45 protein-coding genes (2 of these 45 only partly in view) are annotated in these 57,671 nt (G+C 43.6%); 22 read left to right on the top strand and 23 right to left on the bottom strand.

The genetic code is table 11. The features are described 5' to 3' along the window. The 5 genes from ACSLBF_RS16915 to asnB all read left to right on the top strand — a co-directional run. Positions 1-669: the 3' portion of a Zn-dependent hydrolase gene (locus ACSLBF_RS16915; protein ID WP_440054506.1), read on the top strand. The gene continues 579 nt to the left of window position 1, outside the view; the window shows 669 of its 1,248 coding nt (coding positions 580-1,248); its start codon lies beyond the left edge, outside the window; its stop codon occupies positions 667-669. Between the two features lie 127 nt (positions 670-796). Beyond that, positions 797-1,243 (top strand): hypothetical protein, encoded by a 447-nt coding sequence (locus ACSLBF_RS16910; RefSeq protein WP_440054505.1) that lies wholly within the window; start codon positions 797-799, stop codon positions 1,241-1,243. Further along, a complete protein-coding gene (locus tag ACSLBF_RS16905) occupies positions 1,240-2,661 on the top strand; it encodes a sodium:solute symporter family protein (RefSeq protein ID WP_440054504.1) in 1,422 nt (473 codons plus the stop codon). Before ACSLBF_RS16910 ends, ACSLBF_RS16905 begins: the two co-directional genes overlap by 4 nt. Before the next feature lie 109 nt (positions 2,662-2,770). Next, positions 2,771-3,841: an aspartate/ornithine carbamoyltransferase family protein gene (locus ACSLBF_RS16900; RefSeq protein ID WP_440054503.1), complete on the top strand. Its 1,071-nt coding sequence runs from the start codon at positions 2,771-2,773 to the stop codon at positions 3,839-3,841. 9 nt (positions 3,842-3,850) lie between these two features. After that, a complete protein-coding gene (gene asnB, locus ACSLBF_RS16895; RefSeq protein WP_440054502.1) occupies positions 3,851-5,860 on the top strand; it encodes an asparagine synthase (glutamine-hydrolyzing) in 2,010 nt (669 codons plus the stop codon). Positions 5,861-5,932: 72 nt separating this feature from the next. On the opposite strand, the gene ACSLBF_RS16890 is transcribed toward asnB, so the two are convergent. After that, entirely contained in the window at positions 5,933-7,213 is a 1,281-nt protein-coding gene (locus ACSLBF_RS16890; RefSeq protein WP_440054501.1) for a porin, read from the bottom strand. A gap of 181 nt (positions 7,214-7,394) precedes the next feature. Between ACSLBF_RS16890 and ACSLBF_RS16885 the strand changes: the two genes are divergently transcribed. The 3 genes from ACSLBF_RS16885 (at position 7,395) to ACSLBF_RS16875 (ending at position 13,398) form a co-directional block, all read left to right on the top strand. Beyond that, the gene (locus ACSLBF_RS16885; protein ID WP_440054500.1) at positions 7,395-9,353 is read left to right on the top strand and encodes a methyl-accepting chemotaxis protein; all 1,959 of its coding nucleotides are present in this window, start codon (positions 7,395-7,397) and stop codon (positions 9,351-9,353) included. A gap of 198 nt (positions 9,354-9,551) precedes the next feature. Continuing rightward, positions 9,552-10,403, top strand: coding sequence for a D-hexose-6-phosphate mutarotase (locus tag ACSLBF_RS16880; RefSeq protein ID WP_440054499.1), 852 nt, complete (start codon positions 9,552-9,554; stop codon positions 10,401-10,403). A 190-nt stretch (positions 10,404-10,593) separates the two neighbouring features. Further along, the gene (locus ACSLBF_RS16875; protein ID WP_440054498.1) at positions 10,594-13,398 is read left to right on the top strand and encodes a TolB family protein; all 2,805 of its coding nucleotides are present in this window, start codon (positions 10,594-10,596) and stop codon (positions 13,396-13,398) included. A gap of 49 nt (positions 13,399-13,447) precedes the next feature. On the opposite strand, the gene ACSLBF_RS16870 is transcribed toward ACSLBF_RS16875, so the two are convergent. Both ACSLBF_RS16870 and ACSLBF_RS16865 read right to left on the bottom strand, forming a co-directional pair. Then, on the bottom strand, positions 13,448-15,232 hold the full coding sequence (locus tag ACSLBF_RS16870) for a PKD domain-containing protein (RefSeq protein WP_440054497.1): 1,785 nt from the start codon (positions 15,230-15,232) through the stop codon (positions 13,448-13,450). A 378-nt stretch (positions 15,233-15,610) separates the two neighbouring features. Continuing rightward, a complete protein-coding gene (locus tag ACSLBF_RS16865; RefSeq protein ID WP_440054496.1) occupies positions 15,611-18,115 on the bottom strand; it encodes a zinc-dependent metalloprotease in 2,505 nt (834 codons plus the stop codon). 282 nt (positions 18,116-18,397) lie between these two features. Here ACSLBF_RS16865 and ACSLBF_RS16860 point away from each other — a divergent pair, with 282 nt between their 5' ends. From ACSLBF_RS16860 to ACSLBF_RS16850, 3 genes are all read left to right on the top strand, one after another. Then, positions 18,398-19,564, top strand: coding sequence for an efflux RND transporter periplasmic adaptor subunit (locus ACSLBF_RS16860; RefSeq protein ID WP_440054495.1), 1,167 nt, complete (start codon positions 18,398-18,400; stop codon positions 19,562-19,564). 15 nt (positions 19,565-19,579) lie between these two features. Continuing rightward, positions 19,580-22,723, top strand: a complete 3,144-nt coding sequence (locus tag ACSLBF_RS16855; protein WP_440054494.1) for an efflux RND transporter permease subunit — start codon at positions 19,580-19,582, stop codon at positions 22,721-22,723. Between the two features lie 135 nt (positions 22,724-22,858). Then, a complete protein-coding gene (locus tag ACSLBF_RS16850; protein ID WP_440054493.1) occupies positions 22,859-24,946 on the top strand; it encodes a S9 family peptidase in 2,088 nt (695 codons plus the stop codon). 57 nt (positions 24,947-25,003) lie between these two features. Here the strand turns inward: ACSLBF_RS16850 and ACSLBF_RS16845 are convergent, their stop codons facing one another. After that, positions 25,004-25,477, bottom strand: a complete 474-nt coding sequence (locus ACSLBF_RS16845) for a Dps family protein (RefSeq protein ID WP_440054492.1) — start codon at positions 25,475-25,477, stop codon at positions 25,004-25,006. Positions 25,478-25,850: 373 nt separating this feature from the next. Here ACSLBF_RS16845 and ACSLBF_RS16840 point away from each other — a divergent pair, with 373 nt between their 5' ends. Next, on the top strand, positions 25,851-26,060 hold the full coding sequence (locus tag ACSLBF_RS16840; protein WP_440054491.1) for a hypothetical protein: 210 nt from the start codon (positions 25,851-25,853) through the stop codon (positions 26,058-26,060). A gap of 15 nt (positions 26,061-26,075) precedes the next feature. Here ACSLBF_RS16840 and ACSLBF_RS16835 read toward each other — a convergent pair whose 3' ends face one another. The 6 genes from ACSLBF_RS16835 to ACSLBF_RS16810 form a co-directional block, all read right to left on the bottom strand. Then, entirely contained in the window at positions 26,076-26,675 is a 600-nt protein-coding gene (locus ACSLBF_RS16835) for a PGAP1-like alpha/beta domain-containing protein (protein WP_440054490.1), read from the bottom strand. Positions 26,676-26,690: 15 nt separating this feature from the next. After that, positions 26,691-27,227, bottom strand: coding sequence for a YaeQ family protein (locus ACSLBF_RS16830; protein WP_440054489.1), 537 nt, complete (start codon positions 27,225-27,227; stop codon positions 26,691-26,693). A gap of 125 nt (positions 27,228-27,352) precedes the next feature. Continuing rightward, entirely contained in the window at positions 27,353-28,180 is an 828-nt protein-coding gene (locus tag ACSLBF_RS16825; protein ID WP_440054488.1) for a hypothetical protein, read from the bottom strand. Between the two features lie 98 nt (positions 28,181-28,278). Beyond that, complete coding sequence (locus ACSLBF_RS16820) at positions 28,279-28,410, bottom strand: hypothetical protein (protein ID WP_440054487.1); 132 nt, start codon at positions 28,408-28,410, stop codon at positions 28,279-28,281. A gap of 1 nt (position 28,411) precedes the next feature. After that, complete coding sequence (locus ACSLBF_RS16815; RefSeq protein ID WP_440054486.1) at positions 28,412-28,588, bottom strand: hypothetical protein; 177 nt, start codon at positions 28,586-28,588, stop codon at positions 28,412-28,414. Positions 28,589-28,915: 327 nt separating this feature from the next. Continuing rightward, on the bottom strand, positions 28,916-29,227 hold the full coding sequence (locus tag ACSLBF_RS16810) for a hypothetical protein (protein ID WP_440054485.1): 312 nt from the start codon (positions 29,225-29,227) through the stop codon (positions 28,916-28,918). Positions 29,228-29,407: 180 nt separating this feature from the next. Between ACSLBF_RS16810 and ACSLBF_RS16805 the strand changes: the two genes are divergently transcribed. After that, entirely contained in the window at positions 29,408-30,352 is a 945-nt protein-coding gene (locus ACSLBF_RS16805; protein ID WP_440054484.1) for a hypothetical protein, read from the top strand. Positions 30,353-30,473: 121 nt separating this feature from the next. Then, positions 30,474-31,427, top strand: coding sequence for a ribosome biogenesis GTPase YlqF (ylqF, locus tag ACSLBF_RS16800; RefSeq protein WP_440054483.1), 954 nt, complete (start codon positions 30,474-30,476; stop codon positions 31,425-31,427). Here ylqF and ACSLBF_RS16795 read toward each other — a convergent pair. Further along, positions 31,424-32,836, bottom strand: coding sequence for a sensor domain-containing diguanylate cyclase (locus tag ACSLBF_RS16795; RefSeq protein ID WP_440054482.1), 1,413 nt, complete (start codon positions 32,834-32,836; stop codon positions 31,424-31,426). The genes ylqF and ACSLBF_RS16795 overlap by 4 nt on opposite strands. 170 nt (positions 32,837-33,006) lie before the next feature. After that, positions 33,007-33,219, bottom strand: coding sequence for a hypothetical protein (locus ACSLBF_RS16790; protein ID WP_440054481.1), 213 nt, complete (start codon positions 33,217-33,219; stop codon positions 33,007-33,009). A gap of 487 nt (positions 33,220-33,706) precedes the next feature. Between ACSLBF_RS16790 and ACSLBF_RS16785 the strand changes: the two genes are divergently transcribed. From ACSLBF_RS16785 to ACSLBF_RS16760, 6 genes are all read left to right on the top strand, one after another. Next, on the top strand, positions 33,707-35,011 hold the full coding sequence (locus ACSLBF_RS16785; protein ID WP_440054480.1) for a GntP family permease: 1,305 nt from the start codon (positions 33,707-33,709) through the stop codon (positions 35,009-35,011). A gap of 85 nt (positions 35,012-35,096) precedes the next feature. Beyond that, positions 35,097-35,891 (top strand): TIGR00266 family protein, encoded by a 795-nt coding sequence (locus tag ACSLBF_RS16780; RefSeq protein WP_440054479.1) that lies wholly within the window; start codon positions 35,097-35,099, stop codon positions 35,889-35,891. A 266-nt stretch (positions 35,892-36,157) separates the two neighbouring features. Next, positions 36,158-38,245 carry an elongation factor G gene (fusA, locus tag ACSLBF_RS16775; RefSeq protein ID WP_440054478.1) on the top strand — a complete coding sequence of 696 codons (2,088 nt, stop codon included), beginning with the start codon at positions 36,158-36,160 and terminating at the stop codon, positions 38,243-38,245. 344 nt (positions 38,246-38,589) lie between these two features. After that, complete coding sequence (acnB, locus tag ACSLBF_RS16770) at positions 38,590-41,187, top strand: bifunctional aconitate hydratase 2/2-methylisocitrate dehydratase (RefSeq protein WP_440054477.1); 2,598 nt, start codon at positions 38,590-38,592, stop codon at positions 41,185-41,187. Positions 41,188-41,418: 231 nt separating this feature from the next. After that, entirely contained in the window at positions 41,419-42,051 is a 633-nt protein-coding gene (locus tag ACSLBF_RS16765; RefSeq protein ID WP_440054476.1) for a 2OG-Fe dioxygenase family protein, read from the top strand. 10 nt (positions 42,052-42,061) lie between these two features. Further along, positions 42,062-43,300: a cysteine desulfurase-like protein gene (locus ACSLBF_RS16760; RefSeq protein ID WP_440054475.1), complete on the top strand. Its 1,239-nt coding sequence runs from the start codon at positions 42,062-42,064 to the stop codon at positions 43,298-43,300. A gap of 75 nt (positions 43,301-43,375) precedes the next feature. Here the strand turns inward: ACSLBF_RS16760 and ACSLBF_RS16755 are convergent, their stop codons facing one another. After that, positions 43,376-43,546 carry a hypothetical protein gene (locus ACSLBF_RS16755; protein WP_440054474.1) on the bottom strand — a complete coding sequence of 57 codons (171 nt, stop codon included), beginning with the start codon at positions 43,544-43,546 and terminating at the stop codon, positions 43,376-43,378. 920 nt (positions 43,547-44,466) lie between these two features. Then, the gene (locus ACSLBF_RS16750; protein ID WP_440054473.1) at positions 44,467-44,646 is read right to left on the bottom strand and encodes a hypothetical protein; all 180 of its coding nucleotides are present in this window, start codon (positions 44,644-44,646) and stop codon (positions 44,467-44,469) included. 198 nt (positions 44,647-44,844) lie between these two features. Between ACSLBF_RS16750 and ACSLBF_RS16745 the strand changes: the two genes are divergently transcribed. Further along, entirely contained in the window at positions 44,845-45,150 is a 306-nt protein-coding gene (locus ACSLBF_RS16745) for a hypothetical protein (RefSeq protein ID WP_440054472.1), read from the top strand. Between the two features lie 25 nt (positions 45,151-45,175). Here ACSLBF_RS16745 and ACSLBF_RS16740 read toward each other — a convergent pair whose 3' ends face one another. From ACSLBF_RS16740 to glnL, 3 genes are read right to left on the bottom strand one after another with little or no spacing between them, the layout of a single operon-like run. After that, positions 45,176-45,634, bottom strand: coding sequence for a cyclic nucleotide-binding domain-containing protein (locus tag ACSLBF_RS16740; protein ID WP_440054471.1), 459 nt, complete (start codon positions 45,632-45,634; stop codon positions 45,176-45,178). 16 nt (positions 45,635-45,650) lie between these two features. After that, the gene (ntrC, locus tag ACSLBF_RS16735) at positions 45,651-47,054 is read right to left on the bottom strand and encodes a nitrogen regulation protein NR(I) (RefSeq protein ID WP_440054470.1); all 1,404 of its coding nucleotides are present in this window, start codon (positions 47,052-47,054) and stop codon (positions 45,651-45,653) included. After that, positions 47,054-48,133, bottom strand: coding sequence for a nitrogen regulation protein NR(II) (glnL, locus tag ACSLBF_RS16730; RefSeq protein ID WP_440054469.1), 1,080 nt, complete (start codon positions 48,131-48,133; stop codon positions 47,054-47,056). The genes ntrC and glnL overlap by 1 nt, the downstream gene beginning before the upstream one ends. Positions 48,134-48,439: 306 nt before the next feature. Here glnL and ACSLBF_RS16725 point away from each other — a divergent pair, with 306 nt between their 5' ends. Next, positions 48,440-49,933, top strand: a complete 1,494-nt coding sequence (locus ACSLBF_RS16725; RefSeq protein ID WP_440054468.1) for a hypothetical protein — start codon at positions 48,440-48,442, stop codon at positions 49,931-49,933. A 78-nt stretch (positions 49,934-50,011) separates the two neighbouring features. Here the strand turns inward: ACSLBF_RS16725 and ACSLBF_RS16720 are convergent, their stop codons facing one another. The 6 genes from ACSLBF_RS16720 to ACSLBF_RS16695 all read right to left on the bottom strand — a co-directional run. Next, positions 50,012-50,530 (bottom strand): DUF4124 domain-containing protein, encoded by a 519-nt coding sequence (locus tag ACSLBF_RS16720; protein ID WP_440054467.1) that lies wholly within the window; start codon positions 50,528-50,530, stop codon positions 50,012-50,014. Between the two features lie 196 nt (positions 50,531-50,726). Then, the gene (gene glnA, locus ACSLBF_RS16715; RefSeq protein WP_440054466.1) at positions 50,727-52,133 is read right to left on the bottom strand and encodes a glutamate--ammonia ligase; all 1,407 of its coding nucleotides are present in this window, start codon (positions 52,131-52,133) and stop codon (positions 50,727-50,729) included. A gap of 266 nt (positions 52,134-52,399) precedes the next feature. Then, complete coding sequence (locus tag ACSLBF_RS16710; RefSeq protein ID WP_440054465.1) at positions 52,400-54,835, bottom strand: ABC transporter permease; 2,436 nt, start codon at positions 54,833-54,835, stop codon at positions 52,400-52,402. Positions 54,836-54,843: 8 nt separating this feature from the next. After that, on the bottom strand, positions 54,844-55,572 hold the full coding sequence (locus ACSLBF_RS16705; protein ID WP_440054464.1) for an ABC transporter ATP-binding protein: 729 nt from the start codon (positions 55,570-55,572) through the stop codon (positions 54,844-54,846). Between the two features lie 13 nt (positions 55,573-55,585). Further along, positions 55,586-56,830, bottom strand: coding sequence for an HlyD family secretion protein (locus ACSLBF_RS16700; RefSeq protein WP_440054463.1), 1,245 nt, complete (start codon positions 56,828-56,830; stop codon positions 55,586-55,588). 168 nt (positions 56,831-56,998) lie between these two features. Beyond that, on the bottom strand, positions 56,999-57,671 hold the 3' portion of the coding sequence (locus ACSLBF_RS16695; RefSeq protein WP_440054462.1) for a sensor histidine kinase. 617 nt of this gene lie beyond the right edge of the window; only the last 673 of its 1,290 coding nucleotides appear in the window; its start codon lies beyond the right edge, outside the window; the stop codon is at positions 56,999-57,001.

The raw sequence follows: 57,671 nt of genomic DNA, 5'->3' as shown, positions 1-57,671 counted from the left end.
GAGCAAGGCCCAGTGCTAGATCAAACAGGGGTACAAATCGGCGTCGTCGAGGGTATATCGGGTGTTTTTAAGTGGATTGTAAAATTAATAGGGAAGGCTGATCACGCAGGAACTGCACCGATGGAAATGCGCAGCGATGCTTTTATGGGGTTAGCTGATTTTGCTTATCAAATTAACCGTATTATTGCGGAGGATGGTACGGATACGACGCGTATTACCGTCGGTAAAGCCGAACTAAAACCGGGCTTTGCACATACTATCGCGGGTGAGGTTGACTTCACCATTGTGGCGAGGGACATGGACGAAACGGTGATGGAAAATTTGGCCGCATCGTGTAGAAAAGCGCTGTCAGCAATAGCTAGAAAACACAAGTTGATGTTTGAATATGAGCAAGTGAGTTGGCTTACACCAATGAAATGTACCCCCTCAATTGTAGAGTTTATCGCGCAGCAAGCACAGAAGCTTAAATTAAATTATCAAGTGATGCCAAGTGGCGCAGGTCATGACAGTCAGTTTTTTACCGATATTACTGATACTGGACTGATCTTTATTCCGTCAATCAATGGTATAAGTCATGCGCCAGATGAATGGAGTCATTGGCACGATGTCCAAGCTGGAACCGAATTATTGTATCAATGTGTATTAACCAAGGCGGTGAATAAGAATTAACTGCTGGAAATGTTTGAATCCTGGGCTAGCCTTTGTTACTACTAAAAAGGTGAATGGGACCTAATTTCAAAAGATGGGGCTGGCCGTCAGCTGAGCTTTGTCGTTAACACAAAACTGATACAGGATTATGTTAGGGATAGTGAGTGTTTGGACCACACAATTAGCAATGGCAATTTTGCTAGCGATGAGCTTTGGTGTGTCTGCCGCAAAGCTAATCGTCAGCGAGGAAGTTGCGAGTGCCGGTTATATAACCATTCATATTGAGCACACAGGGCCGCCTTCTAGCTATGATAGGTCAGAGCTTATCGTTACCAATATCACCTCAAATCACTCATTTTCTCTCACCCTACCCGCAGCACAGAGCGCGGTCACACTGTCTGGCCTGAGCGATGGGCAGCATTCAGTCAAATATATCGACCAAAGCGGCGACGCGTTAGCAGAGACTTCCTTCATTGTTAAACACCACGATCTGAATTTGGCGCTGATATTGTTTGCGCTAGGTGCGGTGTTGTTTGTCATATTAACGGTTTTGATTGTTATAGGTATGAAGCAAACAGAGAGGGAATCAGTATGATAAGCGCCTCTTTAGCACTCACAATTGCCATGGTGTTTGCGGTTTTCTGGGTTGCTTTTGGCTGGTGGCTGGGTAAGCAGATAAAGACTCATAATGAATTTGCTTTGGCAGGCAGAAATGTCGGGATGGCATTCGCTTGTGCTACCGCGATGGCAACTTGGGTCACCAGTAACACCACCTTAGTTGCGCCGCAACTGACCTATCAATTTGGTGTTTGGGGCATGGTCGGTTATTCCTGCGCAGCATTTGGCCTATTGCTGTTTGCGCCGCTCAGTCAGCGGATCAAAACCCTGTTACCTCATGGCTACACCAGTGGCGACTTTATTAGGCTTCGCTTCGGACGTTTTTCCTGGTGGATATTTTTACTCATTTCTTTTGTGTATGCGCTAAGTTGGTTGGTTAGTTTGGGTATGGCCGGCGGGATCTTACTGAATACCCTCAGTGGTCTAGATTATCACTTGGGCATGTCGCTTATTCTACTAATGTGTGTAATTTATACCTTGTTTGGTGGGCTAAAGGCGGTGATTGCCACAGATTTCATTCAGGCGATCATTATCTTGGCTGGAGTGGTGGGAATTGCAATAGCCGTTACAAATAATGTTGGACTCGACGCGATACACACCAAGCTTACATTAGATCATTCCATGTTACTGAACCTATTGTTTCCTGCCGCAATTATGTTCCTGTTTAACAATATCTTTTTTGGTTTAGGTGAAATATTTCATAGCAATGTATGGTGGTCCAGAGCATTTGCATTCAAAGGTGGTGTTGGTAAAAGAGCTTATTTGGTCGCAGGGTTACTGTGGCTGCCGATCCCAATCGTAACAGGATTCATTGCTCTTGCGGCGCCAAGCTTGGGCTTGTTTCCGGCCAGTGCTGATATGGTGGGGCCATTAGTCGCCAGCCATATTGTCGGGCAAGTGGGGTCTGTGATTCTATTTATCGTAGTGTTTTCCGCCTTAGCGTCCAGTCTTGATTCTTTACTTGCAGCTACCTCAGATTTGATCAACCAAGATATTTACGTGCAATACATTCATCCTGACTCCACGGATCAGCAGCGCCTTAAAAGTGCCAAATGGATCATTGTTGGCTTAGGGCTGCTGACTTGGGGGCTCTGTTTACCAAAACTAGCCACCTTAGGTGCATTGTTGAATTTTGCAGGAGCTTTTGTGGCTAGCACTATTTGGCCCATTGCGTTTGGCTTGTACGTTGCTCGACTCACAGGTAATGCCGCAGGCTTAGCTATGTTACTGGGGACGAGTTGTGGCTTATTGAGTTATTTCTTTATTGGTTTTTATGTGGCTGCACTGATTTCATGTGCGGTGTCTTTAATGGTTTGCTTGTTGGCTTTGGTCGTCAGTAAGCAAACGTTCCGTTGGCAAGAGTTGGCAGTTAAGTCAAAAGTGGAGGAAGCATGATCACTGTAAGTGCATTTTCATGGTTGATTTGGTCTGCGATTTTGATCAGTTGCTTATGTCCAGTAGTCCTTGTCGCAATGTTTATTCATGATTATAAAAAGAGGCAGTTATGGTAAGTGCGCAGCAAGTAGAGTTTGATAGGGCGCAACCTGATGTGTATGGGGATGCACATCCCAAAGCGTTGTTAAAGGCGATAGAAGAGGACGGCGAGTTATTACACTGCCTAGAAAACAAGCACATTATCAGTGCGGATCATTTAGATAAAAGTGTGTTGGTGCAACTGTTCAGGCTGGCAGCTAAGTTTGAGAGCAACCCAGCCAGATACAGTTCACCACTGCAAGGTAAAATTCTCATCAGCGCTTTTTATGAACCAAGCACCAGAACGCGACTGTCCTTTGAAAGTGCGTGGCACCGTCTAGGGGGCGATATTATGTCAATTACTGATAGGTCGTCCACAGGCATCGCGAAAGGGGAATCACTGCAAGATGTGGCTGAAATGTTTAACAATTACGGTGACTGCGTAGTACTGAGAGATACAGCAATTGAGTCCATTGAAGAAATGATCAGTTCGTTGCGTATTCCTATCATAAACGCCGGTAATGGAACCGATGAACATCCGACTCAAGCGATGGCCGATCTTTACACCATTTTTAAATGGCAGCCACAACTACTACAACCTGAAAGCGAAGGCTTTTCACCGATAAAAATTGGCGTTGTCGGAGTGCCTAGCCAAATGCGTACGGTACGTAGTTTGCTAAAAATGTTCGTACATTTTCCGGAAATCGTAGACGAAATCGTGCTGATCTATGACGACAGCGTTGCAGATGCGGTCGATGAATCTCAGCTCGCGCAATTAAGGGATGTGGGTATTAATATCACATTAAGCCACGATCTAAACGCCAGTCTACCAAGCTTGGATGTGGTTTATATAAACTCTATAGCTTGGGTAGGTGAAAGCTACGAGACCTATGGTAAGAGCTTCAAATTAACGAGCTGCTCACCGTTGAAGCAAGGAGCCATCATTCTTCATCCGCTAGCGAGAGGCGAAGAACTATGCACGAGCTTAGATAATACAACACACAACTGGTACTTTAGTCAGGCCAGAGGTGCGGTGTTTTTACGTCAAGCTCTGCTAACCTGCATGGTGCAGCGCTCGAGCGCAGTTATGGATGTTGTTTAGGGAGTTGTTATGTGTGGTATTGCAGGGATTTTTTCAGTTTCACCTGAGCGTAAGTTAGATGACCAATTACTGGTAAATATGGCTGCTATTCAGCATCACCGAGGGCCTGATGGTTTTGGATATCATCAACTCGATGGGGTCGGTTTTAGTCATGCTCGATTATCTATCATTGATTTAAATGAGCGACGCGCTAAACAACCTTTTTGTAGTGCAGATGAATCGCTAATGTTGGCGCACAATGGTGAGTTTTATGATTTTGCTCGCATTCGGGCAGATTTAGTTGCACAAGGCGCACGCTTTAATAGCAAAAGTGACTCAGAGATTGCGATTCATTTATATCAACGCTTTGGTTTAGAAGAAATGTTGGTGCATCTTAGAGGGGAATTTGCCTTTGCACTTTATGACCGAGCGCAAGATACTCTCCATTTAGTGCGTGACAGGTTTGGTATTAAACCGCTTTACTACACGCAAACCAATGAGAGCGTGATATTCGGTTCAGAATTAAAAGTATTGTTTGCACATCCAGATGTTGAACGCAGTTTTTCAAGTGAAGGCCTGTTTCACCAACTCATCCAAGTCATGGTTCCCGGCAGTACTGCATTTTCAGGTATAAAGCAGGTCAAGCCAGGTCATGTAGTGAGCATCAAACGTAGTGAGCAAGGCTTTGATATTTCAGATAACACTTATTGGGATGTGAATTTCCCCAAAGCCGAGCAGCATCGTAATGCCCAACCTGAAGAAAACTATATTCAAGGTGTTAGAGAGAAGCTGCTTGAGGCTGTACAGCTGCGTCTTACTGCGGATGTTCCGGTTGGCTGTTACCTCAGTGGTGGCATAGATTCTTGTGCTATTTTGGGGCTATCTTCCGCTGCGGCACAAAATCCTATTAAGGCATTCACGATTGGCTTCGATAGTGCTGCTTATGATGAGACGCCAATTGCACAGGAAATGGCACAGGCAACTCAAGCTGACCATCACATTATGTCACTCAGTGGTGATGAGCTTTACCAGCATTTCGAGCAGACCTTGTGGCACACAGAAAGAACTATCTACAACACATTAGGCGTTGCTAAGTACTTGATGAGTAAACAAGTCAACCAAGCCAATTACAAGGTGGTACTCACCGGAGAGGGTTCCGATGAACTGTTTGCAGGTTACCCCGCATTTCGTAAGGACCTGTTTTTGTATGGCTTAGACGAACTTGATGCGCAAGAAAAGCAGCAGTGGCAGGAGATGCTGGAACAATCAAATAAGTTGTTTAAAGGCGCGATGCTCTCTCGTGAGCAATATGATAGTGCGGCATTGGATAAAGTGATAGGTTTTACACCCAGCTGCTTGCAGCCATGGCTTGCCTGTAGCACCTTTGCACACCAGTTATTGGCTAAATCACATCGTGCTGAAATGGTCAGCTATGATCCGGGCAGTGCCATAGCTCAAGCGCTTGATGAACAACAGTTGGCAGAGCGCCACCCATTGGACAAAGCTCAGTATGTGTGGATTAAAACGATGCTAGAAGGGCAAATTTTAACTTGGGGTGGTGATCGTGTGGATATGGCCAATTCTATGGAAGCACGCCCTGCTTTTTTAGATCATCATTTGGCAGAGTATGCATTCAACATCCCTCCTCAATATAGAATTAAACAGCGCAAAGAAAAGTATGTTTTGCGCGAAGCCATGAAAGGGTTGTTACCAGAAACCCTCTACAACAGAGAGAAGTTTGCGTTTATGGCACCGCCTGCGCACAGCGATGAAAAAAAATGGACAGCGATGCGTAAATTAGCAGATAAATACCTGTCAAAAACGCAAATTGAGCGAGCCGGGCTGTTGGATCACGATGCAGTTTTGGCCTTGTTTGAATTACATGACTCTCCAGAAGCAGATGATGCACTTAAGGTGCAACTTGATGCGGTCATTAATCACCTTCTTGGGGTGCAAATTCTCCATCAGCACTTTATTGCAACCGATGTCCCGGCACTTGCCGCACAGCGCGCTGTTGAATTGGGTTGGTCAGCGAATTAACGAGATTGAAAGCTCAAAAGAAAACCCCAGCATTGGGGTTTTCTGTTTATTGGATATGCGTTAGGGAACTTTTTAGAAGTAGTAACCAAAGTTGATATTAAAGCGGCGCTCGGTTTCGTCGCTGTCACCTGCAATAGAGCCGCCAATAAAAGGCTGGTTTTTCGCATGAACAAGGTCGACGTAGGTGAAGAATGACCCAGCGGCCAAAGAGACACCGGTAACGTTCATCCAAGTATCTTCACTCTCGTCAGATTTGTCATGGATGATGCCAAAGTCATTATAAAATTGTAGGCCGGTTATTGGTCCTATCTCCACCGGCATACTATACGCGACGTTAAAATTAGACATAGTGGCTTCGGCCGCGATGGTGTCGTAGAACGCATAGGCACCCACAGCCATACGATTGACCTCATCAATGTCATAGTGGTATTCACCATGCTGTAGCTGAAGATTCCAAGGGCCAATGTTGCTGTTGAGGTGTACTGCCCACGCATAGTAGTCGCCTGCTCGGTCATTACCATCGTGTAGGCCACCTGATAAGCCAGAGAAGCCAAGCTCAGTCGTCCCACCTTTATGTTCGAAGTGATAGGCGTAGCGACCAACCAACGTGTTATATTCGCCAATAGGCTGTGTTGGATTATCGTAGATACCATCATCAGCTAGACGAAAACCAACGACATCATAGGAATAACGATCACTGCGATCTTCTACATAACCATCAACACCGCCTAATTCATCGTTTTTGAAAAAGCCAACATCAAGCTGCCAGTTATCGCTGAGTTTGCGTTTAAACACCACGCCCATGTCGTGATCGTCTTCTAAACCGATGTAGTAAGTGGTGTTAAAAAACCAGTTATGAGAATTATAAGGCCAATTACCAAATGGCACTTTGGTCATGCCCACTTGTGCCTGCCAATCATCAGCAAAATCGTAATCAAGATAGGCGTATTTAATTGCCGACATGTAGTCGAAGAAGCGAATTTCTGCGTTTAATCCAAACCCGCCAACATTGCCCGAAAAATTGACTCGAAAAATATCAAAGTCAAAATCTCCACCACGATTTTTATTGTCATCGTCATAGGAGGTATGACTAAAGTTGGTTCTGACTGCTCCACCAACTTTAATCGATGGCGGTGTTGGCTTGGCCGCTACCTTCGCTTTGTTTTTAGCTTTTTCCTCGCGCTTTTTTTGTTGCTCAGCACGCTGTTGCTCTTTATTTTCGAGCTGGATTATTTTCTGTTGCAGCTCTTCAAGTTGTTTTTTCAATGCAGATAACTCTGAATTGTTGGCAAGCACTGAGCTGGAGGCGAGCGCCAAACCTAGGCTGAGTGAGAGAGTAGATGTTTTGAACATAACATTCCCGTCGTGTTTGATTGAGTGAGCGTGATTGAATTTGCTCGAACAGTTGAAGTATAGACCGAATTTTTCAGCGATCTTGCGAATATAACCTATCAGGATAACAAAAAAATTGGATTTCTTGCTCATAGACGCGCCCCTCACTATATTTTTTTTAATAGGCCTTAGGATGCGCACTATGAATATTTCGCAAAAATTAAAGTTATCTTTTGCCACTGCGATTGCACTCCCTTTGATTATCATTGCTGCTCTCACTATCAGCCAAACACGCCAACAAGCAAAAGAGAGCTTTTCAGAACTGAGTAATCGAGAAGCATTGCAAGTCGATAATGGCATCCAACTGTTCTTTTCTGAAATTGCTAAAAATGTTGATTACTTAGCTTCCTCTGGAGCGGTGTTAGAAGCACGAGGTAGCGTCAAAACATACATGAACACGCAAAGTGCCACATTGTTAGACTCGCGCAGTGGTAGTGATATTGAGAAAACCGCATTCGAGCTATTCAACCATTTTGGTAATACCCACCCCGGGATTGCCTATATTTACATGGGAAATGAAGAAGGCGGTTATATTCAGTGGCCGCAGGGAGAGGTAGGAGCACAATACGATCCAAGAACCCGCCCTTGGTATCGCACTGGGCGATCGGGTGGGGGGGAAACCATTCGCACTAGTGCTTATTATTGGGCACCCGATGATATGGTGATTGTATCCACAGTTAAAGCAGTACAAATCAATGGCAGAGATGTTGGTGTGCAAGGGATGGATGTATCGCTTAAGGGCTTAACAAAAATCATCAGTAGCATCAAATTGGGTGAAACAGGTTACTTGATGCTGGTGGAAGACACCGGAAAAGTGTTAGTGGATGCAAAGCATCCTGATTTTAGATTTAAACAATTAACGGATGTGGCCAATGGCACCTACCAAACATTAGCGGAAAATCTGCAGGGACTGTTTGAGGTTGAAATAGATGGGGTGCGTTATTTTGCCAATATTTATACCTCAAAGCTGCTTGGCTGGAAGTTTATCGGTTTGGTAGAAAGCCGCGAGGTCATGGCTAATGCCAATGCGATGACGTTGAGTATTATCGCCATCAGCGCCATTTTGATAGCCATATTTGTGGCGATCGCCAGTTATATTTCAAAACTTATTTCAGCGCCAATTGTAGAAGTCAGTGATGGTTTGACCGAAATATCTCAAGGGGAGGGTGACCTAACACAAAGGCTCACCATACGTGGGAAAGATGAAACGGGTAAATTGGCCAACAGCTTTAACCTGTTTTTGAATCTGATTGCTGATTTAGTCAAGCAAATTAATCAGTGTGCTCAGCAAGTTTCAGAGGCATCACAACGTGCCGCATCTCAAGCCAATGAGTTAACAGGCGCTACCGATCATCAGCAACAGTCATTGGAAATGGCGGCTGCGGCAATTAACCAAATGGCGGCGACAGCCAACGAAGTGGCTGCCAGTTGTGCCAATGCAGCTGATTTGGCTTCGCAAACACAAACCGCGTCAGAGCTAGGACAATCGGTTATCACCGAAACGGTGGCGAGTGTTGCTTCACTTGCGGATGTTATCAATAAAGCGACTTCTGATATCTTGCAGCTAGACACGGAAAGCGAAAATATCATGTCTATCCTCAGTGTGATCCGCGGCATAGCGGAACAAACCAACTTACTGGCACTCAATGCGGCGATTGAAGCGGCGCGTGCAGGTGAGCATGGTCGAGGATTTGCCGTGGTTGCGGACGAGGTGCGTGCGCTTTCTCAGCGTACCTCAGAGTCTACTGAAGAAATTGCTTCGCAGCTCGATAAACTACGCAAAATGACCGAGCGGGTTTCATCGGAGATGGAGCGTAGCCTCAGTCGCACAGAAAAAACGGTTGAATTAACCCATTCGGCTCAACAACAGTTCACTGAAATCACCATATCTATCGTCAACATTAGTGATCTTAATACACAAATTGCAGCAGCCGCGGAGGAGCAGCAGCATGTCGCTGAAGACATCAATCGTAATGTTGTGGATATTAAGAACTCAGCAGATAGTGTCAGTGATATTGCAGCTAACACGAGTGAAAATGGCGATAAAATAAAGTCGTTGTCAGCGAAGTTAACAGCATTGGTAGGTAAGTTTAAAGTTTAGCTAAAGGTTAATCTCGGTGAGGTTGTCGTTCAATTACTTAGTTGTTGAGTTTGATGTCGTGTCGAGACAAGACTCCTTGCTATAAATAATCGTTGTTAATACCTTGCTTAAGTCGCAAATACTTCATCTAGAAGACGGTTTACTCTAATCAACTAAATGGTAAGGTAACGGTAATCCATTAATTAGATAGGATAAAAAATGGAACTATCATCGTCAGTATCAATTGAACGTACAGAATCGGGTCTGGAGTACATTCTGGTTAATAGTGATAAATGTCGAGCTAAAGTGTTCTTACAAGGCGCGCAGTTAACCGAGTTTACGCCAGCAGGGAAAACGAATCTGATCTGGGTCTCAGAGGCCGAAGATTACCAAGAAGGAAAGCCCATTCGTGGCGGTATTCCTATTTGTTGGCCGTGGTTTGGTGTCCATGGCCGTGCCGAATGGCCAATCCACGGTGTTGCCAGAAAATGCCTCTGGCGTGCTGAAGACGTTATAGAAAACGAACAAGGTATCTCCGTTAAACTATCCCTTCCGATGAGGCTGGTGGATGAAAACTATTGGCCTTATCAATCAAAACTAGAAGTGGAGTTTGTTTTTTCTGAGCAGCTAGAAGTACGACTCACCAACATAAACACGGGAAAAGAGACGTTTACGCTCACTCAAGCGCTACATACCTATTTTCCTACCTCTGAAATTAAAGAAACCACCGTTGATGGGTTGCAAGGTGCACAGTTTATCGAGTTTGGAGAAGGGCCATTTACGCAACACGAAGTGGTTGCCTTTGCTCGCGAAACCGATATGGTCTACACGCAGGCTGCGCCATTGCAAACGATTACGACTCCATTAGGCACTATAGAAGTTAAACGGGAAGGTTCAAGTTCATGTGTATTGTGGAATCCATGGATTGAAAAATCCAAGCGGTTAAGCAATTTTAAGGACGAGGAATACCATAGAATGCTTTGCCTAGAGGCCGGGAATGTGATGGATGATGCTGTGACATTAGCACCCGGTGAAAGCCATACATTGGTCACCGTGATTCGTTGGATCTGATGTTTGAACAGTGGGGCTGGTCCAGCCCACTGCACTACAGCCTGTTGATCAACAGGCCCTAGGTTGCTCAAATTCTATGCTTTAATACCTCGGTAATATTATCTTACGTTTTCGCACAACTTCTTAGCTGACACTGAATGTACTCATTTTGCATACTACAAAGGTTCCGTGCAAAAAAGAGTTTAACTATATGAAAAGAATATTATTGATGCTCACGCTTGGATACAGCGTGATGACGCACGCCGAGGAATGGCGTACCATAAAAACGGATAATTTTCGTGTTCATTACCCCGCAGAATTAAAAGAGTGGGCGCACTCGGCCTCAACCGAATTAGAAATCGTACGTAGCAAGGTACTTGAGCAACAAGCGCGTGCATTACCTACCATTGCTGATGTCGTGGTCTATGATCCGGCGAATATGGCTAATGGGTTTGCGTTACCAAGTACGGATAGCCCGTTAATGGCGCTTTTTGCGACTCCGCCACAATCAGATACCGTGATCTCTAACCAAGACAGCTGGCAGCAATTACTTATTCTGCACGAATACATTCATTTGGTTCATCTTTCTCAGCCTAGCCGGAATAAATGGCGACAGAAACTACGTGATTTACATGATGTTAGTGATGTAATTATGGCTGTAATGCCACGATGGGTAGCGGAAGGTTATGCGACTTTACTTGAATCGAGACTCACCGGACGGGGACGTTTACATGACAATTATAGCGAGGCAATATTACGCTACTATGCACAACAAGGTGCACTGCTACCATACAGCAAGCTAAATAACGGCGATGATAGTTATTTATCAGGTTCCATGGCTTACATACTTGGTGTGCGTTTTTTAGCTTGGCTAGAAGATAACTATGGCGCGCAGACATTAGATGCTGTTTGGACGCGTGCGCAGGCGGTAAAAAGCCGTGACTTTGAGGAAGCTTTTAGCGGTGTATTTAGAGACTCACCAGCAACGCTGTACAAGCGTTTTGTTGCCGAGTACACCTATAAAGCCATGCAGTCACAATATCAGCAGCCACCAAAGTTAGACAAACTTTGGATGCGTTTCGATCACGGTGCTAGAGACGTTCAACTTTCTCCAAATAAAAAGCAGTTTTTAGTGGTTGAGTCGAGTAAAGACGACGAAATCAGCTTAAAAGTGTATGAAACAAGCGAAGATGAAAAAGCAAAAGAACGCTTTTTGGAAGCGCAGGAAAAGTTGCTAGAAGCAGACTCAAAAGACATTACCGATACCGCTCCTGAAGTGTTTCCTCGTAAACATGTGATGAGCTTACCTGAAAGCAATCACCGAGGTATTTTACATCCACAATGGTTGGATGAGCAGCATGTGTTATTTGTAGCCAAAACCCGCCTTGGTAATGGGCAATACGTGAATGATTTATTTCAATGGGATCTTGAAACAGATCAAGTAACTAAGCTCACCGAAAAAGCTGGTTTACGTCGCTTTACTATTCGGTCTGATACTTCAGTGATTGCTGAGGTTGCTAAAAATGGAGTGTCGTATTTAGCTGATATTAACCTTACCACCGGTGAACAACAGCCATTGTTTACGCCATCGTTGGGTACGCTGTTCGACCACCCTGTGATGGATCCGACACACTCACAACTCGCTTTTGTGGCTAAGGACCTTAACCAAGCATGGCGTCTCGAAGTATACGACTTCGCAAGTGAGCAGGTGAAGAAGTTACTAGCGCCAGAAGGGAGTCAGTTCCTAGCGTCGCCAACTTGGTCAGACGATGGTTCGGAAATTTATTTTGTCGCGGGTGTGAAAGGGAATTTAGAAGTTTACCGCTATCAATTTGCAAGGCAGCAGTTGTCAAAGTGGCAAAGTCGTCAGCTAGTCGTGAGACAGATCTTGCCCCAGCCAGAAGGGTTGTTGTACAGCTTTGTCACACCACAAGGGGTTCGTATTAATGAAGCAACAGAGTTAAATTGGGTAGCGGTTACAGCACGCACGGACCCGTCGCAAGTTGCCCGTCAACCAGCGCTGCCTGCTAAGTTGCCTGAGGCAGAAATATTCCCTGAACAATATCATTCAGCGCCATACGATCCATTGCAGCAAGCAAGTACGCTGACATTATCCGAACAATTTAATTCCGCTTCTGTGCATTCCCTATCGGTGGGTCTTAAAGGGCAAGACTTCTTGCAAACACTCGCTTGGCAAGTCGGTGCTGATTTGGATGTGTTTGATGGTGATTACGCGGGATATTATGCGGGGCTTCGCTATAAAAGTGGACAATGGCAGACTAAGCTCACCGGGAACTATGCAGAGATAGATCTGATGGATCAGCAGCAATCGGTGTTATTGGGGGTAAAAGAAACAAGTGCACTAGAACTATCGACGGAATATCGTTGGTTGGGAGATAAATACTCATTTACACCGTACCTGTCAGGTGTGTCGCTAGATAATGGCGTCGATACGTACAACGGGGGAGTGATTGGTGGGAAAGGTGCTTGGTCTTACGATACGCATGCTTCGGCCTTGGCACTAAGCGCAACAGCAGAACGCTGGTTGGGCGATATGGAAGGTTATCGTTATGGTGCTGATTTACATGCTAAATTATGGCAAGTCCCTATTTGGTTGGATGTAGACAGTCGTTATATGCAATCTGGTGGGCTAACATTGGGCGGGGTGAACCTAAGCAGTAATGAAGTCACCCGACGCTATGACATGGTAACAGAGTCAATGCTGCCGTTTTCATTTGCCACAGGTAGAAAATATTTGGGATATGGCGTAGCGACCAGTGCTAACAGCAAAGCTGGTAGTCCGAAGTTGTTTTATAGACAACATCAGGTCGACAGTGAGGTTGTCGCACAGACTTACGGTGTGAGTATAGAAATGCGACTGTCATTAGGATGGGCTGAACAGTTTGCGCCAGCTGGATTAAGCGATTTGAAGTTAGACACAGGTTTGGGTCGAGTTGAAAGCGATCTATTCGAAAATGAAAATCGTGTCTGGTTTAATGTTTGGTATGAACTATGAAAAAGGGGCGCTTAGCGCCCCTTAACATCAAAGGGAAATGGTGAGTAGATTAGTTGTTGTGGTCTGCCATGATTTGTACACCAGAGAAAGAAGTATAGCCTCTGATCATGACCCAATAACGGCCGCCACCTTGTGTCATTTTGCACGTTTCTAAGTTGCCATAGCGGTATGGACGACAGTCCCAATTACCCGTTGTTGGCTTGCTATCTTTACGCACATATAAGTCTGCATCACCGCTACCTGCGCTCAAATAGAAAGTCACCTGTGATACACCCTCAGGTGCATCGTAGTAAAAGAACAGCTCATCGCCAGAAGCACCAGAAAGCCCAGTTACAGGCTGACGCTTCTGTAATTGTTCATCATCTGGTTGGGTGGTGACAACCACCTCTTGCATGGTGTTAGCTGTACGATTTTCGGTGTCTGTAACACTTAACTCAACCGTATAAGTGCCCGCTGTTGGGAACGTGTGATTGACTTGCGAGCCTGAAGCCGTTGCGCCATCACCAAAGCTCCAGTCATGTGCCGAGATAGGGCCGTTTGGTGAAGAAGATGCCGCACCATCGAAGCTACAGCTCAAATCACTACATGTGTAGCTAAATTGAGCTACCGGGTCAGGTGTAACTGGGCCATTATCCCCAATTGGCACTACACCGCCGAAGTGGTTTGATACCTGTGGCCAAATGCGACTGATCTTAACGCCTTGGTTCGTACAGCCGCCAAAGTGGTGAAGCGCAATGGCATTTTTGGTAGCAGCAGCAATAACGGGTGAGCCAGATGAACCACCAATCGTGTCGCAGTAATAACCGATATCGGTGTCTGCGCCTCTGCCGTACTCAGATGCTACGTTTACGCTACACAAGCCATCAGCATCTTTATCTGATTCGATAGAAAGCTCTTTAGGATTACCAGAACCATGCTGAGGAATGTAAATACGTTCGCCCTGTGAAGCGTTTCTAACATCTAACCCGAAGTAACCAAAAGGCGCAGCTTTTTCAAAGTCGTTAATGGTGAACAGGGTATAGTCTAGTGTGTAGTCAGTTGCGAGGAAATCTTTACCGGTCACTTTGACAACGGTTTCGCGCTGGCTGCCATTACAAGAAGTCGCTTGGTAATTAAACCATACCTCAGTATTTGACAGTTCACCCGCAGTTTCAACACAGTGATTATTAGTAAACATGCGGTTGTCAGAACCAACACGCCAACCCGTACATAAGCCACTGCCGTTCATCAAAAGTCTTGCAACAGGTCTTGAACGCTCAAATTCTTCTGGGTGAGAATTAGCCCAGCATTGCACATCTCGACGTTCATTGGCACCACAAGTAGACAGTCCGTCAAAGTCATCAGAGCTGGTATTTTCTGTACCGTAGTAGTAGAAATCGACTTCTGGAATTTGCTTTTTGTTACCGTTACCTGGCGTGTATTCTACAATCGCTTTGTCAGCAGAGACTGACATCGCGAAAAACTGCTTTTGTCCATCATCGCCAAGTTTAGTGTCAACCGTTGAAGCACGCATGTTTTGCTCTGTGTACACATAGCGTTCGTTAGTTTCATCAGAGCGCACAACCAGTTTTCCACCGCCAGATAAGTCTAAATTTTTAAAGTGTAATTTAATGTAGCTTGCACCTGGGTGAGATATCTCTTGTGTAATGACATGCTGACCACTAACCGGACCATCGCTGCCAACCAGTGCCAAGTTCAGCGCGTATTTTTCGCCAATTACCGCTTTGTTTACTTTGCTGGTGTATTTCATCATCTGTGCTTCTGTCAGCGGTGCGTTGGCCATCACACTGCCTGATAACAGGCCCAGTACAGGTAATAAATAAGTAGGTTTCATTGTTATTCCTTTTTTGAGAGTGTTGTATGTGGATGCTTTTTGTTCACCCAGCATCCAAGTTAGGAATAAAACAGAACCTTGTAAAAGATTATGTTATTATAGATATTAACATTTATATTACTTTTTGTTTTCATTTGTGCGGTATCTAAAGTGTATTCTTTCTTACCTTTTAGTGCTCTATGTATTGTAAAATCAAGCAATTTTTAAAATAAGCAAACACTTTAATTACTAATAAGGGTAATAGTAATTTGGTTATTTTCTCGGCGAGGTAATGTGTTTTACTTATGTAAGCAAATGGCAGAATGATTCAGATAATAATAATTGATGAGAAGATGAGATGGTTGAGGGGCCGAATACGGGATCCGGCCCTCTAGTAGGTTAAGCTTCTAGAGCTTTACTGATCATACGATCGATATAAGCTTTATGTGCTTTAGTCGCTTGCTCTGCGCCCCACGGGGTGCTCATATCTAGAATACTTTGTAATTGATAAAGTGCTGCTGCCTTAGCTAGGTTGTCGTAACCACCTTTGCCATCAAGACCTGCGACGCTGATTAAGCGAGAAACGTACTCCACTTGTAAGTTTTGACTTAGTGTTGAAGTGTGTTTTTCCTTCGTGAAAATACCAGCGGTAAGATCATTCATAAAGCTGTGTAAGCTATATTCATTTCCGTAAAGTGCGGTATCACTTAAACGTTGTAGTACGTTTGCGTGTAAAATATGGTCTAGTACCGACTTTTGCATGCCTAGTACCATGTCATGTACTTTTGGATCTTCATTTTTACCAAAGTGATTAAAGCCACGACGTTGCTGCTGCATGTAATTATACAGAGGGCGCATACTGTCAAGAACGCTTGGGGCAAAGACCATAGTGCTCAGCGCTTGCATTGCGGCTTTTTGCTTTTTGGCAGGAACCGGTGTGAATGGCTTCTTACCATCTGCATCACCTACCACCGAGCGTTCGACATACACGCCACCAATTTGACGAGAAATCACGCCTGCTTGACCACTGTATTGGCGGAATAGAACATTTGCAGTATTCCAAAGCTGTTGGTGAGATTCACCTTCAACGAGCGTCTTGTCTTTGAGTTCGGTAAAGATTTGATTGATCAACTCCATGCGTTGTACGCCGTATGCAACGGGGTCTGAAGACATATCGCCAATCATCACGCGTGGATCGATATGACGCCCTGGCGCACGCATATCATCTGCATCATTACCAAATGCCAGTTTGTGCTCAGAAGAACGAGATAAGATTTTTTCTAATCTTGCTTGCTCAGCTTTTTCGTCATTAAGCGCTGGACTATAGCCGTACTCAATTGCCCAGTCATCATATGGTCCTGGCTTGGTTTGGAAGTAATCACCTTGTGGTTTTCCTATTGGTGCAAGATTGATCGGTGCGTAATCCATGACCGAGCCTGTCAAGATACCTTGTGTTTTGGCCTTATCATGCACTTCATTTTCATCCCAAAGGATAGAGGATTTCATGTTGTGATTAAGACCCAAAGTATGACCAACTTCGTGAAGGATCAGTTGGGTCAAGCCTTGTTTGATGATTTCTACTTGCTCAATGTCTGAGCCCGTAGACAGGCTTGCAGTCATTAAACCACTTTGTAACTCGTGACCGAATGAGCAATGGAGAGGTTGGCTCGTTGCCGCTGATAAAGATGCTTGTGCAGAGCTAAATAGGGAATCATATACCCAACGGTTACGCATAAATACGTATTCAAGCATGATATCTGAGCCTAAGATTTGCCCAGTTAACGGATGTGCCAATGCAGGACCGTAGCCGCCAAAAGGAGGACGTGGGGATGATGTCCAACGCAACACATTGTAGTTTACGTCACCGGCTTCCCAATCTGCATCGTCAGGCTGTTGTTTCACAACGATCGCATTTTTGAATCCGACTTTTTCAAAAGACGTATTCCATGCTAGCACTGCATCACGAATGGTGTCTCGCCATTCAACTGGGGTGGTGTTTTCTATCCACCATACAATTGGCTCTACAGGTTCAGAGATAGCTGCACTTGGGTCTTTCTTGACTAGATTCCAACGCTTAATGACATCTTTATACGGTGCCCAGTCCGGAGAGGTCATATCATCGAATTGATTAATAAAGTAGCCAACACGAGCATCATCATATCTTGGTTGGTAACCATTTTGTGGTAGGGCAATAAAGCTATGTTGAACGGTTACGGTAACGAATCTTGGATCAGTAATGGAGTTTGAGCCAAAAACAGCAGGATTAGGGTTACTGAATACATAATCGACCACTACATCGACATTGTTGTCGTAAGCTCGGTGTTTAACAACGCGAGATTTCTTGTCATCTAATTTACCTAATGCAAAACGCTTCGCTGCATTCTTATCGTTGGGGTTTTTCCATGGCGAAACTTTATGTAGATCTTCACTTAGGAATAATTTGTCTGCTTTGAACAGCAGTGAACCGTCTTCTTCAGCTTCGATTTTAACGCTAGCAAGTACGGCTTCACTGATGTTAGCTTCGCTGGCTTTGTTAAGTGCAGAACGTTCGTCAAAGGTAAAACGAGGGGTTTTGCTAATAATATCAATACGATCGAAATGTTTTCTAAATTCAATCAGTTTGGTTTCACGGTAACTACCACGTACATGCCCAGCATCAATTGCACCTTCTACGGTATGAGTGAAATAGACAAACGGTGTGTCTAGTTGCGATGTCGTGATCGACATCATGTACTCACCAGTCTTTTGGTCTTGATAAAGAGGGAATAGCCCTTCCACTTTTGCTTTGTTTTCTACAAGTTCAGCAATGGTTTTAGTCGCTTTATCTTGTTCTTCTTCTTTTGCGAAGCTTACTTGGCTAGCCAAAGCCAAAGAGAGCGCCATACTGATAGTTGTTATTTTCATTCAGGTAATCTCATCAATAAAAAATTTCACTGTACCTAATCTGCTCAGGTATGTCACCGAATAAGGATTAATTAAGTATTTTTCGAGATAAGTTGAGCGAAGTTAATTGTTTATTGCGTATTGCTAATTATTTGTTTTGTATTTTTTCGTCTCGATAGTTGTAGATTGTAAATTTGGCAATGTAAACTTGATTAAATTCACAACAGATTCTTACAAATGTCACATCATAAACGTGCCGAATCTTGTTACTATATGCTCAGAAAATTATCAATAGGTGTTGTCATGCAAGCTAAATTACTAAAATGGATCTTACCTTTTGCTGTGCTTAGTATTGGAATTGTGGGTTTTATGACCGTAAATGCCGTAGCAAAAAGCGAACCTGAGAAACAAGATATTGATTCTCGTCCCGTTGTTGAAGTTGCGACATTGGCAGCTCAAGATTACCCTGTGGTCATTCAAAGTTACGGCGAAGTAAAGCCGTTGGAAACTACTCAGTTGTCGGTGCAAGTGTCCGGAGAAGTTGAATATTGGCACCCAAATTTTGTTGAAGGTGGTGTGGTTTCTAAAGGTGAAGTATTGCTGCGCATCGAAGCCGATAATTATGAAGCGGCATTACTGCAAGCCGAAGCCGAGCTCGCAAGAGCGGAAGCGCAACTTATTGAAGAAAAAGCTCAAGCGGAAGTCGCTGAGGATGAAGCACGACGCTTCCCAAATAAAAAGCATACTGACTTATTCTTACGCAAACCGCAGGTTATGAGTGCCGAGGCATCAGTGAAGTCTGCCAAAGCAGCGCTTCAGCGCGCCAAACGTGACCTAGAAAACTGCGAAATCGTAGCGCCTTATAATGCCTTGATTGTGAGCAAGCAAGTCGGTTTGGGCCAGTTTGTTTCTATTGGTAGCTCAGTTGCAGTACTAAATAACATAGAAACAGCAGAAATCATTATCCCTATTGCTGGGTTTGATTCGGTATTCTTGCCAGAGCGAGTTTCTGGTCTTCCTGCCAAAGTCTTTCAAAATGGCGTAAATGCATTTGCCAGAAATGCCGTGGTAGATCGAGATTTAGGCACAGTGGATAAACAAACGCGCATGAATAATTTAGTAGTGCGAATTGAAGACCCCTATGGCTTAACTTCAGACCAGCCAGTCTTAAAATATGGCACTTATGTGCAAGTGAGTTTTACGGGCAAAACCCTAAAACAAATTTATCGTCTGTCACAGGATGCGGTAAACAACCAGTCTGTATGGCTGTTGAATAATGACAATCAGTTGGAGCCTCGTAAAGTCCAAGTTATCCGGGAAGAGGGCGAGTACTTCTTGATCGGTGACGGCCTAAGTGAAAAAGACAAAGTGGTTGTGACACTGCCAGAATACCCTCAGCAAGGTATGGAAGTGAAAGTTGCAGGTGTGGATGACGCATCGAAGCGAAGCAGTCAGCCGGAAAAGCTGTAAGCGCAAGGAGTGATCATGAGTGAAGTTGAAGCAAATCCGCAAAAAGGGATCATCGCCTATTTTGCAAATAATACGGTCGCTGCCAACCTGTTGATGGTGTTTATTTTGGTGTTGGGTTTTATTAGTTATAACACCATTCAACGGCAGATGTTTCCCAGTATAGAAATTAACTATGTCACCGTTTCTGCGGTGTACCCCGGCGCTTCTCCTCAAGAAATCGAAGAAAGTATCTTGATGAAAATAGAAGAGGCACTTAAAGATGTCACCGAAATTAAAAAAGGTGTTTATCGAGCCTCTCGCGGCAGCGCAAGTGCACAGTTAGAGATATACAAAGATGAAGACTTGACCGAAGTAGAAGACAAAGTTCGCTCTCGTGTTAATAGTATTGCAACTTTCCCAGCTTCGATGGAGCCAGTTCAAATTCAGCAGGTTGAATTTCGCCAAGATGTAGTCAGCATGGCACTTGTGGGTGACTTGCCGATTGAAGAGTTGAAGCCAATCGCGAAAAAAATTGAAGATGAATTACTGGAAAACGAGCTTATCTCCGTCGTAGACAGAGCGACGCCAAATTACGAGATTGGTATTGAAGTTGATCCTGAATCTTTGCGTCGTTATAACTTGTCAATTGGCGATATCAGCAATGCTATCCGTCGTTATTCAGCCAATATCTCAGCGGGTCAAATAAAGGCCGAGTCAGGGATTATTTCGGTACGAGTAGAAAACCAAAAGTATCGCGGCACAGAGTTCAGAAATATCCCCGTTAAAGTGGGAGATAATGGCGCTAAAGTATTACTACAAGACGTGGCGGTGATTAAAGATGGACTGACTGAAGGTGCCTCTCACTTTAAATTAGATGGCGTCAATGCGGTATATCTGTCGGTAAAAGCGACCAAAGATCAAAACATGGTGCCTATCGCTGAAGCGGTACATAAATATTTAGAGAAGAAGAACCAAGAATTACCAAATGGTATTCGTATTGAGCCAATTGTGGACATGACTTACTACCTCAATGCGCGACTCGAAATGATGAAGAGTAACATGCTGCAAGGTGCTATTTTGGTAGCGCTCATGTTGACTTTGTTCTTGCGTTTTAAGTTAGCACTTTGGGTCATGATCGGTTTACCGGTATGCTTCTTCGGTGCCTTTATGTTGATGCCTGTGCTGGGTATTAGTATCAACATCGTTTCATTATTTGCCTTTATTATGGTGCTAGGGATAGTGGTCGACGATGCAATCGTAATTGGAGAATCGGCTTATTCAGAAATAGAGCGCAAAGGAGCTAGCGTACAAAACGTTGTAATAGGTGCGAAGCGAGTTGCAACCCCAGCTACTTTTGGGGTGTTAACTACCATTGCTGTTTTCGCGCCAATGATGATGTCGACAGGTCCTGAGAGTGCATTCTTTAAGTCGATTTCTGGCGTAGTGATATTGTGTTTGGTGTTCAGTTTGATTGAATCAAAATGGATTCTACCTGCGCATATTGCTCACACCAAGTTCAAGCCCATGCGACCAAATAGTCGTCGCGCCGCGTTTAACAAGCGTTTCTTTGCTTTTGTGAATGGTCCTTATAAGCGTACGATTAGCAAATGTGTCGAATGGCGTTGGACGGTGTTATTTAGCTTTGTAGCGATGCTGGTGTTTAGCTTTAGCTTGACGACATCGAATCTAGTGCGCTTTATTCCGTTTCCTAAGGTACCAGAGGATTATCCACGGATTAATTTGACCTTGAATGATACGGCTTCCGATGAACAAACTGTCGCGGCATTGGCGGCCATTGAACAAATGGTTTTGCGCGTTGATAGAGAAATCGAGCAAGAATTTGGTCAAGGTATGATCAAAAGTGTGTACTCTTTCAATGGCGACCGAACCAAAGGCACGGTATTAACACCGCTAGTTGAGGAAGAGTTAAGGCCATTTACCGCATTTGAGCTTTCTCGCCGTTGGCGTGAACAAATGCCTGAAATTGCAGGGGTTAAATCCATTATTATTCAAGATAATGTCGGTAACCCTGGTGGCAACGAAGGTGAATTTGGTTATCGTTTGTATGGTCCTGATATCGAAGTACTTAACGCCGCTGGTCGTCAGTTGATTTCTATGCTGCGGGAACAACCTGGATTATTTGATATTAGCTCCAGTATTGACCCGCAGAGCAAAGAAATTCAGATGAACCTAAAACCCGTGGCATATGAGCTTGGACTTGAGCTTTCTTCTGTCGCGATTCAAGTGGGTAATAGCTTTTACGGTGGTGAAGCGCAGCGCGTGATCCGCGATGGTGAAGAAATACGAGTGATGGTGCGCTACCCAGAGTTAGATAGGCGCGCTCTGGCGTCGTTAAAACGTACGGTTATCACTACGCCGACTGGTAAAGAAGTTATGCTAGGAGATGTTGTTGAGTTCACAGAGAAACCGGGCGTGAGTTACATTCGCCGTGAAGGCGGTTATCGTACGGTCTACGTGTATGGCAGTATCGATGAAGATACCATTGAGCCAGATAAAGTAGTTGAAAACATTAAAGATAACATCTTGCCTGAGTTATTAAAGCAATTTCCTGGTGTAAGATCTGAGCTTGGCGGCAGTGTCGAAGAACAACAAGCGCAAACCAATGAGCAAAAACTATTTTTTGCTGCGGGAATGTTGCTGGTATACATCTTATTAGCTGTGCCACTCAAGAGCTACGCTCAGCCACTAATTGTGATGTCGGTTATTCCGTTTAGTCTGGTTGGAGCTCTTTGGGGACACCTTATTTTTGGTCTAGATATGAGCACCATGTCGATGTTTGGTCTCGTCGCGGCAGCGGGGGTTGTGATCAATGACTCGTTGGTTATGACGGATTATATCAACCAAGCACGTAAGGAAGGCGTTGCGCTCAGAGATGCGGTGATTGAAGCGGGGTGCGCGCGTTTTAGAGCAATCACATTGACGTCTATTACCACGTTTGTGGGGGTGATGCCTATCATCTTTGAATCCAGTTTGCAGGCTAAGTTTGTTGTGCCGATGGCGGTTTCACTTGGGTTTGCGGTGTTATTTGCTACTTTAATCACGCTGATATTAGTTCCCGCTCTGTATATCATTATGACAGATGTTGGTAAGGCATTTTCAGGAATAAAGCCAGTACTTAAGCGGGCAATTCCAGCTAAGCTGCGTCGAGCGCAAGCGTAACAACTCAACCTTGGAAATGTAATACAAGAAGCCGAGTTTTTAGTACTCGGCTTCTTTGTTTTGGAGGTCGTTAGCTAACTTCTAAATCTGCGTAAATTACAAGCACTTTTCCGTATTCCCGTTTATGGTACACTGGTGAAAAACCAATTTAAAAAAGGACAGTCCAGCGTGACGGATATTCAAGCACCTATTGCAAAAAAAATTTCCAAAGTGTTGACTCATCATGGGCATGAGCGGATAGATAATTATTACTGGATGCGTGATGATGAGCGCCAAAACGAGCAAGTATTGGCACATCTACATGCTGAAAATGCTTACTGTAACGCGGTGATGGAACCACATCAGTCATTGCAATCCACTTTGTTTGAGGAAATGAAAGGGCGCATCGTCAAAGACGATAGTTCGGTGCCGGTAAAAATCCGTAACTACTGGTATGTGAGTGAAGTCAGTGGTGATGATGAGTATGCAAGGCACTATCGCGCTTCTACAGAAGATCTCCAAGATAAAACCTTGCTGCTTGATGTTAATGAACTCGCAAAGCACTATGAATATTATGATATTGGCGGTTTAGAGGTCAGTCCCAATGAACAGCTCATTGCTTATAGTGAAGATACCGATAGTCGTCGAATTTATACCATCAAGTTTTTGGATTTAACTACCAATACGCTAATAGATGATGTACTCGAAAACACCGAAGGTGATCTAGTCTGGGCCAATGATAATAAAACCGTTTTTTACGTGAAAAAAGATTTGCAGACGCTACTCGGTTTTCAAGTCTATCGCCATGTGATCGGAACCCCCCAGAGTGACGATGTGCTGGTATATGAAGAGCAAGATAGCCAATTTTTTGTGGGGTTGGGGAAAAGCCGCGACGACAGTGAAATCTTTATTTATCTGGCCGCGACAGAAACGAGCGAGCAACTGGGGCTTGATGCTGACCATCCTGAAGGTGACTTTACGGTTTTATTACCCAGAGAAATTGGCCATGAATACAGCTTAGACAAGCTTGGCGAGTATTATTATTTATTGACCAATAAACAAGCACAGAACTTCCGAATAGTTCGAGCTAGCAAGGCTCAGCTTGCTCACAGTGATGAGTGGCAAGAGCTGGTAGCTCATCGTGAGCATGTGCTGCTTGAGGGGGTAGAGCTGTTTAATTCACACTTTGTAACCACAGAACGTGAATTAGGGCAAATTAGGTTTGTGGTTCACGATTATCATGGACAGAGCTATCACTTGAGCTTTGATGACGTTTGCTATTCTGCTTCGGTAGGTCAAAACCCAGAGCCGACCGCTGATAACATTCGTATTCACTATTCAAGTATGACAACGCCGAGTTCGGTCTATGATTTCGACTTGAGAACAGGCAAGAAAACATTAAAGAAGCAGCAGCAGGTATTAGGTGACTTTAAACCTGAACACTATCACTCTGAACGCTTACATATCGCAGTAAGAGATGGACAGCATGTACCTGTGTCACTCGTTTATCGCAAAGATAAATTCAACAAAGATGGTACAAACCCACTATTGCAATATGGTTATGGCTCTTATGGTTACACTATTGACCCGTATTTTTCGAGTAATACTCTAAGTTTACTAGATAGAGGCTTCGTTTATGTCATTGCACATATTCGAGGCTCTGCGATGCTTGGTCGTCAATGGTATGAGCAGGGCAAGAAATCATACAAAGAAAATACCTTTAATGATTTCGTCGATGTAACAAAAGCGTTAGTTGAGCAGGGCTATGGCGCCAAAGAAAAAGTGTTTGCCTCAGGTGGTAGTGCTGGTGGTCTATTGATGGGAGCCGTGGTTAATCAGGCGCCGGAACTATATTTAGGGATCGGGTGCCATGTCCCGTTTTTGGATGTGCTGACGACTATGCTGGATGAGACTATCCCATTAACAACCAATGAATATGATGAATGGGGTAATCCAAATGAACAGCAAACTTATGAAACTATTTTAGCTTATTCACCCTACGACAATATAGAGGAAAAAGCTTACCCGAATATACTGGTGACGACAGGTCTCCATGACTCGCAAGTGCAATATTGGGAGCCGATGAAGTGGGTCGCTAAACTAAGAGAGCACAAAACGGATAAAAACCTGCTGATATTTAAAACCGACATGGATGCAGGTCATGGTGGTGCATCGGGTCGATTTAAGGCCTTGCATGAAAAAGCGCTAGAAATGGCGTTTTTTATCAGTTTACTAGATAATTGATCTCTCTTGATATAAAGAATAAAAAGCGGCGATAAGCCGCTTTTTGAACAGGCTATATTAGTTTAAATATGCTTTTAGCATCCACACCAGTTTTTCTTGCTCTTTGATGTAGTCGCTCATTAAGGATGCAGTGCCCTCATCTTCAGCCTCGCTTGCTTGAGCAAGGATCTCTCGTTGCATGGTGATAAGTGTGGTATAACCATCAAGCACGCTTTGTAATGCGGTAGGGCCATCACTGATACTCTTGGCCTCAGCAATGCGGCTATTTTCGAGATAATCAGAAAATGCATGTAACGGGTTGCCCTCAATCGTTAAAATACGCTCTGCGATTTCATCCACTTTCTCTAGCAGTAAGGTGTAAATTTCCTCAAATTTTAAGTGCAACTCAAAGAACTCTCTTCCTTTGATGTTCCAGTGAAAGCCTCGGGCATTCATATACTGGATTTGGTAACTGCTTAGTAGATTGTTCAATGCGCTAACTAAAGCTTGGCTTTTGTCTTTATTTAAACCGATAGAGTTAAAATTTGTCATGCTGTGCTCCTTGTTTGATTAAGATTAGTATGGGTAACATTGTTAAGTTAATCCAATGATTAAAATCAGTGATTTCAATCCAAAAAATCGATTAAAGCACCTCATCTACCACTTAAGAGGGTTTGGTACTATCAACAGAGCTTGGGTTAAAAGCGGTAAGTTCAAGGGAAACTTGGGATTTCTTTCGGAATAAAGCTTGCCAAAATGACGACTTTGAGTCTGCTTTTCCGTAAAAGCTTGATCTAACACAAACGCCTAATTGCTTGATAATTATCCATTTCGTTAATTTGATTTAGGTCAAAAAGCGTCCGGTTTACAGGCGCATAATCAACTTATCAACAGAAAATATTGTTTAAATGAAGAGGGGTTGATTATGCAAGGTAAAACAAAATCAGAACATAAAATGGAAGTAGTTGTGGTAGTTATCGCTTTAGTCGCTTTTGTCGTTGGCCTTGTTGGCCACTTGGCTGGAGCCAGTATTGCTAACTCAGATGCGTTTGGTTATATCGCTGCACCCATTCCACTTATTACCGGATTAATTGCATTCATTGCCTATAAAGTTGCAGCAAGTGCAGAGCATTGATTGTTCGGGGTATGGTTACTCTGATAACAGCTCACAGATGTATTCCATCACGGCGCGGGAATATATCAGTGTGGTATGGCTGACATGAAACACCTTATGCTCAGCCATGCCGTTTAGTTTGGTCTCTTCGAGTAACACCGTACCGTCAGACTGACTCCCCTTTTTTATTAATGGCATTAAACCCAGCGGCAGGTCACCTGCAATACTGTATAGTTTTGCCGGAAACGGCCAGTCGTGATTTTCTGTTAGCAGAAACTCAACGCTGTTTTTGAGCAGCATTTCAAAGCCTTTGTCATGCATATGTTTGGCAATGGCACTCCCTTTGTGTGGGGTGCCAAGGGTCACCACTTTTTCTACATACTTACTTTGCTGCGAGGCATATTCTAAGTATTTTCGAGCAACTAACCCCCCCATTGAATGACAAACAAGGGCCGTTGGCTGGTGATCGATAAAGTGGTCGATACGGGTGAAGATATCACTGATATCAGGTGCAAGCGTGTTATAGCTCAGATTTAAAATGGTAAAACCATCGTTTTCCAGCCGAGTACACAAGGGACGCATCACAAACCCCGACATATATAGCCCGTGCATTACCACGACTTTTTGTATACTCATTAGATTCTTCACTCACTACATTAACTGAATCGGCTTCAGATGCACAGTGGTGCTCTCGTTGCTTACCCAAACTTCGCCATCTTGCACTGTGATAGTTAAATTTACCGCTTTGTTTGCGAATAGCGCAAGCTGGCTGGTTTCATCAAAGGCTAGACTGAACACAGTCAAGTTTGCATATTGTTTAAGTTGCTGCTGATGCTTTTGCCACCACATCGTTTGCGTATTCTCACCATAACTATATAGGACAACCTGTTTGGCTTTGTTACAGGCTTTTTTGATGCGCTTTTCATCGGGTAAACCAAGGTCTAACCAAAATGTGATATCGCCGATATCGTCAATACACCATGCCTCCGGCTCATCATCAGCACATAAGCCCTTGGTAAACTTTAGACTGTCACGATACTGCAATGCAAACGCTAGCAAACGCAGCATTAAGCGGTGATCATTTTCAGAAGGATGCTGGGCAACGGTTAGGTTTATATCTTGATAGACATGCTTGTCCATATCGCTAAGCGACAAGTTAGCTTTGATAATGGTTGCTTTGAGCGCCATAAGAGTTCTAATTGATTTATTTACCGCTAGTATACGCTGCTTGCTAATAGAAATAGAGTGAATTTAGAGTAAATACTAATTTGAATGTTTGCACCTTCCGTATTTATTGAAGTTAAAACGTTAGTTTAAGCGGATGCTTGATCCAAACTGCTCTTTAAATGAGATGACTCATCTAGGATCCGTATAATACTTTCGGTTCTTTCAACAAATACTTTTGTCAGCCTAGCTTTTTTCTCGCTAAGTATTGCACTTCCATAGCTCTTGAACTTTGACTGGCTGAAGCGGTATAGATGTAAGGGCTTGTCTAAACCTCTGATGTTGACAGACGACATATACCTCAGGAAGATTAGCTCGTTGAGCTGCGCCATCACACCCCATAGCTTCTCTACTTTGCTTTCCTTGCTACATTTGGCAGAAGTGAGAATTTGTTGAAAATTTGTAAAGCCTACTCTTTTCAGCTCCTCCTCTAAAAGATAATTGGTGATTATTTGCATAGTACTAGGACCTACAATTAAGCGGGAGGGTGAAAAGACGTTGTTAAATGCTTCTAGCCTAGCTGCAACGTTTATCGCGTGGCTCAGTATATTGACTTGCCCATTTTTCAACTTCATAAAGCTGACCTTACCAGAGTTCACGCTTAACCCATATTCAATGCCACACTCTAAAGTAACTGATGACAGCTCTTTCAGTAAAACAAGAGTATAGAAGTAAGCAATAAGTGCGTGATGACAAGAATCAAAAAAAGTCAGCACTAGACCGTCGCCTGTGAATTGATAATGGTATTTACACTGTCTTGGACAAACCGACTCAATTGTGTCAGTACATGTATTAAAAAAACGTGCTAAATTGTTCCGATAAGCCATTTTTTCAAATGAATCGCTTTGCTCTAGCTTATCAATGGTTTCTGTAAATTTTCGTATATCTATAATTACGATTGAAGCAATTTGGTCCATAAGAACTCCTATTAATACACTGATACCGCTGAAGTCAATTTTGCACGCAACAAGCCGACATACAGATTGTTGCGTGTGGTTTGGGTGATATAGCTTTGCTACTTGTGGACGTCTCTCACTTTTTGCTTAACGTTTTCAATAACACTTTCTACTGCATTTGGGGGCATAGGTTTTTTATCATCAAATTTTGGGTCGCGTTTTTCAGGACCTTTTGGTTTATTTAACTTCATCTCAATCTCTTCCTCTAACTAAATCTCTTGCATTTCCGAGCATGCTGAGTATGTGATCTCGCTGACTGCTGTATATGCGTCTTCCACTTTGGCCGTCAGCATTAGCTTCGGCGATTTTCGCATCTATCTTTCTGAGTTCTTCTTCCCATCTAAGTACGTGGGCATTCCAATCTTCCATTATGTAAATCTCCAACCGTTACGTATGTGCGACGACAACGTGTTACCAACGGGGCTGTAAACGTTCGCTTAGAAGTTAAAATTTAGAGGGCTCTTATCTTCTAAGTGCGTTTGTATAATCCTCATCAGACACAACTTGTTGTGTCCAGTCCTCGCCGCTCCTTCCGCAGTGGGGACAAGTGCTTTTCACACAGTTATTACAGTATTGTTTGCAGCACCATGTGCACTTTTTAACCCAATATGCTCCATCATCTATGGTTGACTTACAACCACCACAGGAAGTTGTTACTCTAGGTATCATTAAAATTTCCTCAAAACTTTTAGACGGCTACTTCAGCTCTTGTAAAGCGGCATCTGCATCGTCAAACGACCGATCTAGAAAAAAATCACAGTATTTATCTGCGATTACATTTCTAGTTATCGGGATCATCTCGAGATCTGGCTTGTTATAAATCTTACAACCGTTTGTCATTGGCCCTCCTCGAGTTCTAAAGATACAATCGTGACACCCAACGCACTCTCGGCCATATTCGTACCCATCCGGATCGATATAATGCGACGAGGTGATCTTCGAGTTACGTTTATATTTTCGATATACCTCTATTGGCTCTGATTGTTTTTTGCTACTAAACCAGCCCATACTTTCTCCTTTCAATCGTAGTGTGACGGTAAAACACAGTGACCAAGTTGTTCACAAGAAGTACAAGTGAACATGTGTTTCAATGTTTATATTATGTAATCAATTTGTAATTGCAAGGTGGGGTTTTGGCTGCTATTGTTAATGTCCAAATTGTCTAACTTTATGAGTTGAGTGCTTTTTATGGGTCGAGAATCCAGACTTGCTTTTGAGTTGAAAGCATATGTTAAGGATACAAATAGGACTGGAGAAATAACAAAAAAGACCATTCCTTGGTTATGTCAAAAACTTGGTATCAAAAGAGCCACTTACTACGCTCGTTTGGCAGATCCCGATTCATTTAGTCCATTTGAGCGAGAAAGATTAGCTGAGTTATTAGATGTTTCAGTGGATGAAATAATGGCAATGGGCAAGGATTTTGGAGCGGAAAAATGTGATGATTCTTCAGACAACGAAGATAATAATAAAAAAATGTCTGAATTAGTACAAGGTTTTGAAAATAATAAAGATTTAATTGAGTCTGAAGAGTCCAAAATGTCTACAGAACAGTCAGTGCTGGGAACGCTGGGGATAAACCCGACAGGGCTGCTCGCTATTTTTTTGCTGGTAAGTGCTGTTATTGCGACGCTGGCGATTGTAACTGGAGGCAATGGGGTGGCGGATGGGATGAGCAGAAAATCCCCAGAGGTTGAGTATATTGCTCATCTTTCCGGTGTTGGTGAAGATTTGAGTCCTGCGGAGTTTTCACAGATAACAAACTTGCACAAAAAATTATATAAATATGAATTTAAAGACTTTATCGTACGAACTGTCGGTGAAGAGATCACAATGGAAGGAACGGCCACTTGGGTGGATATTGAAGGTTCACGTAAGCTGAATGAGTTTAAGATTGTGGCAACTGGTAAGCATGTGGGTGATACCGCTGCACTGAGTTATACTGCAAGCGAAGACCCTGAAGGAGATGTATGGGTCGGCGTAATGCTGTTACATTTACCTCGTTCAGGTCCGGCGTCAGGTTACTGGACGACTTTGCACAATGATAAAGGAGTAGGGGAAGGGCCGTTTGCTATTGGAACCATTGATGTGATCCGAAATTCGCCTAATGACAAACCAAAACCCGCGCAGTGAAGTTAATTACCCAATTCATCCAGTCTCACTTCTGTAGTAAACTATTCAACAACTAATGGTTTGTTATGGCAACTTAAGGTTGCCAGCAGACTTTCGCACAATGTTAAAGGTTTTAAGTCTAATGAGTAGAACAGGTATCCAGTGGTTTCCCGGCCACATGAACAAAGCGCGCAATGAAATTAAAGAAATCATGCCGCAGATGGATGTCATTATCGAGGTATTGGATGCCCGTATTCCTTATAGCAGTGAAAACCCTATGGTCAGCCAACTACGGGGTGATAAGCCGGTCATCAAAATAATGAATAAGGCCGATTTGGCCGATCCTGAACTGACGCAGCAATGGATGGCGTATTTTGAGCAAGAAAGTGGTGTTAAAGCGATTGCTTTTGGCCATGATAAAGGTAACGAAGTACATAAGATAAACACGCTGTGTAAAAAGCTAGCTCCTCATAAAGTGGGCCAAGATAAACAGCTCAAAGCGATGATTATGGGTATCCCTAATGTTGGTAAGTCTACACTTATCAATACACTCGCGGGTCGTATTGTGGCTAAAACCGGCAATGAACCTGCTGTCACTAAAGCGCAGCAACGGATCAAGCTAGAAGATGGCATCATGCTTTATGACACTCCCGGTATGTTGTGGCCTAAAGTAGAAAATGAAAATTCAGGTTATCGTTTGGCTGCCACCGGTGCGATTAGAGATACAGCGATTAATTATGAAGAAGTAGCAAGTTATACTGCGGAGTACTTATTAACTGCCTATCCTGAGTTGCTTAAAGCTCGCTATAAAATAGAAGCGCTACCCGACTGCGATTGGACATTCATTGAAATGGCAGGCAGAAAACGCGGCTGTGTCAAAGGTGGTAATCAGGTCGATACCCACAAAATGTCCGAAATCTTAATCAATGAATTACGAGACGCAGTCATCGGTCGTATCACCATGGAAACCCCACAAATGCGTGAAGCCGAAGAAGTGATGGTTGCTGAACTCAGAGCCCAAGCTGAAGCAAAAAAAGCCGCTCGTGAAGAGGAGAAACGACAGCGTAGAGCAAGAGCTCGTAAAAACCGTCGTTAAGCCGCCAGCATGGTTTGATTTCGGCCTGTTTTTTTGGCCTGATAGAGTGCTTTATCTGTGCGTTTTATCAGGCTGTCTTCCGTTTCTGTCAATTGGTATTGTGCAACACCAATGCTAGCGGTCACTTTGATGTCACATGCTGATGCTGTGAGTGCGCTGTGGATTTGATCCGCTACTTTTAGACCTTGATGCAGTTGATGCTTAGGCAATAGAATCATGAATTCTTCACCTCCCCAGCGACAGAGTAAATCATTACTTGGTAGTTGACGTTGGCAAATAGCGGCAAAGTTTGCCAGCACTTTATCACCCATTTGATGACCATGTTTGTCATTGACCAGCTTAAAATGATCGATATCTAGCATCAGCATCACCAAAGGAACACCTTGATTTTGCGCTTTGTTGATATGGTATTGCAGCAAAGGTTCAAATGCTTGGCGGTTGATGGCGTTGGTTAACTTATCGAATTTTGCCATGTTTTCGAGACGTTTTTGATAGTGATTGAAGGAAAAAAGTGCAATCCCAAGAATGGTCACGGTAACCAGTGTACCCATCGCCAGATTGGTTTTGAGCGCTTCGTTTAAGGTTGCAGATACATTGACATGCTGCTCTACGATCAGATGCCAGCCAATAGTCTCTAAATATCGAGTTTGTACAAATTGAATATATTCATCATTCGTTATACTAAACTTGTATGCCTTTTGCGTTAGCACCATCTCAGCCTGTTCTGGAAAGCGTTGCTTTATCGTTGTTTCTTCTGGTGTACCAGCTTCATGAAAAAGTAACCTTCCTTTGTAGTCAATAAAATAAACATCACGTTGATATACCTGTTGGTACTTTTCTATCAATGCTTGGATATCGGCAAGTGGAACGCCAATACCAATAATGCCGACAACACGATTATTCAACCTGACTTTATGATTGACGTAGACTATTGGCTGTTGGTGCTCTTCACTACTCATTTTTACATTCAGCGTAAAATCTAAGTGCGACGCCATACTGTCGTAATACCAACTGATGTCGGTATCGGCCGGATCTACTAATTGTTTTAGACCATCATAGCGATAGTAAGTTAGCGCTTCGTCTAAAACCAAAAAGCTAGTGAGTGCACCATGCAAGGTTTTGGTGGTTGCGAGATATTCAAATAATAACTCATCGTTTCTGTTTTCAGAGGTTAACCAGTGCTTGAGAAAAGTGTTATTAGCCATCAGTTTGGCAACAATAATCGGTGCTTGAAGGCGTTTTTGTAAGTCGATATCAATAATATGGCTGGTGAGCGGTAGGGTATCGTCGGTAATTTTATCTGTAAGCGATCTTTTTGCTAAAACTACGCTGTACCAGCTAGTGAAAATAAAACCGGCTAGCAGCAAAATGGTAAGCATCACATTGTAACGATACCGCTGTGTATTCATTGGGTTTTATTTTTTTGTGAACAGGACAGCCATGCTAAGACGTTTGTCACAGAAATGCCATTACAGCACATTACACGCTGTTATGGCCTCCTACACTCAACGCTGATGTCAAGAAACCAAAAGCAAATTTTGGTTTCGCGACCTGATGACTTATTTAACCTGAATTCAGGTTATTTAGATGCTTCATCAAAAAGGTGGATGCTCTCATTTAGTTCGGGGAGTGTTTTTAAAATATGTAATAGCCCAAATAAGAACACGCCATGGTGAGAACCGATATGGGTAATGTTGTCTACAATTTCAAACGCGCTGGTTATACAAAGAATCAAGCCAGCGATAAAATTCAGAATTGGATTTTCGGCTAGGGCTTTGAGAACTTTTTTCATTGGTGGACCTATCTGCTATTTTTATCGGGTTTTCGTCAAAGCTTATAACGTATTAGTTTGTATTGCTTGCTTTTTTTGAGAGAGTATTAAAATAAAAAAAGCCCAATAAAGGGCTTTTTGATTTCATATCTACCGTCACCGATATGAGCAATGTAGCAAGTAAATTGTGCTGTTAGCAAAGTGTAATTAGGGGCAATACAAGTGCTTGCTAACCGCTTGGTAGTTGAGGATACCAGCCAAGTTTCGGGTCAAGAAACTCATCTTTAAACAAGAAGAATGTGCTTCGTTCTTGTTGAGATTGATTATCAATAACATTCGGAAATATGTCAACACTTAATTGCAAATAATTCTCATTTATTTTATTTGAGCGTTTTTTGTCTTGTATTTCCCTGTTTTTATAGCGATGTACACTGTGTACTTTTATAGCTATTTAGCATAAGTTCTAAACCCTCAATAACATAAGTATAACAATGAGACAGGTGACATTATGATAAGTGCTATTGGCTTGGCGTGTGCGCTGTTTGGATTGATTTTTCTCACATTACGGGGAGTTAGCCTATTTATTTCCGCACCCTTGTGTGCGCTAGTGATTGCGTTGAGCAGTAATATTCCGGTACTTTCTGGAGCAACTGAAAGCAATGCCATAGGCATGTATATGGCGGGTTTTAGCGGTTTTGTTCAATCATGGTTTTTTATGTTTTTGCTGGGGTCGTTGTTTGGCAAGTTTATGGAAGACACGGGGGCGGCTGACGCTATAGCACGATATATCGTCGATAAAATCGGAATGAAGTATGCGGTACTCGCTGTCGTACTTGCTTGCGCATTGCTGACTTATGGTGGCGTTAGTGTGTTTATTGTTGCTTTTTCTGTTTATCCAATGGCTGTAAGCTTGTTTAAAGATGCCAATTTACCCAGGCGTTTTATTCCTGCGGTGCTGGCGTTCGGTTCGGTTACTTTTACCATGACCTCTGCTGGCTCCCCTGAAATTCAAAACTGGATCCCAATTAAATACCTTGGTACTTCCCCGTATGCTGCATGGCAAGAGAGTTTAATCGTTGCTGTATTCATGGCATTACTTGGCTATTTCTTGTTAATGAGAATGATTAGGCGTGCCACCGAAAACGGCGAGGTGTTTGAATCTCGGTCTGGCGATCCGGTCAATGAAAGTACGCGAACACTGCCTCACCCTATTACTGGACTATTGCCATTATTAGTGGTTTTAGCATTATCATTTACGCTGCACGCTCAGCTGGGACAAAACGCGCTAATAGTGGCCTTGCTCGGTGGCGTGATTGCAATATTGATTGTCAATTTTAAATATTTTATCAACATTCAGAATGCCATCAACTTAGGCACTACGGGTGCTTTGGTGGCGATTGGTAATACTGCTGCGGTGGTGGGGTTTGGTGCGGTTGCTAAAGGGACGCCGGCATTTAACGAAGCGGTGGCGTTGATGACCAGTATTCCTGGTAATGAATTACTTGGCGCGGCAATCGCTGTGAGTGTGATTGCCGGATTAACGGGCTCTGCATCTGGAGGGCAAGCTATCGCACTGCCATTGGTCGCACCGCATTATATAGATTTGGGGGTTCAGCCTGAGCAGCTCCATCGGGTTGTGGCAATTAGCTCTGGAGCGCTAGATACGCTACCGCATAATGGCTATGTAGTGACCACGGTGCGAGCAATTTGTGGCGAAAAACATCAAGACGCCTATTGGCCACTGGCAATGTTAACCGTGGTGGTGCCGTTGATCGGCTTGGCGCTTATTTTAGGTCTGTTTGTATGGTTTTAAAACACATAGCGTTACATTTTGTGACTTTATTTTAGGGCCTAACTGGGCAATATAGCGTTTATATCTAAACAGGGAGAAATGCGTTATGCGTAGCCATGAAATAGACTATGAGATCATTGGTAATTCCATGCAAATGGTGGAGATAGAGTTAGATCCACACGAAACGGTAATAGCAGAAGCTGGCGCCATGAATTATATGCAGGCAGATATCCAGTTCGAGACGAAAATGGGCGACGGCTCTGAAGTTGAGCAAGGCTTTATGAGTAAGCTTTTCAGTGCTGGAAAGCGAGTACTTACTGGCGAATCCTTGTTTATGACGCATTTTACCAATCATGGACGAGGAAAGCAGCGAGTGGCATTTGCTGCGCCTTTTCCAGGCTCTATCATGCCGTTAAACCTAGCTGAGTTTAATGGTTCTGTATACTTACAAAAAGACTCGTTTCTTTGCGCGGCAATGGGAACCAAAGTAGACATTGCCTTTCAGCGTCGACTGGGGGCTGGTTTCTTTGGCGGTGAAGGTTTTATTTTGGAGCACCTGCAGGGAGATGGTATGGCATTTGCGCATGCTGGTGGCACGGTGATCGAGAAGAAGCTGCATAACGAAACCCTTAAACTCGATACAGGTTGTGTGGTCGGCTTTAGCGATGGGATAGAATTTGACATAGAGCGAGTACGCGGGCTTCGCAGTATGTTTTTTGGTGGTGAAGGCTTGTTCTTAGCAACACTTTCAGGCTCGGGAACTGTGTGGATCCAAAGCTTACCATTCTCGCGTTTGGCCGATAGAGTGATCCAGCATGCACCGTCGGCAGGTGGGAGCAGGAGTGGTGAAGGCTCCGTGTTAGGAGGGCTGGGGGATTTGCTTGATGGAGATAACCGCTAACTTCGGTTGATAACCGATGACCAGACTTTTTCTATTCCGGCTAAAAATGTAGCGATTTGATGAATCTTTTAAGACCAAATTGCTACATAAATTCCGCCAATCGACTTCGTAATGACCCTCTTAGGCCAGAAAAACCAAAGCTGCAACCCAGATATTGTACTTTTTCGCAAATTGATTGCATTTTAGACGACTTGAAGGATGATGTTCGTAATAAGAGGTGATATACTCCCGCCGAAATAATTTTCTACTTTAAATAGAGCAAAACAATGGCAGATTTATCGAAATACAGAAACATTGGTATTTTCGCGCACGTTGATGCGGGTAAAACTACCACCACTGAGCGTATCCTAAAGCTTACTGGTAAAATCCACAAAACTGGTGAAGTACATGACGGTGAGTCTACTACTGACTTCATGGAGCAGGAAGCTGAGCGTGGTATCACAATCCAGTCAGCTGCGGTAACTTGTGAGTGGAAAGGCCACCGCTTAAACGTTATCGATACTCCGGGACACGTTGACTTTACAGTTGAAGTATATCGTTCACTTAAAGTTCTTGACGGTGGTATCGGTGTATTCTGTGGATCTGGTGGTGTTGAGCCTCAGTCAGAAACTAACTGGCGTTATGCGAACGAATCAGAAGTTGCACGTGTTATCTTTGTAAACAAACTTGACCGTATGGGTGCAGACTTCTACCGCGTTGTAGACCAAGTTCGTAATGTACTAGCAGCAAACCCACTTGTAATGACGTTACCAATCGGTATCGAAGACGAGTTCTGTGGTGTTGTAGACGTACTTGAGAAAAAAGCATACGTTTGGGATGACTCTGGTCTTCCTGAAAACTATGAAGTACAAGACGTTCCAGCGGACATGGTAGACAAAGTTGAAGAATACCATGAGATGCTAATCGAATCTGCGGTTGAGCAAGATGACGACCTAATGGAAGCCTACATGGAAGGTGAAGTACCTTCTATCGAGCAAATCAAAGCATGTATCCGTAAAGGTACTCGCGATCTTGCATTCTTCCCAACTTACTGTGGTTCTGCGTTTAAAAACAAAGGTGTTCAACTAGTACTTGACGCAGTTGTAGATTACCTACCGGCACCTACTGAAGTTGATCCTCAGCCACTAACAGATCCTGAAACTGGTGAGCCTACTGGTGAAGTAGCAACTGTTGACGCTGATGCGCCACTTAAAGCGCTAGCGTTTAAGATCATGGATGACCGTTTTGGTGCACTTACCTTTATCCGTATCTACTCAGGCCGCATGAAAAAAGGTGACACAATCCTTAACTCTGCGACAGGTAAAACTGAGCGTATCGGCCGTATGGTTGAGATGCAAGCTGATGACCGTAACGAGATCTCTGAAGCACAAGCGGGTGACATCCTAGCGGTTGTTGGTATGAAGAACGTTCAAACAGGTCACACACTTTGTGATCCTAAGCATGAATGTACACTTGAAGCGATGATCTTCCCTGAGCCGGTAATCTCAATCGCCGTTGCACCTAAAGATAAAGGTGGTAACGAGAAGATGGGTATCGCTATCGGTAAGATGGTTGCAGAAGATCCGTCGTTCCAGGTTGAGACTGATGAAGATTCAGGCGAAACTATCCTTAAAGGTATGGGTGAGCTTCACCTAGACATTAAGGTAGACATCCTTAAGCGTACTTACGGTGTAGACCTAGTCGTTGGTCAGCCTCAGGTTGCTTACCGTGAAACTATCACGCAAATGGTTGAAGATAGCTACACGCACAAGAAACAGTCTGGTGGTTCTGGTCAGTTCGGTAAGATTGACTACCGTATCAAGCCTGGCGAGCCTAACTCTGGCTTCACATTCTCTTCTTCTGTTGTTGGTGGTAACGTTCCTAAGGAATTCTGGCCAGCAGTTGAGAAAGGCTTCAAGTCAATGATGGAAACTGGTGTTCTAGCTGGCTTCCCAGTACTAGACGTTGAAGTTGAACTATTCGACGGTTCATTCCACGCAGTTGACTCATCAGCAATCGCGTTCGAAATCGCTGCGAAGGGTGCTTTCCGTCAGTCAATTCCAAAAGCGGCGCCTCAGCTACTTGAGCCTGTGATGAAAGTTGACGTGTTCACTCCAGAAGACAACGTAGGTGACGTAATCGGTGACCTTAACCGTCGTCGTGGTATGATCAAAGACCAAGAAGCTGGTGCAACTGGCGTTCGTATCAAGGGTGATGTACCTCTATCTGAAATGTTCGGATACATTGGTCACCTACGTACAATCACGTCTGGTCGTGGTCAGTTCTCTATGGAATTCTCACACTATGCACCATGTCCAGCAAACGTTGCTGACGCGGTAATCGCTGCAGAGAAAGAGAAAAAAGCTGCTAAGTAATTAATTACTTATCAGTAGAATACGCCTAGTAGGCAAGAATGCCAGTCAGTGAACCTGACTGGCATTTTTATTTGGGTCTATTTACTTGCAACTCTCCTCACATGGGCCAGTTTTCAACTGGAAATGATAATTATATTCATCAAAGTGTGTTGAACCGCCTTTATCATTCATGACATTTATAGTCACTATAAGGCAAGGTATCGCATGCAAGATTTTCATCTATACTCAAAGTCCTTATAATTGTGCAACATATTTTTTGGTCAAGGAAATGGTTTCCCCATTCGCCTCAAGCGCTGGGACCGGGCCATTTGCTTGTCTCTCCACGTCACCAAGAGGGCAATATTGTGCTTCAAGAATATCGTAAACACGTAGAAGAGCGTGCCGCGCAAGGTATCGTGCCTAAGCCGTTAGACGCGCAGCAAACCGCTGACCTTATCGAATTACTAAAAACGCCACCTGCAGGTGAAGAAGAGTTCATCGTTGATCTATTTATCAACCGTGTACCACCGGGTGTTGATGATGCCGCTTACGTTAAAGCTGGCTTTTTGGCTGCGGTTGCAAAAGGTGAAGCTGAATCTCCACTCATTTCAAAAGAGTATGCTGCTGAGCTACTTGGCACTATGCTCGGTGGTTACAACATTGCGCCGATGATCGACCTGCTTGATGATGCCGCGCTTGCACCAATCGTCGCTAAAGGTTTATCACACACGCTATTGATGTTTGATGCATTCTACGATGTAGAAGAAAAAGCCAAAGCGGGCAATGCGTTTGCTAAGCAAGTTATTGAATCATGGGCAAATGCTGAATGGTTCCTTGAGAAGCCAGCCGTGGCAGAAAAGATCTCTGTCACCGTATTCAAAGTCACTGGCGAAACAAATACTGATGACTTATCACCAGCTCCAGATGCGTGGTCTCGTCCAGATATTCCACTTCACGCATTAGCAATGCTTAAAAACGAGCGTGATGGCATCAACCCTGACAAGCCTGGCGAAGTTGGTCCAATCGCACAACTAGAAGAGCTAAACAAAAAAGGTTTACCATTAGCGTACGTTGGTGACGTTGTTGGTACTGGTTCTTCACGTAAGTCAGCGACTAACTCAGTACTTTGGTTCATGGGTGATGACATTCCATTTGTACCAAACAAGCGTGTTGGTGGTGTATGTTTAGGTGGTAAGATTGCCCCTATCTTCTTCAACACGATGGAAGACTCTGGCGCATTGCCAATTGAGCTGCCTGTTGATGAGCTAAACATGGGTGACCAAATTGACATCTTCCCTTACGAAGGTGTGGTTAAGCGTCACGGTACCGATGAAGTTATCTCAACATTCTCGCTAAAATCAGACGTAATCCTAGACGAAGTTCGTGCTGGCGGTCGTATTCCACTGATCATCGGTCGTGGTCTAACAGACAAAGCGCGTACATCTCTTGGCCTAGAAGCGGAAGACATCTTCCGCAAGCCTAAGCTAGTAGAAGACTCGGGCAAAGGCTTTACGCTTGCGCAGAAGATGGTTGGTAAGGCATGTAACATGACAGGTGTACGCCCTGGTCAATACTGTGAGCCAACAATGACTACAGTAGGTTCTCAGGATACTACCGGTCCAATGACTCGTGACGAACTTAAAGACCTTGCATGTCTTGGTTTCTCTGCAGATCTAACTATGCAGTCATTCTGTCACACGTCAGCCTATCCTAAGCCAATCGACGTAAACACGCACCATACGCTACCAGATTTTATCATGAACCGTGGCGGTGTATCGCTACGTCCAGGTGATGGTGTTATTCACTCATGGCTAAACCGTATGCTACTTCCTGACACTGTTGGTACAGGTGGTGATTCGCATACTCGTTTCCCACTAGGTATTTCATTCCCAGCGGGTTCTGGTGCCGTTGCATTTGCAGCAGCAACAGGCGTTATGCCACTGGATATGCCAGAGTCAATTTTGGTTCGTTTTAAAGGTGAAATGCAACCGGGTATCACATTACGTGACCTAGTACACGCTATTCCTTACTACGCAATTCAACAAGGCCTATTGACGGTTGAGAAGAAAGGTAAGATCAACGAATTCTCTGGTCGTATCCTTGAAATCGAAGGTGTTGAGCACCTAACCGTTGAGCAAGCGTTCGAACTATCTGATGCATCGGCAGAGCGTAGTGCGGCAGGTTGTACTGTTAAGCTTTCACAAGCGTCTATCGAAGAGTACCTAAACTCTAACATTGTTATGCTTAAGTGGATGATCTCTGAAGGTTATGGTGATGTACGTACAATCGAACGTCGTATCACTAAGATGGAAGAGTGGCTAGCAAACCCTGAGCTAATGACAGCTGACGCGGATGCTGAATACGCACACACGATTGAAATTGACCTTGCAGAAATCAAAGAGCCAATCCTTTGTGCTCCAAACGACCCAGATGACGCGCGTCTACTTTCAGACGTAACGGGCGAAAAGATCGACGAAGTATTCATCGGTTCTTGTATGACTAACATTGGTCACTTCCGTGCTGCGGGTAAACTGCTAGATAACTTCGGCGGTCGTCTACCAACACAACTTTGGGTTGCGCCACCAACGAAGATGGACCGTGATCAGTTAACTGACGAAGGTTACTACGGGATCTACGGTCGTGTAGGTGCACGTATCGAAACTCCAGGATGTTCACTGTGTATGGGTAACCAAGCACGTGTTGCTGATAAAGCGACCGTTGTATCTACCTCTACGCGTAACTTCCCGAACCGTCTAGGTACCGGTGCAAATGTATTCCTTGCATCAGCAGAGCTTGCAGCAGTCGCTGCGATCCTTGGTAAACTACCAACACCTGCTGAATACCAAGAATATGCAGAGAAGATCAACGCAACGGCTGCGGACACGTACCGTTACTTGAACTTCCACAAAATGCCTCAGTACACTAAAAAGGCAGATTCAGTAATTATCCAACAACCGGCATAATTACCCGTAAGATAAAAAGCCAGCCTTAGCTGGCTTTTTTTATGCATAAAATTAACTATATTTAAATGTCGATTTCTTGACCATTTAAAAAGTTAAATAATGTATCTTTTTATCTGTCAATTTGAGGTTTTTTATACCTTTTGCTCTGCAAAAATGTCGTGTTTTTAAACAGTAATTCTTTTTTGTTTGGTTAGAATTGTTGGCAAATTCTCATCAATAGGCGAGAGGATCATGACAACCATGAACAACCAGAATTTACTCCAACTTCGCTTTATTCAGCAGTCGAACATCGATGCGGTAAAGCCGTTTTTTAATCAGCTCCCTGATAACCCATATGCAGATGGTGCGTTTCGTAAGCGCCGCTACTCGGTGATTAAGTTTGTTGATGGCGAGGTAACACTGCAACCTACAAAAGCATTTGTACAAGATGACTCGATTAATACCTTTCAAGGTAATGTGGAGCGTGTTTACGAAAACCTTGAAGTAGACATGCTAAATACCGATGGCTTTAAACATTTGCTTGCTCAGTTTAAAGCGATGACGGGTATCGCAGAGGATACTGCAATTGAAGTGCACCAGTTCCGCATGCTTGCCATTGAAAGTGATACGCCGCCTGCGCCAGAAGGCGTTCACCAAGACGGCTTTGACCATGTATGTGTCTGTGGTGTGTCGCACGAAAATATCGCCGGTGGTGAATTACTGGTGTATGAGCACAAAGAAGCAGAGCCATGCTTTAAGATGGAAATCAAAGACGGGTTATTTGCACTAGTGAATGACCGTGAAGTGTGGCATAACGCAACCCCAATGAACAAGCTAGATGCCAGTAAAGAAGGCTACCTAGACTGTTTTGTATTTACTGCTTAAGAGTGTCGCTATGGAACTTAATAAAGTGCGCCGTCAGTTTCCTGCTTTGATGCAGCAGGTACAAGGTGAGTCTCCAATATTTTTAGATGGGCCGGGTGGTTCACAAGTACCACAATCGGTACTTAACGCCATGTCTGCGTACCTAGGGTATTTTAATTCAAACCTAGGTGGTGCGTTTTTCTCAAGTGATAAAACGGTCAGCTTGATGAATGATGCGCGCCAAGCGGTTGCTGATTTACTTAATGCGCCGAGCCAAGAGCAAATCGTTTTTGGTGCCAACATGACTAGCCTGACTTTTAGCTTTAGCCGCGCTATCTCGCGTGACTGGCAAGTGGGTGACGAAGTGATTGTGACCAATGCCGATCACTTTTCGAATGTGTCTTCTTGGCGTCAGGCTGCTGAAGACAAAGGTGCAACGGTGCATGCAGTCCGGATCAATGAAGACGATTGCACCTTAGATCTTGCACACTTCGAGTCATTGTTAAATCACAATACCAAGTTAGTGGCAGTGACTTATGCGTCAAACACCACGGGTTCAATCAACGATATTCAGCGTATCGTGGAGCTAGCGCACCAAGTGGGTGCATTGGTATATGTGGATGCTGTGCATTATGCACCACATGAATTAATCGATGTACAAGCATTGGACTGTGACTTTTTGGCATGTTCAGCCTACAAGTTCTTTGGTCCACATGTGGGCATCGTTTTCGGTAAGCGCGAACATCTAGAAAGTTTTACCCCCTATAAAGTGGAGCCAGCGAAAGATGTGATCCCGGGTCGTTGGGAAACTGGAACACAAAGTTTTGAAGGTCTAGCAGGTTTAGTTGCTGCTATCGATTACATAGCATCGTTAGCAGGCCTAAGTGATGACACGCCACGTCGTGAAAAGCTCGTGGCAGCATTTGCGCAAACGAAAGCGCATGAGATGCAGCTCAGTCAGCATTTCTTAACCCGCTTAGCTGAGTTCAAGCAAATTAAGCTATTTGGTATCGAGTCACAGGAAAGGTTAGCAGAACGCACGCCGACCTTTGCACTGACATTTGATGGCCTAGAGCCTAGACAGGTTTCAGAATTCCTGGGCAAAAAACATATGTGTGTTTGGGACGGTAATTTCTACGCACAAGGGCTTTGCGAGCAGCTGGGTGTGATGGATAAAGGCGGTGTGGTTCGCATCGGCTGTATGCATTACAACACCATAGAAGAGTTAGATAGACTCTTTAGTGCTTTTGAGCAGTTGTTAGCTGTGTAATTGTTAGGTCTTTTACAGAAAAGGCTATATTTAACAGCCTTTTCTTTGGCCTATTACTCTCATTCGTGCAGAGCCTTAGCAATGATCTCGATTACTAATACACCCTAGGTAGCTCATGCAGCGCCAAGCAGGTTGTGTCCAGTTTGGATCCCATGCACCACCCACTTTAGGAGTTACATCACTAGGAAGTACAGCTCTATCTTTTGATAAACCTTTCATATTTTTTTTATTCAATTTTAATTTCATTATATCTCTCCTTAACGTATTATATTTTTGTGTGGATTGCTCAAAATATAATCGTTCAAGTTTAGATATGAGTAAAGTGAAATATATTAATATTCAGTGAATTGCATATTACCTTCAATAAAACTACTGAGTCTATTAATACGTAAGCTCATATCTTCAATGATTTTATCTTTCTATTGTTGAGTAAAATTTGTTCATCTTGGGCGAGTATTGTAATTGAAGGTGCGCTTTGTAAAAGGCTTTAACACCCGACTTTTCTAGTTTAATAACACTAGCTTTGTCTTTTTTTTTTGTGTAATAATCTATTTCAAGCTACTTCGAAAACGTTTTGATTTTAAGGGTGAAAAATATAAATCTGTAGAAATCATTCTGGCTTGGGAGCTAAGGCGGATCATGTCAAAATTACATGCTATACCCATAATCTGTTGGTTTCTAACACTTATATTTATTTATGCATATCAATTCCCACTACCTATGGTTGGCATGGTTAATGAACCTGACTTACTTAGCTCAGACTCTTGGTGGTCTGCACTGTTAAGTTATCTATTTTATGGTTTGATATGCTTTACCATTCCACTTATTATGCTTGTACAATATGTTATTTAATGCTCAAAGATCACCACCAAAGGAATCGAAAAAGATAAGGTATTATGGATAAGTACTATTATTTTGTGTTTTATCTGGGCTTTTTCTTTAAGCTGTTTATATCCACAGTAAATGCGCATAATTAACTTCTCCACAGCTGAGGTTAACTTACCCTGATCTCAAGTACGAATAGATGAGAAACTTCGGCATGTTATCAAGGGAGGGGCGTTTTGGTTCGGTGTTGCTGTTTATCTGCTTGTATTAACATTTTGTGATATGTCATGTATGTTCTTTGAAGTTTTTACAGTCGCTTATACTGCAAGCGACAGGTGGCCTTATCGGCAGTTTTTATCATATGGTGAAGTTGGACAGCTCAAGCCATTATAGCTAATGCAACCTGGGACTAGTGGTGAAGAAGCATACATACCGCCTGCCGCTTTAGGAGTTAGTGCACTATCTAAATACGCATCTTGATTTAGTTGCTTTAGAGACTTTTTATTAAGCGTGATTTTCATGTCATTTCCTTATTTGATATTAAAAGTAAACCGAAAATTTCGGTAAGATCTAAATTATCGATATAAAAATAAGATATCAATCAAGAATAATTCATGATAAAAATGTCGTGTAATAGTTTTTATGATTAATGTCTTTTCCAATTGAAGTGGTTATACTTTTCTTGGCCAAAAGCTTTTCAGTTTTAAAAAGGAGTTGAGATGAATAATTGGAGCTATTGGATTAAAGTGACAGGTATTTTTATGCCGCCACTGATATTATTGTTCGTATATTATGGTGAGAATGGTATCTCGCCTTTTAATTATCTATTTTCTGGCTTTCCCAACCTCTATCCTACTTCTGTCGTATTGGGCCTACTTCTTTATATCGTGGGGACGGTCAAGCAGAGTAAAGCCAAACCAGATATTAATGGTAAAGTTGATACGCTCCTTAGCTGGATTGGTGGCTTTTACCTTATTTCGAGTACGGCTTTTTATATCGTGCTTCGGCTCATTCTAGACATGTAAATAGTCATTACAGTCATCACCGCAGTTAACTATGCGCTTCAACAAACTCGTTTAATTTAGCTATTCTGACGCTCATTCCTTCAATGAGTTTGTCTTTGATTTTTTCTCTGATCACATTGGGAAGTCGTGTTAACGCGTCTGGAGTAATGGCTAAAATAATGCTGTCTTTGAGCGCTAGGGCGCTGGTACTGCGTTCGCGGTTAGTAATAAATGCGCCTTCACCTAAAAACTCCCCGGGACCAACTCGACCTAAATCATGTTCAGCATCTTGCTTAAAGATTAAAAACTCTCCGCTAAGTACAATATACAAACGGTTGTCTTCATCAAGTCTTTTGAACGCATGTTTGTCTTTTTGTACAAGATAAAGTCGGCTAAATGACTCAAGCAACACTTGTCGCTCAGACAAAGTAAACTCTTTAAAGAACGCTAAGCGGTTAATAATCTCTAACTGTTTAAAAAGCGGAACCTGTTCTAATAATTTCATACTGCAACGTAGGCAATTACTTATAGTGTTGAATATTGCGCTCTTTTAGTTTTCTGGTCAACGTATTGCGACCCCAACCAATTTTCACTGCAGCGTCTTGTTTATGGCCATGGCATACTGACAACGCAGATTCGATCAGGCGGGTTTCCAGCTGGGCTTGAACTTCTGGCCAAATGTGATCTTTTCCTTGTTTTAATTCTTTATCCAGCCAACTTTGAAAAGCATCTAGCCAGTTGCCTTGCTCATCAGAGGTTGGAGTTTGTATGGTGTTGAGCTCATCTGGTAAATCAGCTTCGGTGATTAGTTCACCGGGGGCCATAACCGTAAGCCAGCGACAAGTGTTTTCCAGCTGTCTGACATTGCCGGGCCAATGATAGGCCTTCATTTTTTGCAATGCTTGTTTCCCAATCACTTTAGGTTCGGCTTTTAATTCTTTGGCACTCTTCGCTAAAAAGTGTTCAGCAAGGACCGCGATATCTTCAGTGCGATCGCGCAGTGGTGGGATCTTCAAGCGCACTACATTTAAACGGTGAAATAAGTCTTCTCTGAACTTACCTTGTTTAACCAATGCTTCTAAATCTTGGTGGGTTGCCGCGAGAATACGGACATCGACTTTGACACTTTGATGGCCGCCAACACGATAAAATTCACCATCGGCCAGTACGCGAAGCAAGCGAGTTTGTACATCCAGCGGCATGTCACCAATTTCGTCCAAGAATAGGGTACCACCGTTAGCTTGTTCAAATCGACCTCGGCGGGTGCTATCTGCGCCAGTAAACGCGCCTTTTTCGTGGCCAAATAACTCAGATTCCACCAAATCTTTTGGGATGGCCGCCATATTCAGTGCGATAAAGGTGTTTTCTTTTCTTGGGCTGTGGTTATGTAGTGCGCCCGCAACGAGCTCTTTACCAGTACCTGACTCGCCGTTAATGAGTACGCTCATGCTCGACGCTGACAGTTTGCCGATAGCACGAAACACTTCCTGCATCGCAGGCGCTTCACCGATAATATCTGGGCTGGATGATTTAGCGCTGCTGCGCTTTTGTTTCTTGCTTTGTTGGCTAGCTCTAAATGCTCTGTCTACCAGCGAGGTGGCTTCATCAAGATCAAACGGTTTGGCTAGATATTCAAAAGCCCCTTTTTTGAACGCGTTCACGGCAGAATCTAAATCTGAATGGGCGGTCATGATGATAACGGGCAAGCTCGGATAGTCTTCGGCAAGCCTTTCTAGCAAGGCCATACCGTCTAGGCCGGGCATTCTGACATCGGAGATCAACACCGAAGGCTGCTCAAACTCCAGTGCAGTAAGCACATCCTGTCCATTAGAAAAGCTCTCGGTTTCATAGCCAGAGCGCTTTAAGGCTTTTTCTAATACAAATCTTATTGATGCGTCATCATCTACTAGCCAAACTGATTTCATTACTGGTTTCCCGTACCCGTGTTGTCAAAAGGAAGGAAGATACTGAACTCGGTATGCCCCGGCCAACTATCACATTCAATCAGCCCTTGATGTTGCTCAATAAGGGTTTGGGCAATGGAAAGTCCAAGTCCTGAACCGCCTTCTTTGTTGGTGATCATTGGGAAAAAGAGTGTTTCTTTTAATTCTTCTGCGATACCCGGGCCATTGTCGCTGATCCGTATTAACAGCGCTTTTTTCATTAACCGTTCACCGCGGTGCAAGCGGTGCTGAATACGTGTTGTGATCATAATCTGGCCACTGTCGCCAAGCGCCTGCTGCGCGTTGCGAAGTATATTCAACAGCACTTGCTGAATTTTGGCCTGATCGAGCACAATCGACGGAATACTCGGATCATAATCCTTCACCAGCTTTATTCGTGAGTTGCTTTCAAGGGTGGTTAGCTTGATCACAGACTCTAACGTTTGGTGAATATTGCACGGCTCTTTTTGTGGCAATTGATTTGGCCCTAATAGCCGGTCAACTAATTCGCGTAGTCTATCTGCCTGCTCAATGATCAAGTTTGCACATTCTTCTCTTTCCTGCTGATCGCTTTCGTATTGCAATAATTGCGCCGCTCCGCGAATTCCGCCGAGCGGATTTTTAATTTCATGAGCGAGGCCGCGGATCAATGTGCGCGCAGCCTGAAATTGGTGCATCTGGTTTGACGCTTGATCGAAGCGTAATTCATCATCAATGCGACGCAGCTCAAGCAAAATATAAGGTTGTTGAAGATGGAAAAAACGTCGTGCGTGTAAACTTAATGTCGCAGCTCGACTATCGACGAACACCACGTCAACTCGGTGTTGCTGGCAGTCGACGCCGTCTTGCAAAACATATTTTGAAAGTTTATCTAGGTCGATATGGTGGTGATTAAAGACCTTGTCGATAGCTAATCCAAACAACCGCTTGGTACTTAATCCAAGTAATTCACTGGAGCTGTAATTGGCATCTCGAATAACTAACTGCGCATCTAGTAAGAGCACAGCTGTAGATAAAGACTGCCAAATTTTATCAAGGTCGAAAGTAATGTTCTGATCCATTTAAGTTCACTCATGCACCAGTTTGGTGCAAATAGCATAGCATAGTTATTTTATTAATCCCCACATTTGGTGAGTTGTCAGCAAATGTTTGCTATTAGAGCGTGTTGAAGTTCATTTCCAACGAGGGATTGTGTACATATTATACGGCCAGAGGAACATCGGAAAGCATGCTATAGATTCTATTCCAAAGCTTAACAGTTTAGGTTGTATATCAATTAGGGAAAGTATAAGTTAAGTTACTGGTAAATATATTGTTATTTTAATGTAGATCATAATTACACTTAGCAGGGAGTAAAAGCTAAAAATATGAAGTACTTATTTCAGTTACTACTTTTAATCATCGTTGGAAACGCAACTGCGAGTTCATCATGTACAAACAGCACAAAGGTAAGCTTTTACCAAGAAGATGGCTCACTACATGTTAATTATCATGTCTCAGCGCAGGTCAAGCAGCTAGAACTCGTAGCAAACAATAAAGTGAGTACGGCTATTGAGGGAGTGAAAGGTACACAGCTAACCGCTTCAGACAATCAAAGAGTGCTATTAACAACTAAAGATGCAGGACGTTTTGATATAAAACTCAAGCCGCTAGGTAAGTATATCAATGCTACTTATACCCCCTACATTGATCTGGGTACTGCGCATGGTGTTCATATAAATTCGGTACTGCCATTCAGTATATTGAAGGATGGTCAACGACATAAAATAGACCATGAGTGCGCTACGCTGAGCATACAGCGCGCAGATCAAACACAAAAAATAGAAATGCAAGATGGCTTTGTGTTGCTGAATTTTACCGCGACTTCCACTCAGGGATCACAACCACCGGTTACTTATTATATCAACGAGAATATGCCTGCTTGGATTGTAAGTGAGATAAAAGGGAACGTAACTAAAGCGTTGCGATATTATGCAGCGGAGCTCGGAGACTTGGCTTTTCCGGTGCAAATCATGATGAGTTTTGAAGATTCGGAGCACCCGTTTTTCGATGGTGGTGTTTATGCAAACAAGCTAGTGATACGATTTGGTGGTGAGGCCTATAAGCAGTTTGATCAAGGAGCGCAACGCCACCTTCAACAGTTCGTTTATCATGAAATATTTCACTTTTGGACAAAGCCACAGCAAAGTTGGATTAGAGAAGGTGGAGCCGATTACGCGGCCGCAATTGCGATGCTTGATGTTGGGCTTTTGGACAAACAGCAATTTCAGAGTAAAAGGGCTGAAGCAAGTGCTACATGTTTTATGAAGTTTGGTCATGGCGCTAATTTCTTGGCTCAGGGGTGGAGAGGTCGATATGCGTGTGGGCTTGCAGTATTAAGCCGGTTTTTACCCAGTAAATCCGACTTTTTCAAGTACTGGAAAACACTTGATAAAGCGGGGAAGAACGATCTTAAAGTACTGTCTAATGTCAGCCAAAAACAATATCCAAGGCTAATTTCTCAGCTTAATAGTCAAGAATCGGCATCTGCTGCGCTGAAAACCTTACTCGGTCCAATTCAATATCAACAACTGCCAAGTAATTTTAATGGAACGAGCGCTATTTTTGTTCACTTAATGGCGCAACACTGCCAAGGCGTGGTGTCATTTCATACTAATCACAACGTTGTCAGTTTATATAATCAGGAGGCTTGTAGTTGGCCTTTGGAAAAACTGGTGTACGAGGTGAAAGCGCTTAATGGACATCCTCTTAGCAGTAAGCCTGTGGAGCTGCTTACAAGTTACATAAGTCGCTGTCAATCAGAGCGTAAAGCAGTGCTTTCTGGCGAGACCTTTAAGGTGGAGTTACCATGTGCATGGTAGATGTAACTCTGTGCTAGAGAAATAGGTGTGCATAAGAGAGCATTCTAAGCGACGGACTAATTAACCTAGTAGGTGAGGTTAATTACCCACCGCGTTTCTGTGTAAGTAAAACGTGTGCGGCTCGCTTTGGGCAACCATTTTACCTTGGTTATTAAATACCTTAAGGATCAACTGGTGTTCGCCTCTATCCAGATTACGAAGCGCAAATTGGGTGCTGGTTTGCTGCGGGCCTGTTGCTTCCCCATTTAGGTATAGTTGTACACTCAGACCTTGACTAAATCGGGGTAGCACTGTGCCGCTGACATACAAGCTGCCAGAATTGTCACGAATAGTTTGTTGATGCTCAGGACTGGTGATTTTGGCGCTATAAGCAATGGTATTTTGTGGCTTAGGTTTGGCGTCAAGAATGCTGGTGTCGGTGCTCGGAATAACCGCACGATTGGTGGTTAAGTTGACAACCTCAGCGCCTTTTTTTGGTACGTCAGAATACACCCAGTGGCCTTTTTCGTTTTTCCAACGATAGATAGTTTGATTTGCTTCACAAATGGCTGAAAAGCTGAGCAATGCCAGCAACAAGCAACAAAACGAACGGCTCACGAGACGACTCCACAGTGATATTGCTACTAAGTTTAGTATAGTGGCAATACAAATGCGATAGTCAAAATCGCAGGATTCTGACGTAAAAAAGCCCGCTTGCACGGGCTTGAGAACACATATGATTAAGAGTGCCAGTAATCTGGCTCTACCAAGCTCGACTCCGCCGAGCTCTGTAGTCTGTTATCTACAAGCGTAATTACACGCTGTAGTACATTTCGAACTCAACTGGGTGAGTTGTCATGTTAAGCTTTTCTACTTCTTTGGACTTAAGTGCGATGTAAGCATCGATTAAGTCATCAGTGAATACGCCACCTTGAGTTAGGAACTCACGGTCAGCATCCAGACAAGCTAACGCTTCGTCTAGTGAAGCTGCAACTGTTGGAATTTCTGCTGCTTCTTCCGCTGGTAAGTCGTAAAGATCTTTGTCCATAGCATCGCCAGGGTGGATCTTGTTTTTGATACCGTCAAGGCCCGCCATTAACATTGCAGAGAAAGCAAGGTAAGGGTTTGCTGTTGGATCAGGGAAGCGTACTTCGATACGACGTGCTTTTTCTGATGGTACCACTGGAATACGGATTGACGCAGAGCGGTTACGTGCTGAGTAAGCAAGCATGACAGGTGCTTCGAATCCAGGGACTAAACGCTTGTACGAGTTAGTTGATGCGTTAGCGAATGCGTTGATTGCTTTAGCATGCTTGATAATACCACCGATGTAGTAAAGCGCTTCTTCAGAAAGACCGCCGTACTTGTCGCCAGCAAAGATGTTTTTACCATCTTTCGCAAGAGATTGGTGACAGTGCATACCAGAACCGTTATCACCGACAATTGGCTTAGGCATGAAAGTCGCTGTTTTGCCGTATAGGTGAGCCATGTTGTGGATAACATATTTCATTTCTTGGATTTCGTCTGCTTTAATAACCATGGTATTAAAGCGAGTAGCGATTTCGTTTTGACCCGCTGTTGCTACTTCGTGGTGGTGTGCTTCTACTACGTGGCCCATTTCTTCTAAAACTAGGCACGTTGCACTACGCCAATCTTGTGATGAGTCAACAGGAGCAACTGGGAAGTAACCGCCTTTAACACCAGGACGGTGACCAGTGTTACCACCTTCGTAGTCTTTGTCAGAGTTCCAGCTCGCTTCTTCAGCGTCGATTTTGTACATAGAGCCTGACATGTCAGTTTTAAATTTAACATCGTCAAATAGGAAAAACTCTGGCTCTGGACCGAATAATACGGTGTCAGCAATACCCGTTGAACGCATATATTCTTCTGCACGCTTAGCAACAGAGCGTGGATCACGTTCGTAACCTTGGTGCGTGTTTGGTTCAACCACGTCACAACGAACGATAAGCGTTGTTTCTTCAGCAAACGGGTCAAGTTTTGCGCTTTCTGAATCTGGCATTAGTACCATGTCTGATTCGTTGATGCCTTTCCAGCCAGCGATTGACGAACCGTCAAACATTTTGCCGTCTTCAAAAAAGTCTTCATCGGCTTGATGGTGAGGAATAGATACGTGCTGCTCTTTACCTTTTGTATCAGTGAAACGTAAGTCAACAAACTTAACGTCGTTTTCTTTAATAAAATTTAAAACCGATTTTGACATGTGTCCTCCGACTCGTTGGGTTATTTTGCTGCATATATTGTACTGCGATGGCACACTGGTAAGCTTAATCTATGCCATTTTTTTAATGTGTTGAAAAATATTGATTTTATTTTTTAATACATTGGTTTGCACCGTTGTGGTGCACCAAAATGATCCGCAAATGCACAGTCTTGGTGCGGCCTGAGTATAGTGTAAATTATTTAATTTCCCAGTCGAATTGTCGTTTAAAGCCTCTGAGGAGTTCTAGCACTCAGAGGCTTGAATTTTTAGGCGTCTTTTAACGCATAAATGGCAGGTGAGTTTATGACTCGCCTTAATGAAAAATAGCTTGCGATAAAAACCAGTAGGAGGATAGCCAGCGTTGGCAAGGCGTAGTGGAACCACTCAATGGTGAATGCAAAGCTACTATTGCCGAGCAAAAACTGACCGCTGATCAGTGCTGTTAAAGCTAGTAATACGCCAACGAATACGGGTTTTAGATTATCGACTAATACCAACGACAAGATCCGTATAGGTGTTGCCCCAAGCGACTGTCTTATTCCCAGTTCAGTGCGTCTTACCGCTACATTGTAGACTAACACGCCATAAATCCCGATGAATGCCAAACTTGTCGCTATCAGCGATAATGCGACAGAAAGCCCGCTCGTTGTTCTGTCGTGTTTGGTATGTGCTGCAAAGATGCCATCGGTGGTGTTGAAGTTATAAACCTTGATTTGGTTGTGTACTTTGCTCATCCAAGTATTCAGCTTAGTGCGGTCGAGCTGCTGGCCTGGTTGCATTTCAATAAGAATAAACGGATAGCCTGTAGGTATTGCAGGGAAATATACTCGGCCCACATCGTCCACGTGCGGTAAATTCAAATCTTCAACAATACCTATAATGGTATGGCCAGTATCGTCAGAAGGTGAGAATAGTTGGTCTCCTAGCACCTGCTCATCTTGGCGCATTTGTCTGGCAAGCTGTCTTGAGATCACTAAGACCCTGCTGTCATCATTCACCTCTTGGGCGTTAAAGAAACGACCGCTGACTAGGGTTAAGCCAAGCGTTTTGAAGTACTCCTCAGTGCCAATATTACTCAACACTTTATAACTGGTTGCGTCTTCTTCAGGGCCTTGTTTGATTAAATTGGCCTCGAAGCCATCAACCCAATAGGAAATAGGCGGATAGCCACCAATACCGACCTCTTTAACCGTTGGCTTTGCCCTTAAGGTATCCAGCAGAGTATGAAGCAAAACGAGACGTTCGCTCTTAGGTATATTGAGTAAATCTCCTAAATTTAAAGCAACTTGGTAGGTATTGTCATGCTTGAGCCCTGAGGGTTGAGTTAATATTTTCCAGCTAGATTGAAGCAGCGTGCTGCATATTGTGAGTAGACAAACACATAACGTCACTTGCAGTGTGATAAAAAATGAGCGTGTACGCTGAGATACTTGTGCTCCCGTGCCTTTACCACTGTGCTGTAGCACTTGATTTAACGCGCGGTAATTAAGTAACCGGCTTATCCACAGCGCTAATAACAGATTCAATAGTAAGGCCGCCATAGCGACAAATATAACGGTCAGAGGTGAAATATGTAGCTCACCCAAGCGTGGTAATTGGCCCAGACTACCACTCTTTAGTAAGTAGAAAATAGCCGTAACCATGCCGAGAGATAGTATTGCCGCGGCAACGAATAAGCATAATAACTCGATAAAGATTTGTTTAAATAAATCAAAAGGCTGTGCGCCTAATGAGACATGAATAGCCATGGTCCGTTGTCGATTTACGGCTCTGGAGATCACCAAGTTGCCAATATTTGATAGCGCAATAAGCAACAACACCGCACTTCCTAAGAACATCATCAATGACGTTTGCTTAGACTTACCAATGATACGGTCGTAGTAACTAATTAAATGGACTTTTAAATAATTGTCTTTAAATGCTTGATTATTATGAAGTTGCTCACGTAATCGGGGTGTTAGCCAGCTTTCTAACGCCAACTGGGTTTCATTGCGCGAAGCTGTATCGGTTAACTTCATCACTAAGTGAGCTTGGCCTGAAGAAAAATCCCAGGTGGGAGCGCGGGCATCGTTGAAGTCATAGCTTATCCACACATCGGTGTACCAACCCGGTGTCGCTAATACCGGCTCCTGAAAATCGCGGGCTAATACACCAATGATTTGAAAAGTAACACCTTTGAACATCAGAGTTTTATCAATCACGTTAGGGTCGGAGTTGAAAAACTGTTGCCACACTTTGTAGCTGAGAATGCTGACCGGAACGTTTTGATGTAGTCCCTCATCGTTATTCATATGACGGCCCAAATGCAGTGGAGCGTTGATCATGGTTAAAAATTCGGGGGTCACAGCGCCAGTATTAAAGGTGGGATTGGAGGGCAATGACTGTTCAACATCGATACTAATATTGTGCAGTGCTTTGTTCTCAACGCCTTGCTGGAACTGCTCATAGGCTTCGACAATGCCTTGATAGGGAAGCCAATTATTATACCTTTTTTGTTGCGCATCATATCTGTCTCCGCGCACTAGCACCAGCTGTTCGGCATCTGGATATGGTAATGGTTTAATCAGTAATTGAACATTTAAGCTCAGCATGGCGATAAAGGTGCCCAGCGTGATCGCAAGGGTAAAGATAATAGTTAAGCTGTAGCCTTTGACCTTGGCTAAGTTATAAAGCGCCTGCTGCAGATCTTGTTTAAGATACATATTACCCCCTAAATCTGGCCGGCGTATAAAACGTGTGAGTCCAATTCTGGCCTTTCAGCACTGATGATTTTGCCATCGAGGAGGTGTAGCTTTCGCGTTGCCATATCCGCATAACGAGGATCATGAGTCACCATACAGACCGTTGTCCCCTGTTGATTTAACTCCCTAAGAATCTCCATAACCGCATCGCCATTTCTGGAGTCTAAATTACCGGTAGGCTCGTCGACGAGTAACAAGCTAGGACTACCAATCAACGCTCGCGCAATGGCAACACGTTGCTGTTGTCCCCCTGACAGCTGGTTTGGCCTATGTTTGGCGCGGTGTCCCATGTCCACTAGACTGAGAACATGACTGACCTGTTGGACAATATCTTGGGCAGTGTGGCCGGTTTTGCTGTAACGCAGCGGCAGAGCGACATTGTCATACACGGTGAGCTCATCAATCAGATTGAAGGATTGAAAAATAAAGCCAATTTTTTGGTTTCTTACTAAGGCTGCTTGGCTGAGAGATAGTGAACTGACCTCGTTGCCATCGATTTGGTATTGTCCAGATGTAGGCAAATCAAGTAGGCCCATGATGGATAATAACGTTGACTTACCGCATCCAGAAGGGCCACAAATGGAGATAAATTCCCCCTCATGAATGGTTAAATCCACGCCGCGCAATGCATGGGTTTCCATTTCATCGGTACTGTATATTTTGGTGATGTTCTGCATCTTGAGTACGACGTTATTCATTATTTTTCCTTAGTTATTGTTCTATGCGGATGGCGCTAGCCTGACGATACAGAGACATATCCGATAGGATAAGCTGATCAGCGACCTTGGCTCCACTGACTATTTGAATAAATTGATCATTTTCTTCACCAAACTGTATTTGCTTAGCTTCAGCACGGGAGGAAGAAGTGTAAGTAAAAATGGGGTGTGTACTGAAGGAGGTGACGTTGACCGGGCGTTTGGTATACAGCACGTTTTCAAGGTGTTGAATCTGTATTTCAGCCATTACGTTAAGCTCCGCACGGGCCGAACTAGGTACACCATGAGTAAAGCTCAACTCGACTTCTACGGTGCCATTTTGCACCTGAGGTGTAATGCGGGAGACGGTCGCCGGTACTCTTTCTCTGCGCGTGTCGATCATTGCAGGTTGCCCAATTTGTAACTGATCCACTTTACTTTGTGGGATCCGGATCAAAGCTTGTAAATCTTCACTGCTGCCGACTTGTGCGAGTTCAGCCCCGCGTCTCACACTTTGTCCCAAGTTAACCGATAGTTGCTGCAACACGCCTTGGATACCAGCTTTTACTGTCAGTTGTTGATATCTGTGCTGTACACGAGACAGCTGTGACAATGCTTGATTGAGCTGTTCGGTCGCAATAGTGACGTCTTCTTGATGTAGCTGTTTCAGCTGCGCTATACGTTTATGTTGTAGAGCAACTTGGGTTGCTAGTTGTTCTTCTCTTAATTGCGCGGTTTTGACATCCACTTCTGCAAGTACACCTTGTTGATGTAGTTTTTGTTGTGCTTTGCGCTGAAATACGAGGGTTTGATGTTCGCTGTTTAGCCCAGCAAGTACAGCCTCCTCGGCCAATAGTTCACGTTTGTTAGCCAAGTTGAGACGTTTTACTGCGGAACGCTGTTGAGTAACCACCATTTCTTGGGCAGTAACCTGTTCGGCCAAGTCTGGATCTTGCAATTTGAGGATCACTGAGTCCGGGCTGACCTGTGCGCCGGGACGTAACAAGATCTCGCTAACAATGGCATTACTTTGTGCCGTGAGTAAGGTCTGCTTACTTGAGCGAAGTACCCCATAACCCATTACAGAAACGTCGAGGTCACCTTGTTGTACTTGGCCTATTACCAGCTCATCTTGAGCCAATACTACCGAGCTGTCGTTAACGCCAACTCGCCATATTCCAAGTATGATCAGCACGACAATAACGATAAGAAAAAGTGGTTTGAAATTTTTGGTCTGTGATGGGGATTTACTGATATCCAAAATATAGCCCTGAGTAGGTTTGCGATACCATCTACAGAGCAATCGGTGTACCAATTTCAACTATATGAAATAAAAGAATTATTTTGTTTTTAATCGGAAGTAAGGTCCGATTTCGGACCACTAAGATGTAAAATCGGACCTGTTGAAAGAATAGTAGGCCCTTACATGTTAGTCATTTGCAACGCAGCTGAGCGGTAACGTAATGTGTGCACAAGCACCGGATTGTTGTAATTGGTTTTTCAGACTTAAATCACCTTGCATTTGTTCCACTAAGTGTTGGCATAGGACTAGCCCAATTCCTTGCCCCTTAGCTTTGGTCGAATAGAATGGCACAAACAGATTATTTGGGTTGAGGATACCTTGGCCATTGTCGATGACATAAATATGTAGGTGTTGCGCATCTGTTTTAAATGACAGCCAGATCTCGCTTGCCATTGCTTCGATAGCGTTTTTTATTAAGTTTATTAATATTTGGTTGAGTAAAGTGGGATCAATATATAGCGTTAACGCCAGTCCCTCGGCGTGAATGGTCGTATTATCAAATAATCGATTGAGTGAATTATAGATTTCTTGACTTGATACCCGTTCATAGCTGGTTGTAATTGTTTGTTTAAGTTGTGCAAAGCGTTCAACGAAGCTTTGTAAATGCGCGCTACGTTCGACAATGACTTGCAGGGCCTCTTGTTGTCTTTGGTTGTCTATATGAGTTACCAAGCTCTGAGCTAGGGCCGATATTGGCGTTAATGAGTTACGGATCTCATGATTTAACACTCTGGTCATTTGCTGCCATGCCAGTTGTTCTCGTTCTCTAAGTGCCGTGTGAATATCAATACAGATCAAC

It is taken from the genome of Pseudoalteromonas sp. T1lg65, assembly GCF_051930985.1.
Taxonomy (GTDB): domain Bacteria; phylum Pseudomonadota; class Gammaproteobacteria; order Enterobacterales; family Alteromonadaceae; genus Pseudoalteromonas.
Note: the sequence above shows the minus strand (reverse complement) of the source record. Positions and strands in the feature narration are given on the sequence as shown.

What these genes read in the sequence shown, in the direction of transcription:
- ACSLBF_RS16910 (WP_440054505.1), top strand. Translation starts at nt 797, where the DNA reads ATGTTAGGGATAGTGAGTGTTTGGACCACACAATTAGCAATGGCAATT.
- ACSLBF_RS16905 (WP_440054504.1), top strand. Translation starts at nt 1,240, where the DNA reads ATGATAAGCGCCTCTTTAGCACTCACAATTGCCATGGTGTTTGCGGTT.
- ACSLBF_RS16900 (WP_440054503.1), top strand. Translation starts at nt 2,771, where the DNA reads ATGGTAAGTGCGCAGCAAGTAGAGTTTGATAGGGCGCAACCTGATGTG.
- asnB (WP_440054502.1), top strand. Translation starts at nt 3,851, where the DNA reads ATGTGTGGTATTGCAGGGATTTTTTCAGTTTCACCTGAGCGTAAGTTA.
- ACSLBF_RS16890 (WP_440054501.1), bottom strand. Translation starts at nt 7,213, where the DNA reads ATGTTCAAAACATCTACTCTCTCACTCAGCCTAGGTTTGGCGCTCGCC.
- ACSLBF_RS16885 (WP_440054500.1), top strand. Translation starts at nt 7,395, where the DNA reads ATGAATATTTCGCAAAAATTAAAGTTATCTTTTGCCACTGCGATTGCA.
- ACSLBF_RS16880 (WP_440054499.1), top strand. Translation starts at nt 9,552, where the DNA reads ATGGAACTATCATCGTCAGTATCAATTGAACGTACAGAATCGGGTCTG.
- ACSLBF_RS16875 (WP_440054498.1), top strand. Translation starts at nt 10,594, where the DNA reads ATGAAAAGAATATTATTGATGCTCACGCTTGGATACAGCGTGATGACG.
- ACSLBF_RS16870 (WP_440054497.1), bottom strand. Translation starts at nt 15,232, where the DNA reads ATGAAACCTACTTATTTATTACCTGTACTGGGCCTGTTATCAGGCAGT.
- ACSLBF_RS16865 (WP_440054496.1), bottom strand. Translation starts at nt 18,115, where the DNA reads ATGAAAATAACAACTATCAGTATGGCGCTCTCTTTGGCTTTGGCTAGC.
- ACSLBF_RS16860 (WP_440054495.1), top strand. Translation starts at nt 18,398, where the DNA reads ATGCAAGCTAAATTACTAAAATGGATCTTACCTTTTGCTGTGCTTAGT.
- ACSLBF_RS16855 (WP_440054494.1), top strand. Translation starts at nt 19,580, where the DNA reads ATGAGTGAAGTTGAAGCAAATCCGCAAAAAGGGATCATCGCCTATTTT.
- ACSLBF_RS16845 (WP_440054492.1), bottom strand. Translation starts at nt 25,477, where the DNA reads ATGACAAATTTTAACTCTATCGGTTTAAATAAAGACAAAAGCCAAGCT.
- ACSLBF_RS16840 (WP_440054491.1), top strand. Translation starts at nt 25,851, where the DNA reads ATGCAAGGTAAAACAAAATCAGAACATAAAATGGAAGTAGTTGTGGTA.
- ACSLBF_RS16835 (WP_440054490.1), bottom strand. Translation starts at nt 26,675, where the DNA reads ATGAGTATACAAAAAGTCGTGGTAATGCACGGGCTATATATGTCGGGG.
- ACSLBF_RS16830 (WP_440054489.1), bottom strand. Translation starts at nt 27,227, where the DNA reads ATGGCGCTCAAAGCAACCATTATCAAAGCTAACTTGTCGCTTAGCGAT.
- ACSLBF_RS16825 (WP_440054488.1), bottom strand. Translation starts at nt 28,180, where the DNA reads ATGGACCAAATTGCTTCAATCGTAATTATAGATATACGAAAATTTACA.
- ACSLBF_RS16820 (WP_440054487.1), bottom strand. Translation starts at nt 28,410, where the DNA reads ATGAAGTTAAATAAACCAAAAGGTCCTGAAAAACGCGACCCAAAATTT.
- ACSLBF_RS16815 (WP_440054486.1), bottom strand. Translation starts at nt 28,588, where the DNA reads ATGGAAGATTGGAATGCCCACGTACTTAGATGGGAAGAAGAACTCAGA.
- ACSLBF_RS16810 (WP_440054485.1), bottom strand. Translation starts at nt 29,227, where the DNA reads ATGGGCTGGTTTAGTAGCAAAAAACAATCAGAGCCAATAGAGGTATAT.
- ACSLBF_RS16805 (WP_440054484.1), top strand. Translation starts at nt 29,408, where the DNA reads ATGGGTCGAGAATCCAGACTTGCTTTTGAGTTGAAAGCATATGTTAAG.
- ylqF (WP_440054483.1), top strand. Translation starts at nt 30,474, where the DNA reads ATGAGTAGAACAGGTATCCAGTGGTTTCCCGGCCACATGAACAAAGCG.
- ACSLBF_RS16795 (WP_440054482.1), bottom strand. Translation starts at nt 32,836, where the DNA reads ATGAATACACAGCGGTATCGTTACAATGTGATGCTTACCATTTTGCTG.
- ACSLBF_RS16790 (WP_440054481.1), bottom strand. Translation starts at nt 33,219, where the DNA reads ATGAAAAAAGTTCTCAAAGCCCTAGCCGAAAATCCAATTCTGAATTTT.
- ACSLBF_RS16785 (WP_440054480.1), top strand. Translation starts at nt 33,707, where the DNA reads ATGATAAGTGCTATTGGCTTGGCGTGTGCGCTGTTTGGATTGATTTTT.
- ACSLBF_RS16780 (WP_440054479.1), top strand. Translation starts at nt 35,097, where the DNA reads ATGCGTAGCCATGAAATAGACTATGAGATCATTGGTAATTCCATGCAA.
- fusA (WP_440054478.1), top strand. Translation starts at nt 36,158, where the DNA reads ATGGCAGATTTATCGAAATACAGAAACATTGGTATTTTCGCGCACGTT.
- ACSLBF_RS16765 (WP_440054476.1), top strand. Translation starts at nt 41,419, where the DNA reads ATGACAACCATGAACAACCAGAATTTACTCCAACTTCGCTTTATTCAG.
- ACSLBF_RS16760 (WP_440054475.1), top strand. Translation starts at nt 42,062, where the DNA reads ATGGAACTTAATAAAGTGCGCCGTCAGTTTCCTGCTTTGATGCAGCAG.
- ACSLBF_RS16755 (WP_440054474.1), bottom strand. Translation starts at nt 43,546, where the DNA reads ATGAAATTAAAATTGAATAAAAAAAATATGAAAGGTTTATCAAAAGAT.
- ACSLBF_RS16750 (WP_440054473.1), bottom strand. Translation starts at nt 44,646, where the DNA reads ATGAAAATCACGCTTAATAAAAAGTCTCTAAAGCAACTAAATCAAGAT.
- ACSLBF_RS16745 (WP_440054472.1), top strand. Translation starts at nt 44,845, where the DNA reads ATGAATAATTGGAGCTATTGGATTAAAGTGACAGGTATTTTTATGCCG.
- ACSLBF_RS16740 (WP_440054471.1), bottom strand. Translation starts at nt 45,634, where the DNA reads ATGAAATTATTAGAACAGGTTCCGCTTTTTAAACAGTTAGAGATTATT.
- ntrC (WP_440054470.1), bottom strand. Translation starts at nt 47,054, where the DNA reads ATGAAATCAGTTTGGCTAGTAGATGATGACGCATCAATAAGATTTGTA.
- glnL (WP_440054469.1), bottom strand. Translation starts at nt 48,133, where the DNA reads ATGGATCAGAACATTACTTTCGACCTTGATAAAATTTGGCAGTCTTTA.
- ACSLBF_RS16725 (WP_440054468.1), top strand. Translation starts at nt 48,440, where the DNA reads ATGAAGTACTTATTTCAGTTACTACTTTTAATCATCGTTGGAAACGCA.
- glnA (WP_440054466.1), bottom strand. Translation starts at nt 52,133, where the DNA reads ATGTCAAAATCGGTTTTAAATTTTATTAAAGAAAACGACGTTAAGTTT.
- ACSLBF_RS16710 (WP_440054465.1), bottom strand. Translation starts at nt 54,835, where the DNA reads ATGTATCTTAAACAAGATCTGCAGCAGGCGCTTTATAACTTAGCCAAG.
- ACSLBF_RS16705 (WP_440054464.1), bottom strand. Translation starts at nt 55,572, where the DNA reads ATGAATAACGTCGTACTCAAGATGCAGAACATCACCAAAATATACAGT.